Annotated in this window: 56 protein-coding genes, 1 tRNA gene, 1 other RNA gene and 1 riboswitch (1 of these 59 cut by a window edge); of the genes, 19 read left to right on the top strand and 39 right to left on the bottom strand. The window is 61.2% G+C overall.

The window, feature by feature from the left end; genetic code table 11:
- On the bottom strand, nt 1-870 hold the 5' portion of the coding sequence (locus ABN482_RS04035; protein ID WP_349502773.1) for an NAD(P)/FAD-dependent oxidoreductase. It extends 450 nt beyond the left edge of the window; only the first 870 of its 1320 coding nucleotides appear in the window; the start codon lies at nt 868-870; its stop codon lies beyond the left edge, outside the window.
- Between the two features lie 244 nt (nt 871-1114).
- Between ABN482_RS04035 and ABN482_RS04030 the strand changes: the two genes are divergently transcribed.
- Nucleotides 1115-1189, top strand: a tRNA-Arg gene (locus tag ABN482_RS04030).
- Between the two features lie 294 nt (nt 1190-1483).
- Here ABN482_RS04030 and ABN482_RS04025 read toward each other — a convergent pair.
- Nucleotides 1484-1621: a hypothetical protein gene (locus ABN482_RS04025; protein ID WP_349502772.1), complete on the bottom strand. Its 138-nt coding sequence runs from the start codon at nt 1619-1621 to the stop codon at nt 1484-1486.
- A gap of 669 nt (nt 1622-2290) precedes the next feature.
- Between ABN482_RS04025 and ABN482_RS04020 the strand changes: the two genes are divergently transcribed.
- Together ABN482_RS04020 and ABN482_RS04015 are read left to right on the top strand one after the other, a co-directional pair.
- Nucleotides 2291-3703, top strand: a complete 1413-nt coding sequence (locus tag ABN482_RS04020; RefSeq protein ID WP_349502771.1) for a DNA methyltransferase — start codon at nt 2291-2293, stop codon at nt 3701-3703.
- Entirely contained in the window at nt 3700-5298 is a 1599-nt protein-coding gene (locus ABN482_RS04015) for a DNA methyltransferase (RefSeq protein ID WP_349502770.1), read from the top strand. Before ABN482_RS04020 ends, ABN482_RS04015 begins: the two co-directional genes overlap by 4 nt.
- On the opposite strand, the gene ABN482_RS04010 is transcribed toward ABN482_RS04015, so the two are convergent.
- From ABN482_RS04010 to ABN482_RS04000, 3 genes are all read right to left on the bottom strand, one after another.
- Entirely contained in the window at nt 5293-6555 is a 1263-nt protein-coding gene (locus ABN482_RS04010) for a phospholipase D family protein (RefSeq protein ID WP_349502769.1), read from the bottom strand. The two genes, ABN482_RS04015 and ABN482_RS04010, sit on opposite strands and share 6 nt — an antisense overlap.
- 114 nt (nt 6556-6669) lie before the next feature.
- Complete coding sequence (locus tag ABN482_RS04005; protein ID WP_349502768.1) at nt 6670-6990, bottom strand: hypothetical protein; 321 nt, start codon at nt 6988-6990, stop codon at nt 6670-6672.
- Nucleotides 6987-7424 carry a hypothetical protein gene (locus tag ABN482_RS04000; protein WP_349502767.1) on the bottom strand — a complete coding sequence of 146 codons (438 nt, stop codon included), beginning with the start codon at nt 7422-7424 and terminating at the stop codon, nt 6987-6989. Before ABN482_RS04000 ends, ABN482_RS04005 begins: the two co-directional genes overlap by 4 nt.
- A 281-nt stretch (nt 7425-7705) precedes the next feature.
- Here ABN482_RS04000 and ABN482_RS03995 point away from each other — a divergent pair, with 281 nt between their 5' ends.
- From ABN482_RS03995 to ABN482_RS03980, 4 genes are all read left to right on the top strand, one after another.
- Nucleotides 7706-7966: a hypothetical protein gene (locus tag ABN482_RS03995; RefSeq protein WP_349502766.1), complete on the top strand. Its 261-nt coding sequence runs from the start codon at nt 7706-7708 to the stop codon at nt 7964-7966.
- A gap of 68 nt (nt 7967-8034) precedes the next feature.
- Nucleotides 8035-8373 (top strand): PepSY domain-containing protein, encoded by a 339-nt coding sequence (locus ABN482_RS03990; protein ID WP_349502765.1) that lies wholly within the window; start codon nt 8035-8037, stop codon nt 8371-8373.
- A 14-nt stretch (nt 8374-8387) separates the two neighbouring features.
- Nucleotides 8388-9056 (top strand): response regulator transcription factor, encoded by a 669-nt coding sequence (locus tag ABN482_RS03985; protein ID WP_143857330.1) that lies wholly within the window; start codon nt 8388-8390, stop codon nt 9054-9056.
- Nucleotides 9046-10497, top strand: coding sequence for a sensor histidine kinase (locus ABN482_RS03980; RefSeq protein WP_349502764.1), 1452 nt, complete (start codon nt 9046-9048; stop codon nt 10495-10497). Before ABN482_RS03985 ends, ABN482_RS03980 begins: the two co-directional genes overlap by 11 nt.
- On the opposite strand, the gene ABN482_RS03975 is transcribed toward ABN482_RS03980, so the two are convergent.
- Nucleotides 10442-11203, bottom strand: a complete 762-nt coding sequence (locus ABN482_RS03975) for a sulfite exporter TauE/SafE family protein (RefSeq protein ID WP_109062489.1) — start codon at nt 11201-11203, stop codon at nt 10442-10444. The genes ABN482_RS03980 and ABN482_RS03975 overlap by 56 nt on opposite strands.
- Before the next feature lie 128 nt (nt 11204-11331).
- Between ABN482_RS03975 and ABN482_RS03970 the strand changes: the two genes are divergently transcribed.
- Nucleotides 11332-12234 (top strand): LysR family transcriptional regulator, encoded by a 903-nt coding sequence (locus tag ABN482_RS03970; RefSeq protein WP_349502763.1) that lies wholly within the window; start codon nt 11332-11334, stop codon nt 12232-12234.
- On the opposite strand, the gene gshA is transcribed toward ABN482_RS03970, so the two are convergent.
- A complete protein-coding gene (gene gshA, locus ABN482_RS03965) occupies nt 12192-13775 on the bottom strand; it encodes a glutamate--cysteine ligase (RefSeq protein ID WP_349502762.1) in 1584 nt (527 codons plus the stop codon). The two genes, ABN482_RS03970 and gshA, sit on opposite strands and share 43 nt — an antisense overlap.
- 33 nt (nt 13776-13808) lie before the next feature.
- Entirely contained in the window at nt 13809-14021 is a 213-nt protein-coding gene (locus tag ABN482_RS03960) for a helix-turn-helix domain-containing protein (RefSeq protein WP_502877231.1), read from the bottom strand.
- Between the two features lie 383 nt (nt 14022-14404).
- Nucleotides 14405-14483, top strand: a riboswitch (SAM riboswitch).
- Between ABN482_RS03960 and metX the strand changes: the two genes are divergently transcribed.
- From metX to ABN482_RS03945, 3 genes are all read left to right on the top strand, one after another.
- Entirely contained in the window at nt 14473-15738 is a 1266-nt protein-coding gene (gene metX, locus ABN482_RS03955; RefSeq protein ID WP_349502761.1) for a homoserine O-succinyltransferase MetX, read from the top strand. (Overlaps the previous riboswitch by 11 nt.)
- Nucleotides 15725-16453, top strand: coding sequence for a methionine biosynthesis protein MetW (gene metW / locus ABN482_RS03950; RefSeq protein ID WP_502877230.1), 729 nt, complete (start codon nt 15725-15727; stop codon nt 16451-16453). Before metX ends, metW begins: the two co-directional genes overlap by 14 nt.
- On the top strand, nt 16450-17685 hold the full coding sequence (locus ABN482_RS03945) for a muropeptide transporter (protein ID WP_349502760.1): 1236 nt from the start codon (nt 16450-16452) through the stop codon (nt 17683-17685). The genes metW and ABN482_RS03945 overlap by 4 nt, the downstream gene beginning before the upstream one ends.
- Here ABN482_RS03945 and ABN482_RS03940 read toward each other — a convergent pair.
- The 5 genes from ABN482_RS03940 to ABN482_RS03920 form a co-directional block, all read right to left on the bottom strand.
- A complete protein-coding gene (locus tag ABN482_RS03940; RefSeq protein ID WP_349502759.1) occupies nt 17664-18542 on the bottom strand; it encodes a universal stress protein in 879 nt (292 codons plus the stop codon). The genes ABN482_RS03945 and ABN482_RS03940 overlap by 22 nt on opposite strands.
- Nucleotides 18543-18561: 19 nt before the next feature.
- On the bottom strand, nt 18562-21336 hold the full coding sequence (locus ABN482_RS03935; RefSeq protein ID WP_349502758.1) for an HAD-IC family P-type ATPase: 2775 nt from the start codon (nt 21334-21336) through the stop codon (nt 18562-18564).
- 96 nt (nt 21337-21432) lie between these two features.
- Complete coding sequence (gene gdhA / locus ABN482_RS03930; RefSeq protein WP_349502757.1) at nt 21433-22776, bottom strand: NADP-specific glutamate dehydrogenase; 1344 nt, start codon at nt 22774-22776, stop codon at nt 21433-21435.
- Nucleotides 22777-23017: 241 nt separating this feature from the next.
- Nucleotides 23018-23821 (bottom strand): exodeoxyribonuclease III, encoded by an 804-nt coding sequence (locus ABN482_RS03925; protein ID WP_349502825.1) that lies wholly within the window; start codon nt 23819-23821, stop codon nt 23018-23020.
- A gap of 90 nt (nt 23822-23911) precedes the next feature.
- A complete protein-coding gene (locus ABN482_RS03920; protein WP_349502756.1) occupies nt 23912-25351 on the bottom strand; it encodes a catalase in 1440 nt (479 codons plus the stop codon).
- 382 nt (nt 25352-25733) lie between these two features.
- On the opposite strand from ABN482_RS03920, the gene ABN482_RS03915 reads away from it, so the two are divergent.
- Together ABN482_RS03915 and ABN482_RS03910 are read left to right on the top strand one after the other, a co-directional pair.
- Nucleotides 25734-26354: a LemA family protein gene (locus tag ABN482_RS03915; protein WP_349502755.1), complete on the top strand. Its 621-nt coding sequence runs from the start codon at nt 25734-25736 to the stop codon at nt 26352-26354.
- Nucleotides 26354-27253 carry a TPM domain-containing protein gene (locus ABN482_RS03910; protein WP_502877229.1) on the top strand — a complete coding sequence of 300 codons (900 nt, stop codon included), beginning with the start codon at nt 26354-26356 and terminating at the stop codon, nt 27251-27253. Before ABN482_RS03915 ends, ABN482_RS03910 begins: the two co-directional genes overlap by 1 nt.
- 93 nt (nt 27254-27346) lie before the next feature.
- On the opposite strand, the gene ABN482_RS03905 is transcribed toward ABN482_RS03910, so the two are convergent.
- The 25 genes from ABN482_RS03905 to ABN482_RS03785 form a co-directional block, all read right to left on the bottom strand.
- On the bottom strand, nt 27347-28636 hold the full coding sequence (locus ABN482_RS03905) for an NCS2 family permease (RefSeq protein WP_109062500.1): 1290 nt from the start codon (nt 28634-28636) through the stop codon (nt 27347-27349).
- Nucleotides 28637-28724: 88 nt separating this feature from the next.
- A complete protein-coding gene (pgi, locus tag ABN482_RS03900) occupies nt 28725-30293 on the bottom strand; it encodes a glucose-6-phosphate isomerase (protein ID WP_349502753.1) in 1569 nt (522 codons plus the stop codon).
- Nucleotides 30294-30304: 11 nt separating this feature from the next.
- Nucleotides 30305-31024: a monofunctional biosynthetic peptidoglycan transglycosylase gene (gene mtgA, locus ABN482_RS03895; RefSeq protein WP_349502752.1), complete on the bottom strand. Its 720-nt coding sequence runs from the start codon at nt 31022-31024 to the stop codon at nt 30305-30307.
- Nucleotides 31025-31043: 19 nt separating this feature from the next.
- On the bottom strand, nt 31044-31928 hold the full coding sequence (gene aroE, locus ABN482_RS03890; RefSeq protein WP_349502751.1) for a shikimate dehydrogenase: 885 nt from the start codon (nt 31926-31928) through the stop codon (nt 31044-31046).
- The gene (locus ABN482_RS03885; protein WP_349502750.1) at nt 31925-32827 is read right to left on the bottom strand and encodes an energy transducer TonB; all 903 of its coding nucleotides are present in this window, start codon (nt 32825-32827) and stop codon (nt 31925-31927) included. Before ABN482_RS03885 ends, aroE begins: the two co-directional genes overlap by 4 nt.
- 69 nt (nt 32828-32896) lie before the next feature.
- A complete protein-coding gene (locus ABN482_RS03880) occupies nt 32897-34786 on the bottom strand; it encodes a ribonuclease catalytic domain-containing protein (RefSeq protein ID WP_349502749.1) in 1890 nt (629 codons plus the stop codon).
- 31 nt (nt 34787-34817) lie between these two features.
- A complete protein-coding gene (gene mpl, locus ABN482_RS03875; protein ID WP_349502748.1) occupies nt 34818-36254 on the bottom strand; it encodes a UDP-N-acetylmuramate:L-alanyl-gamma-D-glutamyl-meso-diaminopimelate ligase in 1437 nt (478 codons plus the stop codon).
- Nucleotides 36255-36259: 5 nt separating this feature from the next.
- Nucleotides 36260-36700: a YbhB/YbcL family Raf kinase inhibitor-like protein gene (locus ABN482_RS03870; RefSeq protein WP_349502747.1), complete on the bottom strand. Its 441-nt coding sequence runs from the start codon at nt 36698-36700 to the stop codon at nt 36260-36262.
- Nucleotides 36701-36711: 11 nt separating this feature from the next.
- Nucleotides 36712-37650, bottom strand: a complete 939-nt coding sequence (locus ABN482_RS03865; protein WP_349502746.1) for a carbohydrate kinase family protein — start codon at nt 37648-37650, stop codon at nt 36712-36714.
- Nucleotides 37651-37662: 12 nt separating this feature from the next.
- Nucleotides 37663-38607, bottom strand: a complete 945-nt coding sequence (locus ABN482_RS03860; RefSeq protein ID WP_349502745.1) for a zinc-ribbon and DUF3426 domain-containing protein — start codon at nt 38605-38607, stop codon at nt 37663-37665.
- A gap of 14 nt (nt 38608-38621) precedes the next feature.
- A complete protein-coding gene (prmA, locus tag ABN482_RS03855; RefSeq protein WP_349502744.1) occupies nt 38622-39536 on the bottom strand; it encodes a 50S ribosomal protein L11 methyltransferase in 915 nt (304 codons plus the stop codon).
- A gap of 29 nt (nt 39537-39565) precedes the next feature.
- Nucleotides 39566-40912: an acetyl-CoA carboxylase biotin carboxylase subunit gene (gene accC, locus ABN482_RS03850; protein ID WP_349502743.1), complete on the bottom strand. Its 1347-nt coding sequence runs from the start codon at nt 40910-40912 to the stop codon at nt 39566-39568.
- An 8-nt stretch (nt 40913-40920) separates the two neighbouring features.
- Nucleotides 40921-41364, bottom strand: coding sequence for an acetyl-CoA carboxylase biotin carboxyl carrier protein (gene accB / locus ABN482_RS03845; protein ID WP_349502742.1), 444 nt, complete (start codon nt 41362-41364; stop codon nt 40921-40923).
- A gap of 85 nt (nt 41365-41449) precedes the next feature.
- Complete coding sequence (aroQ, locus tag ABN482_RS03840) at nt 41450-41893, bottom strand: type II 3-dehydroquinate dehydratase (protein WP_349502741.1); 444 nt, start codon at nt 41891-41893, stop codon at nt 41450-41452.
- 69 nt (nt 41894-41962) lie between these two features.
- Nucleotides 41963-42526, bottom strand: coding sequence for a TlpA family protein disulfide reductase (locus ABN482_RS03835; protein WP_349502740.1), 564 nt, complete (start codon nt 42524-42526; stop codon nt 41963-41965).
- Complete coding sequence (locus ABN482_RS03830; RefSeq protein WP_349502739.1) at nt 42523-43332, bottom strand: ABC transporter ATP-binding protein; 810 nt, start codon at nt 43330-43332, stop codon at nt 42523-42525. The genes ABN482_RS03835 and ABN482_RS03830 overlap by 4 nt, the downstream gene beginning before the upstream one ends.
- 77 nt (nt 43333-43409) lie before the next feature.
- Nucleotides 43410-44417 carry a FecCD family ABC transporter permease gene (locus ABN482_RS03825; RefSeq protein ID WP_349502738.1) on the bottom strand — a complete coding sequence of 336 codons (1008 nt, stop codon included), beginning with the start codon at nt 44415-44417 and terminating at the stop codon, nt 43410-43412.
- Nucleotides 44418-44479: 62 nt separating this feature from the next.
- On the bottom strand, nt 44480-45148 hold the full coding sequence (ybgF, locus tag ABN482_RS03820; RefSeq protein WP_349502737.1) for a tol-pal system protein YbgF: 669 nt from the start codon (nt 45146-45148) through the stop codon (nt 44480-44482).
- A 149-nt stretch (nt 45149-45297) separates the two neighbouring features.
- Nucleotides 45298-45810, bottom strand: coding sequence for a peptidoglycan-associated lipoprotein Pal (pal, locus tag ABN482_RS03815; protein WP_349502736.1), 513 nt, complete (start codon nt 45808-45810; stop codon nt 45298-45300).
- 53 nt (nt 45811-45863) lie between these two features.
- On the bottom strand, nt 45864-47180 hold the full coding sequence (gene tolB, locus ABN482_RS03810) for a Tol-Pal system beta propeller repeat protein TolB (protein WP_349502735.1): 1317 nt from the start codon (nt 47178-47180) through the stop codon (nt 45864-45866).
- A gap of 21 nt (nt 47181-47201) precedes the next feature.
- Nucleotides 47202-48329, bottom strand: coding sequence for a cell envelope integrity protein TolA (gene tolA, locus ABN482_RS03805; protein WP_349502734.1), 1128 nt, complete (start codon nt 48327-48329; stop codon nt 47202-47204).
- 19 nt (nt 48330-48348) lie between these two features.
- Nucleotides 48349-48804: a protein TolR gene (gene tolR, locus ABN482_RS03800; RefSeq protein WP_349502733.1), complete on the bottom strand. Its 456-nt coding sequence runs from the start codon at nt 48802-48804 to the stop codon at nt 48349-48351.
- A complete protein-coding gene (gene tolQ / locus ABN482_RS03795) occupies nt 48804-49481 on the bottom strand; it encodes a protein TolQ (RefSeq protein WP_349502732.1) in 678 nt (225 codons plus the stop codon). The genes tolR and tolQ overlap by 1 nt, the downstream gene beginning before the upstream one ends.
- Nucleotides 49482-49558: 77 nt before the next feature.
- Complete coding sequence (gene ybgC / locus ABN482_RS03790; protein WP_349502731.1) at nt 49559-49999, bottom strand: tol-pal system-associated acyl-CoA thioesterase; 441 nt, start codon at nt 49997-49999, stop codon at nt 49559-49561.
- 21 nt (nt 50000-50020) lie between these two features.
- A complete protein-coding gene (locus tag ABN482_RS03785) occupies nt 50021-51757 on the bottom strand; it encodes a proline--tRNA ligase (protein WP_349502730.1) in 1737 nt (578 codons plus the stop codon).
- A gap of 98 nt (nt 51758-51855) precedes the next feature.
- Between ABN482_RS03785 and ABN482_RS03780 the strand changes: the two genes are divergently transcribed.
- From ABN482_RS03780 to ABN482_RS03760, 5 genes are all read left to right on the top strand, one after another.
- A complete protein-coding gene (locus ABN482_RS03780) occupies nt 51856-52395 on the top strand; it encodes an RNA pyrophosphohydrolase (protein WP_349502729.1) in 540 nt (179 codons plus the stop codon).
- Nucleotides 52396-52478: 83 nt separating this feature from the next.
- Complete coding sequence (locus ABN482_RS03775; protein WP_349502728.1) at nt 52479-52928, top strand: hypothetical protein; 450 nt, start codon at nt 52479-52481, stop codon at nt 52926-52928.
- Complete coding sequence (locus ABN482_RS03770) at nt 52928-53224, top strand: cell division protein ZapA (RefSeq protein ID WP_349502727.1); 297 nt, start codon at nt 52928-52930, stop codon at nt 53222-53224. The genes ABN482_RS03775 and ABN482_RS03770 overlap by 1 nt, the downstream gene beginning before the upstream one ends.
- 4 nt (nt 53225-53228) lie before the next feature.
- Nucleotides 53229-53413, top strand: a non-coding RNA gene (ssrS, locus tag ABN482_RS03765) — 6S RNA.
- A gap of 78 nt (nt 53414-53491) precedes the next feature.
- Nucleotides 53492-54265, top strand: a complete 774-nt coding sequence (locus ABN482_RS03760) for an SIMPL domain-containing protein (protein ID WP_349502726.1) — start codon at nt 53492-53494, stop codon at nt 54263-54265.
- On the opposite strand, the gene lgt is transcribed toward ABN482_RS03760, so the two are convergent.
- Nucleotides 54219-55013, bottom strand: coding sequence for a prolipoprotein diacylglyceryl transferase (gene lgt / locus ABN482_RS03755; RefSeq protein WP_349502725.1), 795 nt, complete (start codon nt 55011-55013; stop codon nt 54219-54221). The genes ABN482_RS03760 and lgt overlap by 47 nt on opposite strands.
- A gap of 128 nt (nt 55014-55141) precedes the next feature.
- On the opposite strand from lgt, the gene msrA reads away from it, so the two are divergent.
- Nucleotides 55142-55720: a peptide-methionine (S)-S-oxide reductase MsrA gene (gene msrA, locus ABN482_RS03750; protein WP_502877228.1), complete on the top strand. Its 579-nt coding sequence runs from the start codon at nt 55142-55144 to the stop codon at nt 55718-55720.
- Nucleotides 55721-55978: the final 258 nt, after the last annotated feature.

The following is a 55978-nucleotide window of genomic DNA, read 5'->3' as shown; positions in this document are numbered from 1 at the left end:
GACAAAGGCATTGGCGGGTGTCAGCCCCCAACTGGGCAGGCCCTCGAGGGCCGCTTGTTCGCCTGAGTCAAGCGGGCGGGTCAGGCTGGCATAGGCGGCAATGGGAATCAGGTGGTGCCTGTAATAGCCGAACTGGCCGAGAAACACATTGGTCGCAAGGATCAGTTTTCCTGCGCGGATGGTACCCCCGGGCGTGGTCAGGCGAATGTCCGGGGCGGTCTGAAGGGCTGTGACCGGGGTTTTCTCATGCAGGGTGACATTTGATGGCAAGTTATCGGCCAGGCCACGGGCCAGTGCCGCTGGATTGACCAGTACGGCCCCCGGCGTCTGGATGGCCGCGGCGAAATGTCCAAAGCCGATACGATTGCGCAGCGCCTGGCCGTCGATCCATTCATGAGGTTCGTCCAGCGCCTGCAGTGTTGCCCGGGTCGGCTTCAGGATGGTTTCAATCCCCTCGGCGGACACCGCGCCATGCAGCTTGCCTGAGGCATCCCAGTCGCAGGCAATATGATGGCGTTCGACCAGCGAGGAGAGACTTGAGATGGCAGCGCGGGCAAGCCGGATATGATCGCGTGCTGCAGAGAGCTCTCCCAGTGAACTGCCGACATTGTGTGGCGTGTCGATGATGAAACCCGCATTGCGACCCTGCGCACCTTGTCCGACTTCATCAGCCTCAAGCAGGAGGATGGTGTCGCCGGGGTGCAGCTCACCGAGGCGTCGTGCAGCAGCCAGACCTGCCTGGCCGGCCCCGACGACCACCCAGTCGGCATCCCTGTCCTGCGTGAGTGCAGGTCGGGTTGTGCGTAATGGCAGAATGCGGTTCCAGCCGTTGGTTGTATCGTTGGCCGGGATGATGCTGACCGTTGCCATGAGTGTTCCTTGCGCGCCGGATGCTGATCGGTATCCGCACGACGTGCATGCAGGAAACCATTGTTTCGAAGCAGGAATCCTACGAGCCTGGGCAATGGAAATGAACGGAAAGTTTTTTATATCTTAATTACAAACAAATTCTTTTAATTGCATTTGCTCGCCATGAGATGCATGTCACTACGCAGGGCGCAGTCTTTGGGCTTTTCTATGCCTTTCAAAAAATCCGGGTATAATGCTCGGCTACGCGACCGTAGTTCAATGGATAGAATTAGAGTTTCCGAAGCTCTCGATACAGGTTCGATTCCTGTCGGTCGCGCCATTCTTAAATCTTGCCTTCAGAGTGTGCTAAAGCCTTGAAAGGTAAGGAAAAGATAGGGGTTCTAAGTCCCTCTTTTTTCGTGTATGCCAAGTGGTCGGCAAAGGCCAGTTTCAGCACTGTGCGCTTATCCCCAGTCGGTCGGAAACCCATAGGTTACAAGGGCTTGCGAGGAAATCGAAAGCGGTTCTAAGTGTTTCGTCGAAGCTGCGTACTGGACGCCCGCAACGGGCGATGCTTTAAGCCAGCACGATCTTCCTGCCTCCAGACTCTTGATGCGTTTTTCGTAGGCCGCGATCACGGACGGCACGGACGCATCTGCGATACGGTCAAGGAACTCTCCACCTGCTCGCTGATCTTCGCCAGCTCGGCCTTGAGCGTCTTGGAACGGGCCGCACCCATGGCAAGGCGATGGTCCCACAAATCCTTGAACATGGCCCGCGCAGCTTGCAAGAGGTTGGCCGAGGGCTGCATCTCTTTCAGCAAATCCTCAAACTGCCGGATATTGACTCTAATTCCCGCGCAAGCACCCGACGCTTTGCAAGCAAGATATTGCGCTTGCCGGGCGTCGTGATGGTGGCTTGTTCCCGCACCATTAGCCCGGATGAACGCCTGTCCGGCCTTTGCTGCCGTTTCTGGCTCGAGGCGCTTGGGCTGGCAAGCCGGGTTTCTGGCTCCTTCTCTGGCGTTACGGCCCCTGTGGGGTGACTGACTCACGCAAACCTCTGTGCTTGTCCTGCTTTCGCAAAGGCCGCACAGGGCGGCCTCCGAATAGCTAAGGAGGCGACGATGAACAAGTGTAGTCCGACCATCCACGACCTGAACTGCAAAAGCGTCAGCGAATTGCGGGTAATATTTCGCCACGCTGCGAGTGTTGCTGCGTCTGGACAACATCCCGACTGCGAACGCAAGGCTGCCCGGCAGACCTGCGAGAACATCCGGCGCTGTCTTGTCATGAAGGTGCCGCATCCTTAAGGATGGGGGCCTTCCTGCTAGCGCGGCCCCTGTAGCGAAAGCCTGCGGGGGCCGTAACTCGCCTCCAATTTTTTAGCCCGATAGGGGGAAGTGATTGACGGGCTTCTGCCTATATGTAAGTATATGCAGATGATGATTTCTTACTCCTCAGAACAAATATCTACAGCAGAAGTTGCAGAGCGTGCAGGCATTCATAAGGACACGCTGCTACGTTGGTTACGTCGTGGTTTGGTCCCAGAGCCGAGCAGGGATCGGCGTGGGTGGCGTTATTTTTCGTCAGCAGAGACGGCGGCGGTAGTCGCGTTAGCGCGGCGCACTTCAGACGTAGAAAGTCCTGTGTATGTTGAAACGCTGCCTGCCGGGTTCGCGGCTCTTAAAGCGATTGATTGGGATTTTACGAACGCAAAGACGAATTATCTCACACACGGAATTCACCCCTATCCTGCAAAATTTATCCCTCAAATTCCTAACGCCCTTATTCAGGAGCTTTCAAGCGTGGGAGATACCGTTGGAGATATATTTTGCGGTAGTGGCACGACAATTGTCGAGGCGCTTACGCTCAAAAGGAATGCTGTCGGAATTGATGCAAACCCACTTGCCTGCCTAATCGCACGAAGTAAGACGGGTATCATCAATGAAGACGATATTGCGGTCCTTTCGGAGGTGTCTCAAGTCAGCCGACAACTGAGCGATTCTATTTTTGCGGCTACGGATGCGAATGATATGTTTTCTTCGCAAATTTTTCGCTCCGATGGGTGGCGGCCAGGCTCTCCAAGACACGATTTTTGGTTTGAAGCGCACGTTACAGAAGAGCTTGCTGAGGCGTTGTCTTATTGCCGCGCAATCAAAGCATCAAAAGCCAGAGATTTGGCTTTGACTGCGTTTTCGTCGATTGTTGTAGCGGTTTCGCGGCAAGATTCTGATACAAGATACGTTCGTCGCGAGAAGAATATCCCGCCCGGTGAAACGTTACGCCGTTTTGCTCGTGCAGTTGATCAAGTTACCCACGCGGCGTCTGAACTCTCCGAGTTGGTAGAGGAGCGCTTTAAGTGTGATGTGATTGCGCAAGATTTGCTGTCAAATCCAAAAACGCCGTTGATGGATTTAATGGTATGTTCTCCTCCCTATCCAAATGCCTATAGTTACCACTTGTATCACAGGACGCGCATGAACTGGCTTGGTATGGATCAGCCTCGATTTAAGCGTGAGGAAATTGGCAGTCATAGAAAATACAGCAGCAACAGCAAGAATGGGTCCACGGTCGAAACCTTTCGATCTGAGTTCACGGCGATATTGAGTTGGCTTTCAGGAAATCTAAAGCGCGGCGGATACGCCTGTTTCGTCGTGGGAGATTCAACGCTTAAGGGCCAACGCATAGACAATGCCAGCCTGATCTCTGAGGCTGGAATCACTGCGGGATTTAGAGAGGTTGCCCGTATCGACCGAACTATGCAATCGACAAAGAAGGCTTTTAATCCGGCGCACGGAAAAATTAAAACAGAGCAAATATTGATTTTGGAAAATGTAGGAGAAGCATCTTGAAGCAAGTTCGATGCCGGATAAAAAATTACATCCAACCCTTTGAAAAGGTGCTGGCTCTACAGGAGCTTGAGTCATTGACAGGCTCTCAATCTATGCAGGTCGCCGAAGATGGCGATTATCTCGTTGAAACGACTCGGCAAGCAGGCAAGCTCGCGGAGCGCTTGGCCTATTGGGAGGCTGTCGCGTCCAAATCGTCGTCCTTCGTTACGACGCAGTCACTGCGCGAATCTACGGTCAACGTGGTTCGGAATGGAATTGACCTTGACGCGCTGAAAAAAGCATTGCCATTCAAGGACGAAGTGCCACTCCCTAATCGGCGATGTTTGCGTTATGGCACGCATGGGGTGCATGAATACCGGGGGAAATTCTTTCCGCAACTTGTGCGCTCCCTCATTAACATATCGGGAACGGCACCGGGAGGTGTTGTTGCTGACCCAATGAGCGGCAGCGGTACAACTGTCGCTGAAGCAAAGCTTTTGGGATGCCGTGGTCTAGGGTTGGATATGAACCCTCTGTCCGTGTTCATCGGGAATACAAAATCTGAATTATTGAGTGCCGATCCTGCGGAGTTAAAAGCGGCTTATCTTCAAGTCCGTGAAGCAGTATTAAAGCCGGAAGAACGGGGGCAGGCTGCGTTGACTTACCTAACGTCCTTGCCGAAGGAAGATCGGGAGTATCTGGAAAATTGGTTCGATAAGGATGTTCTTATTGGACTTGACGATATTGCGCAGATACTCGAAACCGTCAAATATGGGCCAGCCAAAAATATGATGTGGGTGGCGTTGAGCAATATTCTTCGGTCAGTATCTTGGCAAAAGCTAGAAGATCTTCGGGTTAGAAGAGATGTTCGGCTTGATATCGAAATTGATCCTAAAAAAGAGTTTCTCGAAGAGCTTGCGCGTTCGATCCGTGCAGTGCTCGCGTTTCTCTATCAGAATGGTCCTGTTGAAAACGTCGAACATTCTATAACGAATGGAGATGCTCGCAGATGCGGGGATGTCTGGGAAAAATATAGGGGTGCAGTTGATGTCGTCATTACGTCGCCGCCTTATGCAACGGCACTTCCGTACTTAGATACAGACCGCTTGAGTCTCTGCTATCTTGGATTGCTCCCGCGCCCTGAACATCGCGTCCGCGATCAAAAAATGATCGGGAATCGGGAGGTTACTAAACGCCTTCGCGAAGAATATCTGGAACGCCTAGAAAGGGAGGGGAAAGAGCTTCCGAGTTCGGTGCGCAAGTTAATCCAAAAAATTGAGGGATTGAATAAGGGCACTGACGCTGGTTTCCGGCGTCTGAACTTGCCTGCCCTCCTTTCCAAGTATTTTTTTGATATGCGGGATGTACTGTCTGGAATTCATGATTCCCTTAAGCCCGGAGGGATAGCCTATGTCGTCGTCGGCAATAATCACACCATTGCAGGCGGCGAGCGAGTTGATATTTGGACGACTGGCCTCTTGACTGATATTGCATCAGGGTTGGATTTTGAAATACAAGAGCCGATTTCGATGGATATGCTGGTGTCGCGAGACATTTTTAGGAAAAACGCAATGACATCGGAGAGCATCTTGGTGTTTCAAAAACCGAGGCTATAAATAATTCCACTGTTTTTGAGAGTTTCGTACCCCTCTGGTGCAGAGGGCGATGTATTGGTCATAGCGAGATGTTCCTTGCGGGATAATCTCTGCATAGTATGTGAATCCGCCGATGCCATCGGCGCGTTCTAGATAAAGGATATCGCCAATAACACCGGCGCTGCGAATATTCTCACTGCGAATGCGCACGTCTTTTTTGCTCGGGTTGTACCAGATAGAAACCGGGAAGGTGCTGCCGCCAAGTCTGACCATGACATTGGGCCTGTCCATTTTGCCGTAACTATTTTGGTCAATTGTTCCCGTCCACCCTGTGTCGGGTACAAATGCGTCAGGCCACCCCCAGAATTCTGGGTCGTAATCGCGACACACTAAGGGGATGAATATCTCCGGGGACCTGCGCTGCTTTCCCCTTGTTGTTTGTCCAACGCCAACATCGGTCTTTTGAAGTGTCATAAGAAAGACTTGGTGGTTTCCTCCTTGGGGCGCGGCCGGGGGGAGTGTCTCGACTGTGAGTGTTTCCGCTTCTTCTGTATCTGCAAGTACGGCTTCGTCATCAGGCGATGGCGGTGCAAATTCCGGGTCGGGGAGGCTGGCTCTAGGGGCGGCGGGGACTGAATGGCGTTTGAACATCGAAGCCACTGAGTCATATTGCTTTGACGCTGCTTCCGCCGTTCTTTCGGCTCGTGCTGCGGCCTCATCTGGCAGTTGCTTTTGAAGGACTAATTCTGTTATCAGATCATTGGTCAGGCGGTAACAGAGACCTTCTTTCTGGCTACTCCATTCTTGCAATGTTTCCTCAACGCGTTGAAGAAGGGCTGAGTCAGTTTTGTCTTGTAGATCAAGAATGACATGGAGACCCGCTTCGTAGTTTGTAAACAACCCTCCCTCGGTCAGGTTTCCGGAGCCTATAACTAATTTAGCCTGCGTATCATTTTTGAAAAGATAGACTTTCGGATGGAATGTTGAACTATTTGCATTGTGGAAAACGAAGATTTCACCTGTGTCCTGAACCGCGCTTAACAGGTCTTGAAGCCCTTCGACGGTTGTCCCACCAGCGTCAACTCCCGCAGTGATGACCACATTCCCACCACGCTGCACAAATTCGGACAATGGCTTCTGAATGTGTTTGGTTCCAGAGCGTTTTATGAATGCAATTGCAGCGCGGAAATGGGTCCACTGAGGATCGGTTAATGATTCAGTCAAAAAATTGCCAAGGCGAAACGGGTCTTCCGGGTGTGTTACGAAGCTAATTGCCATGTCATGCGCCTATTTTGTAGAAATCGTTCGAGTCGTTGCGCAATGATACATTTCATGGCGGAACCGTTCAATGCGGATGCTTGGTCAGGTTTTTGATGGCGGTTCCGATTCGGTTTAGCGGCGTGTTGAGCTGCGTCGTTGATGGCTGCTGAGCGTGCCGCAGACAGGTTTACGCGCATCCAATCCGCGCAGGGTTGCCTCGAACGCGGCAATCGTGACCTGTTCGCGGGGCGGCGGGTTGAGGCTCAGGGAAAACAGGAATTGTTTGGCCCGTGTGTCCCGGCTGGCTGCTTTGATCTCCCGAAATGCGCCGTGCAGATCGTCGGCGGAAAAGCCGCGAAGGTCGTGTACCTCGATATGCTCGTTGTCGCGAGTGTTTAGAAGGTGTGCTGCAAGCTGGCTTGCGCCGCCGCGTTGGCTGCCTTTGAGAATCATGGCTGGCTCCGCAAGCCGAGGGCCAGAATCAGCGTGTCCCGCATCCCGCGAACATCCCGGCAGGCTTCATCCAGCGCCTGTCCGGTTTCCTGCGTGACCGGAAGCGACCCCGTATGGGTGGCCTTGGCAAGCTGTTTCAGGTTGTTGGACAGTCTGGCCTTACCCAGTTCGCCGAGTAGGCGGGTAAGGGCTTGATCGTCCCTTGTGGGTTGTCTGGACGTGCGCCGGGGGCTTCGTTCGACTTTGGCGAGTAGCTGTGACCGGATATACGCTCCAAGCGGCATATTTCCGGCACGGCACAGCAATTCCGCTTTTTCTTCGGAGGTCAGGTGCAAGGAAAACGGTGGCGGGGCTTTGGCGCGTCGGGTCCGGGCGGCGTTGTGTTCGGCGGCATCCCGGAATTCTTCGGTGATGGGCGGGCGGTCTAGGCTCATGGCTTGCCTCCCTTGTTCGGGGGCAGCGCCGGGGAGTTAATGCGTTTGAGTTCGGTATCCCAGTTTGCCAGTTCCTCTAATATCTCGTCCTGAAGGTTCGATGTGTCTCCCTCAGGTCGCGCCAGAACATCACCGAGGCAATCGCCTCGGGCACAGACCCGCTGCATGTCAGACATGAGCGGGTCTTTGTTTTTCTTGATGATTGGCGCAGGGGGCCCGGGCCGAGCCAGATGCGTGAATCTGCTATAAAAACGGCTGACGTCTCTTTTTCAGGATGGTGCATGTCCGTTCAAGTCTTTAGCCGTCGTGTGGTGGCCTTGTCGTTGGTGGTGCTGGTTTCAGGTTGTTCAGTGATCGATCTGGGTGGCAGCAGTAGCCACAGCGGCAGTAGCGCCGACACGCGCACCGAGTGCCAGCGCAATCCCGGTCCCTGCATGTACGAGGGGCCCTATGAGGTTGGTGAGCGAGACTACGCCGAAGAAGAGGCCCGCCGCCTGAACCGGGCCGAGTACGAGCGGTTGTTGCGCAACGCAGGCAAGTAGCCCGGCTGGCGGTTCGTTCATTCTGCATTCATCCGGCCTGTCGTATAACGCCGGCTGGAGGTGTATCGATGAGATCGAGCAGAAAGCGGATATCGTACGGTGGCGTGGTGGCCGCGCTGTGCTGTGGCCTGTTGGTGCTGGCTGCCGGGCCGGTGGCGGCAGGCGATGATGATCACGAGATTGCACGGCGCGCCCTCGAGGCGGGTGAGGTGCTGCCCCTGCGTACGGTGCTCGATATCGTGGAAAAACAGTATCCGGGACAGGTCGTGGAGGTCGAGTTCGAGCACGACGATGGTGAATTTCAATACGAGATCAAGGTGCTGCAGCAAGGTGGGCGGCTGGTCAAGCTGGACCTCGATGCGCGCACCGGCGAGATCGTCGAAGCCAAGAGCAGACAGCGCGACTGACGACGGAGGCAGGCATGCGTATCCTGGTGGTGGAAGATGAGCCGACCCTGGCCGGTCAGCTTGGGCAGGCACTGCGGGCGGCCGGCTATACCGTCGATACGGCAGGCAACGGGGGGGATGCCCATTATCTGGGGACCGTCGAATCGTTCGATGCCGTTTTGCTGGATCTCGGCCTGCCGGTGATGGATGGCCTCAGCGTGTTGCGGCGCTGGCGGGCCGAGGGGCGCAGCATGCCTGTATTGATCCTGACGGCACGCGACAACTGGTATGAAAAAGTCGCCGGCATCGATGCGGGAGCGGATGATTACCTCACCAAGCCATTTCACATGGAAGAGCTGCTGGCGCGCCTGCGGGCGTTGATCCGACGGGTCGGGGGGCATGCCAGTGCGCAGTGGCGCTGTGGTGCCATCGTGATGGATACGGCAGCGGCCCGGGTCACGGTCGAGGATCAGCCGCTGGTGCTGACCAGCCATGAATACAAGGTTCTGACCATCCTGATGCAGCACGCCGGCGAAGTGATTTCTCGAACCACGCTGAGTGAGCATATCTATGCACAGGATGCCGACCGGGACTCCAACACCATCGATGTGTTCATCGCACGCCTGCGCAAGAAACTGCCTGCCGGGACGATCGAAACTGTGCGCGGCATGGGTTACAGACTGGTGGTTGTCGATGCGGCCTGAGGCCATGGAGGGGCAGGACAATGGCGGGCAGAGTGCCCCGTCCCTGCGATGGCGCCTGCTGGCCGGTGCGGTCGCCTGGATACTGGTGTCGGTGGCGTTTGCCGGCTGGGGACTGAACTATCTGTTTACCCAGCATGCCACTCGGCAGTTCCAGGGAGAACTGGCCGTGCACCTCAATCAATTGACGGCGGCATTCCGGCTTGACGAGACCGGCCGCGCCGACCTGTCCATGCCATTGAGCGATCCTCGCCTGCAGCAGCCGCTGTCCGGGCTGTATTGGCAGATCGATCGGGTATCGGCCGAAGGCGCGACGTTGCAGGCCGGCGTGCTGCGCTCCCGTTCGACCTGGGATCAGATGTTGCCGGCACCATCGGACAAGGCGGGTGGCGAACCGGACGGGGATGTTTTCTACGAGACAGGTTCCGGTGCCCTGCCTGCGCTAGGGCTGCTGGCCCGTACCGTCGAGGTCGGCGAGAACCTGCAGCCAGATATCCGCTGGCGGCTGATCATGGCTTCGGATCGCAGCAACCTGACCGGGCCGGTGGCACACTTCACGGGCATGATGATCATTGCGCTGGGCATGCTGGCACTGGGCATGGCGGTCGCGGCCGTCATCCTGGTGCTGGGCGGATTGCGCCCACTGGATATGCTGCGTCGCCGCCTGGCTGATGTCCGAGCCGGCCATGTGGTGCATATTCAGGGCCGTTTTCCCAGCGAGATCCAGCCGCTGGTGGATGAGTTCAACGGGGTGCTGGCGACCAATGCCGAAATCGTCCAGCGGGCTCGCACGCAGGCCGGCAATCTGGCGCATGCCGTCAAGACACCCTTGACGGTGCTGGAGAATGCCGCACATGAACAGGACAGTCCGTTTGCCCGGCTGGTGGCCGAGCAGACCGATGCGGCTCGGCGTCAGATCGACTGGCATCTGGCACGGGCGCGGGTAGCGGCGGCCATGCAGGCGGGCGGCATGCGTACCCCGCTGGCCCCGGTGCTGCAGGCGCTGGCGCGAACCATGCGTCGCCTTCATGCGGACCGGCAACTGGATATCGAGGTGTCGGTGCCGGACGAACTGATCGCCTTTTGCGGTGAAGAACAGGATCTGCACGAAATGCTGGGCAACCTGCTGGACAATGCCTGCAAATGGGCTGCGGGTCGGGTACGGGTGTCCGGATATCGGCAGGAAAACTGGCTGATGCTGCACGTCGATGATGATGGCCCAGGGTTGCGGCAGGAGGATCGCCAGGCAGTTTTCCAGCGAGGCGTTCGCCTGGATGAACGCGTGCCCGGATCGGGGCTGGGGCTGCACATTGTCTTTGAAATGGTCGAACTCTATCAGGGCCGTGTCGTTGCCCTGGCTTCCCCGCTGGGCGGGCTGCGCATCGAACTCAGGCTGCCGGGAGATTGGACCAGACCATGTAGGCCCCCAGCAGTATCAGGCTGAGCATGAAACAGCGCCGGAACACGGCAGGTGACAACAGGCTCCGCAGATGCTGGCCTGCCGACATGCCGACCAGCGCCGGCAACAGCATCAGCAGGGAATGCCCCAGCGTGGTGAGAGGATAGCGCCCGTTCAGGTAGAGTCCGAGGCCCAGCGCCAGTGTCGAGACAGTAAACGAGATACCCATCGCCTGGATCAGGCCGTCGCGTCCGAGACGCAGGCTTTGCAGGTAGGGCACGGCAGGAATGACGAAGACGCCTGTTGCCGCTGTAATGAGGCCCGTGACCAGCCCGACCAGTGGTCCAGCCCAGCGTTCTGCGGAGGCGGGCAGCGATGGTTGCAGCCCTGCCAGTCCCCAGGCGGCATAAATCACCAATGTGGCTCCCAGTGCCAGCGCTGCCCAGGTGCCGGCAGGCGCACCCAGCAGCCAGGCACCTGCCAGCGTGCCGGCGCAGACGGCAATCTGCATTGGCATTAGGCGACGCAGCAACGGAGGCACGGTAGACCAGGGACGCAACTGCCAGACATTGGTGACCAGTGAAGGCAGGACCAGCAAGGCAGCAGCCTGCGCCGGCGGCATGGCCAGGGCCAGCAGGCCCATGGAGATGGTGGGCAGGCCCAGGCCGACCACGCCCTTGACAATCCCCGCCATGAAAAAGATGGCGGCGGCGAGCGTCAGCATGAAAAGCATATCGGGTGAGATGGACATGGCAGGCAACCGGCAGGAATGTGATGTTCAGGATTCTGGCTTGCCGGACGCTGCCTGAAAATGCGTAAAAAACGTAGTCAGGCTCAGTTTCTGCCTGAGGCTGATCGGGCTGTTGGCATGGTATGGTCATGTCCATGAACATCGACCTGACAGATCTGAGGCTGTTCCTGCATATCGACGAGGCCGGCTCCATCACGGCAGGGGCTCAGCGGGCCTGCATGACGCTGGCATCCGCCAGCGAGCGCGTACGCGGCATGGAAGCATCCGTGGGAGCGGCCCTGTTGCTGCGCGGCCGACGCGGCGTGATGCCGACCGAGGCGGGGCGCGCCTTGTTGCATCATGCTCGAGAGGTCATCCGCCAGATGGATTTGCTGGCGGACGACTTGGGTGAGTATGGAGAGGGTCGCAAGGGGATGGTACGCGTGCTGTGCAATACCTCCGCACTGAGCGAGCATCTGCCTGTGATGCTCAGTCGATTCCTGGCAACCCATCCCGGCATTTCCGTCGATCTCGAAGAGCGGGCCAGCCATGAGATCGCGGCTGCGGTTCGCAGCCAGGCCTGTGATCTCGGTGTCCTGTCCGATCTGGTCGACCTGTCAGGTCTGTCGGTCTGGCCCATTGCTCCGGATCCGCTGACACTGGTCGTGCCGGCGAGGCATGACTGGGCTGCACGGACATCCGTGTCACTGCATGAGGTGATGGCAGCGGAGTTCGTCGGGCTGGCGGGAGAGAGTGCATTGCAGCGTCATATCGTCCGTCAGGCACGCATGCTGGGGGGCGCGTTGCGTTTCCGGCTGCGAGTCGGCAGTCTGGATATGGTGTGCCGCATGGTAGGGCAGGGTATTGGCGTCGGCATCGTGCCGAAGGCAGTGGCACAGCGTTGTCGCCGTACTGCCGGGATCCGTTGCGTGCGGCTGGTCGATGCCTGGGCCGACAGGTCACTGGTGCTGTGTGCCCGTGACCTGTCGATCCTGCCGCTGTATGTGCGTCAACTGGCCGAGGTGGTGGCACCCGGCAGTGCCCGTTCGTAGCGCGCGACGTATTCGTCGAATGTCCCGGTATCGGTGCGTTCCAGCTCGACCTGTGCATCCAGCGATGTCAGTGCCATGGCCCGGTATTGGGCATCAAGGCCGGCCGGCAGCGGCTGTGCCCGCAGGGTATCTGCATGTCGGCGACTCAGCTCCAGCGCATGCTGATGCAGCGAGATGCCGCGTTGCTGCAGGTCATTGAGCACGCGTGCCGAAGGCGTCAGGTCTACCCGATCGATCTTGGCACGTTGCTGGGCGACGGCATCGGCATGACGCGTACCGCCGTTGGCGGCGTCCAGGTGCCGGGCACACAGCAGGATGCCATCCAGCAGTTGGTGCCCCCAGTCTGTCAGCACAATGGCTTCTCCGTTGCGTTCCAGCATCAGGCCGGGGCGTCGGCCGGCTTCGACCACCGTCTTGAAATTGTCGGCACTGGTCTGGCAAAAGCCCGCCGGTCCGCAATGCGGGCTATCGAGCAGGGCGCAGTACAGCAGGAAGGCATCCAGGAAATGGCTGGTGGTGGCACCGATACCAAACGGCTCGTAGGGATCGAGATCCAGGCAGCGCACCTCGATGTACTGGATGCCCCGTTCGGACAGCGCCGTGAGTGGACGTTCACCGCGTGCGGCGGTCTGCTTGGGGCGGATGGCCGAGTAGTATTCGTTCTCGATCTGCAGGATGTGTGTGTTGAGCTGGATCCATTCGCCATCGCGATGGGTACCGATGGCTTCGTAGGCAGGCCAGGGCTCGGTCACTGCTTCGCGCAGGCGGGCGATGAATGTGTCGAGATCGTTGTAGCAGGGCTTGAGTCGAGACTGGGCCTCGTTCTGGTAGCCGAGGTCGCTCATGCGCAGGCTGGTGGCGTGCGGCAGGAACCAGGTGTCGCGATCCAGGCGCTGCAGATGGTGCGGGCGGCCCTCCAGGAAGCAGGCCGAAGCGGCCGGTGAGGCACCGAAGAGATACATCAGCAGCCAGCTGTAGCGGCTGAAATTGCGGATCAGCGCGATGTAGGCACTGGAGCGGCGAGCCCTTGGGGTATCGCCTGGGTAGCCCAGCGTGTCCCAGAAGGCCTCGGGCAGGGAGAAGTTGTAGTGCAGCCCGGCAATGCACTGCATGATCTTGCCATAGCGTTCGGCCAGCCCCCGGCGATAGACGTGCTTGAGCATGCCGCTGTGCGACGTACCGTACCAGGCAATCGGGATCTGTGCCTCGCCCGGCAGGCTGGCGGGCATGGAGTGGGCCCAGAGCAGTTCGGTGCCCAGGTTCTGCTGGACATAGCGGTGCGTGGTACCCAACTCGTCGAACAGGGCGTCGGTTGTGCCGTGGACGCCGGTGATCAGTTCGAGCAGGGCTTCCGAATAATCGGTGGTGATGCGGGGGTGCGTCAGCGCCGATCCCAGGCTGGCTGCATGCGGCGTCATGGCCAACTGGCCGGTGCCGTCGGTGCGCAGGCCTTCGCGTTCGATACCGCGCTGGATGCCGGTCAGCAGGGCCGGGTGGGCGTCCAGGCTTTCCAGCCGGCGATGTAGGGTGTCAGCAGTCACAGTCGTATTCTTCGGTCATTTGATCGGCCGATTTTACTCGACCAGCCGCCTGCGGATGGCGCAGGCAACGGCAGCGGTGCGGTTGGCTGCATTGAGTTTGTTGCAGGCGCTCTGGATATGGTAGTCGACAGTGCGTTGACTCATCTGCAGGATGCGGGATGTCTCCCAACTGGTCTTGCCTTGCGCAATCCAGTTCAGGCAGTCGATTTCACGGGGGGAAAGTGGCTTCTTGATGTCCAGCGGCACGATGTGGCTCTCTTTTTGGCGTGGGTAGCAGGGGGATGCTGCGGTTGTGATTTTTTGAAAGACTATAACGAGGCCTGACAGATTTATTCTTGAAAATGATATGCATATCGCTTCATCACGTTACCGATGTCTGTCAGCAGGCTTGCCGCAGGGAGAAAGCGGTATCCATCCATGAGAAAGGTGCTGGATCTTTGATCTGGAAAGAGAAAATTTCACAGTATTGGTGATCGCCTGGATGATGTCGTATGTGTTTCATTGTGTGATTTTTACTGGGGGGATGGTTGCTTTTTGTAGCACATCAGCACCGGGCAGATCCGGTCTGCGATGGCCTGCGGGCAGCAGGGGCATTGGCCCGACGGCGTTTGCTGATGCTAGAATATTTGCCACATTCCGGCGCCGATTTGCCTGATCCGCTTGCGGGCGCCCCATAAATCCAGCTAAAGAGGTCCGTATGACCACACCTGCACTGCTCCCCGATCATGGAGCGACGGCTTCACTCGTTGATACCTGCCGCGTCCCTGCTGCATCTGCCATCGGCTCTGCCGGTGTCGTGACCCCCGAACGTATCGCTTTCGACGAACCGCTGCGGCTTGCCAGCGGTCAGGTCCTGCCTGCCTATGAACTGGTGGTCGAGACCTATGGCCAACTCAACGAGGCCCGCACCAACGCCGTACTGGTTTGCCACGCCCTGAATGCCTCCCACCATGTGGCGGGGATCGCCGTCGATGACCCCAAGGATATCGGCTGGTGGGACAACATGGTCGGGCCCGGCAAGCCTCTGGATACGGATCGCTTCTTCGTGATCGGCATCAACAACCTGGGGTCCTGCTTCGGCTCTACCGGGCCGACCAGCATCAATCCGGCCACGGACCGTCCCTGGGGGGCGGATTTCCCTGTGCTGACCGTCGAGGATTGGGTACATGCCCAGGCCCGTGTCGCCGACTATTTCGGCATCCAGCAGTTCGCCGCCGTGATGGGCGGCTCGCTGGGCGGCATGCAGGCCCTGAGTTGGGCCGTGACCTGCCCGGAGCGGGTGCGGCATTGCATCGTGATCGCCAGCACGCCGCGGCTGTCGGCGCAGAACATCGGTTTTAACGAAGTGGCCCGGCGAGCCATCATCACCGATCCGGACTTTCACGGTGGCCATTACTATGCGCACGACAGCGTGCCGGGGCGTGGTCTGTCCGTGGCCCGCATGATTGGCCACATTACCTATCTGTCCGATGATGATATGGCGCGCAAGTTCGGCCGCAACCAGCGGGCGGCAGAGGAGCGCAATGGCGATTATCGCTATGGCTACGATGTCGAATTCGAGGTCGAGTCCTATCTGCGCTACCAGGGTGAGAAATTTTCCCGCTATTTCGATGCCAACACCTATCTGCTGATTACGCGCGCGCTGGATTACTTCGATCCGGCCCGCACGACTGGCGGCGATCTGGCACGTGCATTGCAACCGGCCCAGGCCGGGTTCCTGCTGGTGTCGTTCACGACCGACTGGCGCTTTCCGCCCGAGCGATCACAGGAAATCGTGCGCGCCCTGCTCAAGAATGGCCATCCCGTGACCTACGCTGAGATCGATGCGCCGCACGGCCATGATGCCTTCCTGCTCGATGATGCGCGTTACCATGCGGTGGTGGCCGGCTATTATGATCGCATTGCCCTGGAACTCGGCCTGCCGGCACGGGTCAGGGCGGGAGACGTCCGTGCAGCAACCTGATTCCTTGTCCGCAGCGATCCGCGCAGGCTCCGTATCTCAGGAAAAGGCCATGCCGGTGCCCGGCGTGGCCGTGGCGGACGGCCTGGGGCCGGACTCTATTCAGCGGGTCCCGCTGTTACGCGCCGACCTGTCACGGATCGCAGGCTGGATCGAGCCGGGCAGCAAGGTGCTCGACCTGGGTTGCGGCGATGGTGCCCTGTTGGCCTATCTGCGCGATGTGCGGCGGGTGCAGGGCACCGGCATCGAGATCAACGACGGTTGCATGATCTCTTGTGTCCGGCGTGGTGTACGCGTGCTGCAGCAGAACCTGGAGCAGGGCCTGGCTTTGTTTGACGACCAGCAGTTCGACACGGTCGTGCTGTCGCAGACGTTGCAGTCGATGCATCATACCGAGCATATCCTGCGCGAAATGGGCCGGGTGGCTCGCTACGGTATCGTGTCATTCCCGAATTTTGGCTACTGGCCGCACGTATGGGCGATTTTCAGAGGGCGCATGCCGGTCACGGGGCAGATGCCCTACCAGTGGTACGACACGCCCAATATCCACCTGTGCACGCTGCGCGATTTCGAGGATCTGGCGCGCCAGTTGGGTTTCACCATCCTGGAGCGGGCGACCTTCAACGGGCGGCATGAAACTCGCCTGTTGCCGCAGTGGCGCAGCACCCTGGCCGTGTATCGCTTCATGTCGCCCTTCAAGACGGCGGACGGCGCGTGATCTATTTTCGCCGCAATGTCTGGCCGCTCCTGCCTCTGGGGTTTGCCAGCGGGCTGCCGCTGGCTCTGACAGGCGGCACCTTGCAGGCGTGGGCTACAGTCGAAAATGTCTCCCTGCAGGAAATCGGTTTCCTGACCCTGATCGGCTCGGCCTATACCCTCAAGTTCCTGTGGGCCCCCTTGCTTGACCGCTATCGCCTGCCCTGGCTGGGGCGGCGGCGTGGCTGGATATTCATGAGCCAGTTGCTGCTGGTCGCGGGCCTGATACTCATGGGAATGCTGTCGCCGGCCTCGTCTCTGTGGCCGCTGGCCCTGCTGGCTACGGTGGTGGTGTTTATATCTGCGAGCCAGGATATTGCCTACGATGCCTACCGCGTCGATATCCTCAAGAAAGAGGAGCGGGGGGCCGGTGCGGCCCTGTCCGTCATGGGTTACCGGCTCGGCATGCTGGCCTCGGGCGGATTGGCACTGGTGCTGGCTGATCGCTGGCTGGGTTGGCACAACACCTATTTCCTGATGGGCGGGCTGATGCTGATCGGTGCCCTGGCGACGCTGGTGGCACCCGAGCCGGAGCGGGTCGAGTCTGCACCCCGGACGCTGCGGGCCGCTGTGATCGAACCGTTTCGCGAGTTCTTCAGCCGCCGCGAAGCCTGGGCCCTGCTGTTGCTGATCGTGCTCTACAAGCTGGGTGATGCCTTTGCCGGTGCGCTGTCGACCACCTTCCTGATCCGCGGTGGCGGCTATGGCCCGGCCGAAGTGGGCATGGTCAACAAGGTGCTGGGCCTGGCTGCCACCATTGTGGGTGCCCTGGCGGGCGGAGCGCTGATGGCCCGTCTGCGGCTGTATCGCGCGCTGATGCTGTTCGGCATTCTGCAGGCCCTGTCGAATCTGGGCTATTGGGTCGTGGCTGTGGCACCCAAGAATATCTGGATCATGGGCGCGGCGGTGGGTTTCGAGAACTTGTGCGGTGGGCTGGGAACAGCGGCGTTCGTGGCACTGTGCCTGGGGCTGTGTGATGCCCGCTTCGCGGCCACGCAGTTTGCGCTGCTGTCGGCGCTGTCGGCAGTGGGCCGCACCTATCTGGCGGGCCCGCTCACGCCGGTGCTGGTGGGATGGTGGGGCTGGCCGGGGTTTTTCCTGGCGACCGTGCTGATCTCCGTGCCGGGCCTGGCGCTGCTGTACCGGCGGCGCCAGGATATCGACAGGATCGATCAGGCCGCCGTGGCAGGCTGACGCACCACCAGCACGTCACACGGCAACGATTCAAGCAGACTGTCGGCCACGCTGCCGATCGAGGTGCGCAGGATGCCGGTCAGGCCATGTGTGCCGGCAATGACCAGTTCGGTATCGTCATCATCGAACGCCCGGGCCGATAGCAGGGTTTCAGGCTGGCCATATTCAACTTCTACCTTGTTGCCGGCCTCGGTGCCGGACAGGCTGGCGACGAATGCCCGGGCCTGTTCCTGGGCGGCCTTGCGAAAGCCTTCGACCTGCTGTGCATGCGTTTCTCCGGTGCTGCTGGCCGGTGCATTGAAGGCATGGAACAGTGTGATATCGACGCCGGGCAGCCAGGGGCGTGCCGCAGACAGCGCGTGGCGCGAACCGTCGGAAAAATCCGTGGCCAGCAGTGCGTTGCGGTAGGCACCATGCGGCTTGTTGCGCACGACCAGTACGGGGATGGTGGCGGTGCGGACCAGCTTTTCCACTGTGGTGCCCAGAATCAGCCGGCCCAGAGTTTCATCGCGGGCAATCCCGGTGACGATCAGGCCGCAGCCGTGGCTCTGTGCCGTTTCGATGATGGATTCGACAGCCTTGCCGGCCTTGACGACGACTTCCAGGTCGATTTTCGCGCCGGCCAGATCCTTGCGCAGGCGGCGGGTGGCGATCTCCTGGTGGTTGGCATTGACGCGACGCCACGAGGGAATGGTCAGTTGAGCCAGTGCGCTGGGCTCCTGGACATGCAGGACGACCAGGCGGGCACCCTGCTGTCCGGCCAGTTGCACGGCACGGTCCAGGGCGCGATCGCAGCGGGCGCTCAGGTCGGTCGCCAGGAGGATGGAAGGAATGGCCGGTGTAGACGTGGATGACATTGACGTTCTCCGTATGGATTCAGGAAGCAAAGCGTGAGGCGATTTTTTTCTCCGCCTCCAGGATCAGGAACAGGGCGAGTGCAATCATCATAATCGCGAACCAGTCGGCAAGCGACAGCGGTACGGTCTGGAATGCGGTGTTCATCCAGGGCAGGTAGGTAAATACGGCCTGCAGCAGCGTGATGGCCAGCAGTGCGGCCAGCGTGGCCCGGGTGCCGAGCAGTTGTCGCCAGTCGAGATGCGGGTGATGCAGGCCACGTACCGAGAACAGGTAGGCGATTTCCATGCCGACGATGACGTTGACGACCAGTGTGCGCCAGTGTTCGGTGGTGTAGCTGCGCTGGTCGGCATAGGCCGTCATGGCCAGGCCGCCAGCCAGGAAAAACAGGGAGACCAGAACAATGCGCCAGACCAGGGGCCGCGATAGCAGCGGCGCATTGGCCGGGCGTGGCGGGCGTTGCATGACATCGGGTGCCGAGGGCTCGAAGGCCAGTACCAGACCAAGCGTTGCGGTGGTGGCCAGGTTGATCCACAGGATCTGTGCCGGGGTCATGGGCAGCGTGTAGCCAAGCAGCAATGCCAGGATCAGGAACAGGACCTCGCCGCCGTTGGTCGGCAGCGTCCAGGCAATGACTTTGCGGATATTGTCGTAGACCGTGCGCCCCTCATGGACAGCGGCAGCGATCGAGGCGAAATTATCGTCCGCCAGCACGATGCGGGAAGCCTCCTTGGCGGCTTCCGTGCCCTTGTTGCCCATGGCGACACCGACATCGGCCTGCTTGAGCGCCGGCGCATCGTTGACGCCGTCGCCGGTCATGGCGACCACGGCACCCTGCGACTGCAATGCCCGGACGATACGCAACTTGTGTTCGGGGCTGGTGCGTGCAAAGACCGTCGTGGTCATGGCGCGAGCAGGAAGCTCGGCGTCGGCGATGCCGTCGAGGTCGGCTCCCGTCAGCACGGCGGGCTGCTCGCCCAGTCCAAGCTGGCGTGCGATGGCGGCAGCCGTGAGGGCGTGGTCGCCGGTAATCATCTTGACGCGGATGCCCGCAGTGGCGCACTCGGCAATGGCACGTATTGCCTCGGGGCGCGGCGGGTCAATCAGGCTGGCCAGGCCGAGAAAGGTCAGGTTATCGCCCGGATGCTCGCTGGTGAAGCGGTCCTTGGCAGGATTGGCGGCCCGCACCGCAAAGCCGAGCACGCGCTCTCCCTGGTCGGCGGCTGCCGTGATGGCAGCCTGCCAGGCATCGGTGTCCAGCGGGGCCAGCGTGCCATCATGGGCCATCTGCTGCACGCAGCACTGCAGCAGTTGTTCCGGCGCACCCTTGACGTAGACGAAGCGCTGGCCATCCGGCAGGTGCCAGTGCGGGGCCAGGTCGGGGCGCATGATGTGCAGGGAGGCCATCATGCGCTTTTCCGGGTTGAAGGGAATCTGGTCCTGTTCGGGCCAGGCGTTGCGCAACGTGTCCGGATCGATGCCGGCCTTCAGCGCGGCTGTCAGCAGGGCACCTTCCATGGGGTCGCCCTCGACCTGCCATTCTCCCTGCCGGCAACGCAGGCGAGCCGTGTTGCAGAGGGTGGCGGCGTGCAGCAGGTGTCGCATGCCGGCCGGCCAGCCGCCGGGTTGCTCGCTGGTGTGTGCTATGGCGGCCCCTGGCTGGCCGCAGCGGTTTTCGCGCAACTGGCCCGTCGGTGCGTAGCCGCTGCCCTCTACATGATAGAGCCGGTCGCACATCTGCAGGCGACGCACGGTCATTTCGTTGCAGGTCAGGGTGCCGGTCTTGTCGGAACAGATGATGGATGTGGCACCCAGAATCTCGACGGCCGGCAGGTTGCGGACGATGGCATTGCGTGCGGCCATGCGCCGTACGCCGATTGCCAGCGTAATGGTCATCACCGCAGGCAGGCCTTCGGGCACGATCGATGCTGCCAGGCTGACCACGGCCAGCAGGGCATCGGACCAGGCATATTCGCGCACGAATACGGCAAACAGCATCAGGACCAGCCCGCCACCCAGCACCAGTCCGGTAAACCGCTGGCTGAAACGATCCACCTGTCGCAATAAGGGTGTCTGCAGCATGTCGACCGAGGCCAGCAGGCTGTTGATGCGACCGATTTCGGTGGCTTGTCCCGTGGTGGTGACCATGCCCCGCGCCTGGCCGGCCAGTACCAGCGAGCCGGAATAGGCCATGCCGGTACGGTCACCCGGCAGGCTGTCGAGGGGGGCTGCAGCCGTGTTTTTTTCGCTGGCGAGGGATTCGCCGGTCAGGATGGATTCGTCGATGAGCAGATGGCGTGCCTGCAGCAGGCGCATGTCGGCAGGTACACGGTCGCCGGCTTCGAGCAGGACGATATCGCCGGGTACCAGATCGGCGGCTGGCACGGTCAGTATGGAACCTGCCCGCAGGACCTGGGCATGCGGTGCGAGCATGTCGCGCAATGCGTTGAGCGCTTGCTCGGCCCGGCCTTCCTGCAAAAAGCCGACGAAGGCATTGACGACCAGTACCGCGAGGATGACGCCGGTATCGATCCAGTGCTGAAGGAAAGCCGTGACCAGTGCGGCTGCCAGCATCAGGTAGATGATGCTGTTCTGGAACTGGGCCAGCAGCCTGCGCCAGGCAGGCTGTCTGCGGGCAGCGGGCAGCGTGTTAGGGCCGAAGCGCTGCAGGCGCTGGGCCGCTTCAGTCGGTGTCAGCCCCAAGGGGGCGCTGTCCAGCAGCGTGCAGACAGTATCGGGGTCTAGGTGATGCCAGTCAGATGGGGGTGTGCTGGAGTCGGATACTGCAACTTTCAAACGGCTTGCTCCTCAAAACGGGGGCTTTGAGCGGATTGGGCTGCCTGCAAGCTTACATTATCCTGACTCCGAGTGGGGCCTTATACCCGAGAAAGATTACACGATACCCTGGGCCAGCATCGAGTCCGCGACTTTCACGAAGCCGGCGATATTGGCACCGTTGAGGTAGTTGACCGTGCCATCGGGCTGGCTGCCATAGCGCAGGCATGACTCATGGATGCTGTGCATGATGCCGCGCAGGCGCTGGTCGACCTCATCGCGGCCCCAGGACAGGCGGATGGCGTTCTGGCTCATTTCAAGGCCGGATACAGCCACGCCGCCGGCATTGCTGGCCTTGCCGGGGGCGTACAACACGCCGGCGTGGATGAAGGCTTCGGCTGCCTCCAGGGTGGAGGGCATGTTGGCACCTTCGGCCACGCACTGGACACCGTTGGCGATCAGGGTGCGCGCGTCGTCGAGATCCAGCTCGTTCTGGGTCGCGCAGGGCAGCGCGATATCGACCGGGACGTGCCAGGGGCGCTTGCCTGCCTCGTAGCGCAGGCCATGTTCGCGGGCATAATCTTCGATGCGGCCGCGCGCCTCGTTTTTCACGTGCATCAGGGCTGCCAGCTTGTCGGGGGTGAAACCGGCTTCGTCGACGACGGTGCCGGCCGAGTCGGATGCGGTCACGACGATCGCACCCAGTTCCAGTGCTTTTTCGATAGCGTACTGGGCGACATTGCCCGAACCGGAAACGGAGACGCGCTTGCCTTCGAGGCTCTGGCCGTTGCGTGCCAGCATTTCACGCACGAAGTAGACCGTGCCGTAGCCTGTGGCTTCGGGGCGGATGAGACTGCCGCCGAAGGCCGGGTCCTTGCCGGTGAAGACGCTGGCTGCGGAATTGGACAGTTTCTTGTACATGCCGGCCATGAAGCCGACTTCACGGCCGCCGACGCCGATATCGCCCGCAGGTACATCGGTATCCGGGCCGAGATGGCGGAACAGCTCGGTGGCGAGCGCCTGGCAAAAGCGCATGACTTCGGCATCCGACTTGCCCTTGGGGTCGAAATCGGAACCGCCCTTGCCGCCGCCCATCGGCAATGTGGTCAGGGCGTTCTTGAAAGTCTGCTCGAAAGCGAGGAACTTGAGAATGGACAAGTTGACCGAAGGGTGAAAGCGCATGCCGCCCTTGAAGGGGCCGATGGCCGAGCTGTGCTGGATGCGGAAGGCACGATTGACGCGGGCCTGGCCCTTGTCATCGACCCAGGAGACGCGGAACTGGATGACGCGCTCGGGCTCCACCAGCCTTTCGAGCAGCGCATGGCGGGCATAACGCGGATTGGCCTGGATGAACGGCCACAGGCTGCCGACGACTTCGCGTACGGCCTGCAGGAATTCCGGTTGATGGGGGTCCCGCGCGGCAACATATTGCAGGAATCCGTCCAGCGTCTGCTCGTTCAAAATCTTCTCCAGTATCTGACAGCGATTGCGTGATTTGCACCTGTGCGGTGCGGCACCTTGATGGTGCGGCACATCATTGGTGCAAAAATTCTACGAGCAAAATGCCTGTCGTGATCTGGATGACCGATCAATATAAATTTGGGGACATATTGAAATGCCTGTGGATGTTGGGTTTGTTAATGGGGACGCAAGGGGTCGGGCCGCTGGAGTGGCCGTGCGGTGCCCCTGTCTGTCCCTATTTTCAGGCGCTGAAACCGTGCCAATCGTAATCGATGGTCAATGGCGCATGGTCGGAAAACCGCTCATCCTTGTAGATGGTGCAGTGCCGCGCCAGGGCAGCGATGCCAGGGGTGGCGATCTGGTAGTCGATGCGCCAGCCGACGTTGTTTGCCCAGGCCTGGCCGCGGTTGCTCCACCAGGTATAGGCAGCGTCGGTCGCCTCGGGATGCAGGCTGCGGTAGACGTCCACGAAACCTCGCTGGTCAAAGACGGTGCTCAGCCAGGCCCGCTCCTCGGGCAGGAAGCCCGAATTCTTGCGGTTGCCGCGCCAGTTCTTGAGGTCGATTTCATGGTGTGCGATGTTCCAGTCACCGCAGATCACGAACTCGCGCCCGGTGTCGCGATGCTCGGCAGCCAGCGCATCCAGCCAGGGGCCGAAATGATCCAGGAAACGGTACTTGGCCTGCTGCCGTTCGTCGCCGCTGGAGCCGGAGGGTAGATAGGCGCTGATCACCGACAATCCAGGCCAGTCGGCGCGGATGATCCGCCCTTCGGTGTCGAACTCCTCGCAGTCCATGCCGTCGAGTACCCGCTCGGCGGGCCGGCGCAGGTAGAGGCCCACGCCGCTGTAGCCTTTTTTCTCGGCCGAAAAGAAATGGCCGGTGTAGTCCAGCGGGCTACGCATGTCGTCAGTCAGGTCGGCATCCTGTGCCTTGAGCTCCTGCAGGCAGACGATGTCGGCCTGTTGTTGTGCCAGCCAGGGTTGCAGACCCTTGCGGAAAGCGGAGCGGATGCCATTGAGATTGAGCGAGATGATGCGTAGCAAGAGGGACTCCTGTGGTGCGGGAATGGCGGTCATGGAAAGGGGCACCCGGCAGTTGCGGCCGGGTGCCCCGCCTGTGGTCAGGAATCGAGTTTACGCTGTCTTGAGCGCCTGGCGCACGCCCGCAGCGTAGGCCGGATCGATCTGCTCGAAGTGTGCGAGAGCCTGGTCGATGATTTCCTGGGGCACGCCGCCGATATGGCGGGCGATATTGCCGAACAGCTGTTGCTGCTGCCCGTCCGACATCAGCCGGAACAGGGCGCGTGGCTGGCTGTAGTAATCACTGTCCTCGCGATGATCGTAGCGCATGGCTGCCCCGTCGAGCGCCAGCGGCGGCTCTGCGACAGAGGGATCCTCGGCAAAAGCACCGAACCGGTTGGGCTGGTAGTTGACCTTGCCGCCCAGGTTGCCATCGGTGCGCATGGCACCGTCACGATGGAAGCTGGCGAACGGGCAGCGAGGGGCATTGACCGGGATCTGGTGGTGGTTGATCCCCAGGCGATAACGCTGGGTGTCGCCATACGAGAAAATCCGGCCCTGCAGCATCCTGTCAGGCGAAAAACTGATGCCCGGCACGACGTTGGCGGGCGTGAAGGCGGCCTGCTCCACTTCGGCAAAGTAGTTCTCGGGATTGCGGTTCAACTCGAGTATGCCGACTTCGATGAGCGGGTAGTCAACATGGGGCCAGACCTTGGTCAGGTCGAACGGATTGATGGCATAGTCTGCCGCGTCCTTTTCCGGCATGACCTGCACGCAGACACGCCAGCGCGGGAAGTTGCCGGCCTCGATCTGGTAGAAAAGATCGCGCTGCGCCGATTCGCGGTCGCCAGAGACGATCTTGGCGGCTTCCTGGTCGGTCAGGGTGGCAATGCCCTGCTGGCTCTTGAAATGGAACTTGACCCAGAAGCGTTCGCCGGCAGCATTGAGGAAGCTGTAGGTATGGCTGCCGAAGCCGTGCATCTGGCGGTAATTGAGCGGCAGGCCGCGGTCGGACATCAGGATGGTGACCTGGTGCAGCGACTCGGGATGGCGTACCCAGAAATCCCAGGCAGCCGTGTTGTTGCGCAGGTTGGTCTGGGGATCACGCTTCTGGGTATGGATGAAGTCCGGAAACTTCAGCGGATCACGAATGAAGAAGACCGGCGTATTGTTGCCGACCACGTCCCAGTTGCCTTCGTCGGTATAGAACTTGAGCGCGAAGCCACGCACATCGCGCTCGGCATCGGCGGCCCCGCGTTCGCCGGCGACGGTCGAGAAGCGCAGAAACACCGGGGTTTGCTTGCCGATTTCGGCAAAGATGGCTGCCTTGCTGTAACAGGAGATATCCTTGGTCACGGTAAAGGTACCGTAGGCACCGGAGCCCTTGGCATGGACCACGCGCTCGGGGATGCGTTCGCGGTCGAAGTGTGCCAGCTTTTCGAGCAGCCAGAAGTCCTGCATGAGGGCCGGGCCGCGAGGGCCGGCTGTCTGGGTGTTCTGGTTGTCGGCAATCGGATGGCCGTTGGCGGCGGTCAACGTGTCTTTGTTCTGCATGGCAACACTCCTTCAATAGGGTTGTGTGATGGTTACTCGCTATTCATAGAGAAGATTAATTGATCTTTATTGATTGATCAAATTTATATATGTGATGATTTTGATTGTTTGAGGCTATAGGTTTTTTCAAGAGGATAGGGGATGAAATCCTTGCCAAAAGTGCACAGTCTTGTGCCCACCATACATGAAATCGCCATGGTCTTCCATCCTGAAAGTCATGCAAATTCCTTTCGGATCAATGAATTGAATATGATTTAAGGTTGCCGGTCTCGCGTGTCGGCAAGTGCCTGACACTTCCTGTCTTGGCCCGTGACCATGGAAACTGCTTTAATGTCAGAAGCACTGTTTGTCCCTATTTCTCGACTTCTTTGGAAAACCATCGATGAAACGCTACTTGTCCCTTCTTGGTGCCTTGCTGTTTGCCTCGTTGCTGTCGGGCTGCGGCTACAACGCCATTCAGTCCGCAGACGAACAGGTCAAGGCTGCCTGGTCCAATGTGTTCAACCAGTATCAGCGGCGTGCCGACCTTGTGCCCAACCTGGTCAGTACCGTCAAGGGGTATGCCAGTCATGAGCAGCAGGTCTTGACGCAGGTGACCGATGCACGTGCGCGGGTCGGTTCGATCAACATCACGGCCGACCAGCTCGATGATCCGCAACAGATGCAGCGTTTCCAGCAGGCCCAGGGCGAACTGTCCTCGGCCCTGTCGCGTCTGCTGGTCGTGAGTGAAAACTACCCGCAGCTCAAGGCTGACGGCCTGTTCCGGGATCTGATGACGCAGCTTGAGGGCACCGAGAACCGCATTGCCGTGGCACGCGAACGCTATGTCAAGGCGGTACAGGACTACAACGTGCTGGTGCGCAGCTTCCCCGAAGTGCTGACTGCCAAAGTGCTGGGGTATGCGCCCAAGGCCAATTTCAGTGTCGAGAACGAGGCTGCCATTTCACAGGCCCCCAGCGTTGATTTCGGGACGCCTGCGCAGGGCACGGCCGGGGCGCAGTAATGGTGGTCGCTGCTACCTGCTGCATAGGCGGTGCCAGGTTGTTGCATCGTCATGTGTCGCGATATCTGGCACTGGTCTGCTGGATACTGGCCAGCCTGTTGCCTGTGCAGGCGGCGCAAGTTCCGTTGCCTGATTTGCAGGGCCGGGTGACTGATCTGACGGATACCCTGACGCTCGCGCAACGCCAGCAGCTTGATGCCTCGCTGGTCGGTCTCGAACAGCGCAAGGGGGCGCAATTGGTGGTGGTGCTGGTGCCGACCACGGGCAGTGACACGATCGAGCAGTATGCCGTGCGCCTGTTCGAACAGTGGCAAATCGGGCGCAAGGATGTGGACGATGGCATCCTGCTGCTGGTGGCCAAGGACGACCGTGCCGTGCGTATCGAGGTCGGCTACGGGCTGGAGGGGGCAGTCACGGACGCCCAGAGTGGACGCATCATCCGGGAGCAGATCGTGCCGCGCTTTGCCGAGGGCCAGTATGACGCCGGCATTGTGGCGGGGGTCGATAGCCTGACCCGGCTCATCGAGGGCGAGGTATTGCCTCCGCCGGCAGCACAGGCCAAACCGGGTGCCGATGAGGGCATGGGCGAGGCCTGGCTGGCGTTGCTGATGTTCCTGCTGGTCCTGCCGGCATGGGCAGGTGGTTTGATCGGTGCGCTGGCCGGATGGTTGCTGGCTGGCAACTGGCTGTTTGCCGCAGGTGGTGCCGTGGCCGGATTTTTGGTCAGCGCACTGATTGGCAAATCCGGCCTGCGCCAGCATATCCGCAAGAGCGCCGGCAGAGGTGGCGCACCGGGTGGCTGGCGTGGCGGCCTGGGCCGGGGCGGCGGCCGCTCTTCAGGTGGCTTTCGGGGCGGTGGTGGACGCAGCGGTGGCGGAGGTGCCTCGGGGCGTTGGTAAGCCGTTGGTAAGCGATGCCACGGTGAGGCCCCCAGCCGCTTTTCTCCGGATGTTGAATAACAGCGTCAACATCCGGTGGACTGTGGTATCCAGTCAGTCGAAGAAAGCGTAGCGCGCCACGAACAGCAAGGCGACCAGCCAGGCCGCAGCATGCACTTCGCGGAAACGGCCGGTGGCAGTCTTCAGCACGACATAGCTCACAAAGCCAAAGGCCAGGCCCGTGGCGATCGAGTAGGTGAAGGGCATCGCCAGGGCTGTCAGGGCCGCCGGGGTGGCCTCGGTCACATCATTCCAGTCGATCTCGATCAGTTCGCGCATCATCAGGCCTGCCACGTACAGCAGGGCCGGGGCCGTGGCATAGGCAGGCACCGAACTGGCGAGCGGGGCGAAGAACAGGGCCGCCAGGAACAGCAGGGCCACGACCAGTGCGGTCAGACCGGTTCGACCGCCGGCCTGCACGCCCGAGGCGCTTTCCACATAGGCCGTGGTACTGCTGGTGCCCATCAGCGAGCCGACGGTAATGGCTGTGCTGTCGGCAAACAGGGCGCGACCCAGGCGGTTGCTGCGGCCGGGCTCCAGCAGGCCGGCCCGCTTGGCCACGCCGGTCAGGGTACCCGTGGCGTCAAAGACCTCGACCAGCACCAGGACCAGCAGGACCTGGACGATACCGGCATTGAAAGCCCCGACGATATCAAGTTGCATGAAAGTGGGGGCGATGCTGGGAGGGGCTGCGACAATGCCCTGGAAACTGTTGTAGCCCAGCAGGATGCTGAGCACCGTGACCACCAGGATGCCGATCAGGATGGCACCCCGCACGCGCAGCGCATCCAGCGCGGCGATCAGGAAAAAGCCCAGAATGGCCAGCAAGGGTTCGTGGTGGCGCAGGTTGCCCAGCGTGACCTTGGTGACGGGATGGTCGACCACGATCTGGGCACTCGACAGGGCGATGATGCCCAGGAACAGGCCGATCCCGGCCGCGATGGCGCTGCGCAGAGACGTCGGGATGCCGGCCAGCAGCCAGGCGCGTACGCCGGTCACGGTCAGCACGATGAAGATCAGGCCGGAGATAAATACCGCACCCAGCGCTTGCTGCCAGGTGAAGCCCAGCACACCCACGACGGTGAAGGCGAAAAAGGCGTTCAGGCCCATGCCCGGTGCCATGCCGATGGGCCAGTTGGCCACCAGGGCCATGATGATCGAGCCCAGCGCCGCCGCCAGGCAGGTCGCCACGAAAACGGCATCCTTGTCCATGCCGGTCGATGAAAGGATATCGGGATTGACGAAGATGATGTAAGACATCGTCAGGAAGGTCGTGATGCCGGCGGTGACTTCCGTGCGGAAGTTGGTGCCGTGGTCACGCAGGCCGAACAGTTTTTCCAGCATGATGGGTCCAGGAGACAGAAAGGCAGGATAGGTAAGTTGTTGATGCTCAAGGTGTGGCATGACTTGAACTGCGAGTCATGCCGACGTGTCAGGAGAGGCTGTCGATCCAGTGCCGGGTCGAGGCGTCGTGTTCGGAGGGAGGGGCGGAACCTGCCCACTCCTGCAGGATGCGGCTGGCCAGGTTCTTGCCGAACTCGACGCCCCATTGGTCAAAGGGATTGATGCCCCAGATCAGCGCCTGGACAAAGATTTTATGCTCATACAGCGCCAGCAGCGCGCCCAGCGTATAAGGGCTCAGGCGTGGCAGAACGATCAGGCTGGAGGGCCGGCCACCGGTGTGTGTCTTGTGCCGTGCCAGCCAGGCTTGCCGCTGCGGATCGTCGGGGGCCAGCGCATGTGCTTCGGCCAGTGCGTCTTCGTATGACTTGCCGCGCAGCAGCGCCTCGCGCTGGGCCAGGCAATGGGCCAGCAACTGTCGGTGATGGCCGGGCCAGCGATGGTCGGCCTGCTGGCAGACAATGAAGTCCGTCGGGGCACCATCGCTGCCCTGGTGCAGCCACTGGAAGAATGTATGCTGTGCATCGGTGCCCGGCATACCCCATACGGCCGGCCCGGTGGCGACCTGTACGGTCTGGCCGGCAATGTCGACCGACTTGCCCAGCGATTCCATTTCGAGCTGTTGCAGGTAGGGCACCAGATAGAACAATCGTGAATCATAGACCGCCAGATTGAGGGATCCATACCCCAGCACACTGCGGTTGGCGATGCCTGCGAGCGCCATCTGCACGGGGGCATTGCTGACGGGTGGGGCCTGCAGGAAATGCTGATCCATGGCTGCGGCGCCCGCCTGCATGCCGGAGATCACGTCGGTGCCCACAGTCAGTGCGGCTGACAGGCTGACGGAGGACCAGAGCGAGAAACGCCCGCCAACCCATTCCCAGAAGGGAAAGATGTGCGCGCTCGGGACGCCGAAGTCCTGGGCCCGCTGTGGCTGGGCGGTGATGGCGACCAGTTGCTGCTCGGGATGCGGAACGTCGGCGGCGCGCATCCACTCCAGGGCACGCCGGGCATTTTCGAGCGTTTCTGCCGTGGCGAATGATTTCGATGCCACCACAATCAGTGTCTGGTGTGGATCCAGCCCGGCCAGTCCGCCCGCGATCGCATGCCCGTCGATATTGGAGACAAAACGGATCTGTCGCCATACGCCGGTATTGCCGAAGGCTGCCACTGCCAGTCGGACGCCCCAGTCGCTGCCACCGATACCGATGTGCACGATATTGCGCCAGCGGCGCTCGGTGTCGGCGCGATGGACGAAATCCAGCAAGTGCTGGCGGGCCTGGACGACTTCGGCAATGGGGGCGGGCGCGCGCAGCATGGTGTGCCAGGCAGCGCGCTGTTCCGTGACATTGACTGCCTGGCCTGCAAAAAGTGCCTCGCGGGCCCGCTCGAAACCGCGTACCGCCAGCAGGTCGCTGGCCGCCTGGTCCAGGGCGGGCGAGAGCGGCTGGGCGCTGACATCGACGTGCAGGCCCGCCGCCGGCAGAATGCGCAGGATTTGTGCGTGGCGATGGGTGTGTCCAGTGGCTCGCACGAAAGCCTGCCATTCAGGCAGTGTAGTGAGTTCGGGCAAACCAGGGAGAAGCGAGGGAGGCGTCATGGGATCAGTATCTAGGGAATATCGACCATGCGCATGCGTTGCTGCAGCGTGGCGGTGCGCCCGTTCAGGTAGCGGGTATTGCGGTGCTGGTCGTAGTAGCGTGGATTGGGCAGCATGGCTGCCAGCCGGGCTGCCTGTGCACTGCTCAACTGCGCGGCGCTGGTGCCGAAATAGTGCCGTGCAGCGGCCTCGGCACCGAAGATGCCGTTGCCCCACTCTGCGACATTGAGATACAGCTCCAGGATGCGCTCTTTGTCCATGACATGCTCGATCATATAGGCCAGTATCATTTCCTGGGCCTTGCGCAGATAGCTGCGGGTGCCCGAGAGAAACAGGTTCTTGGCCAGTTGCTGCGTGATCGTCGAACCGCCACGGACCCGTGCGCTGCCATCTTCGCGTTGCTGGCGATTGTAGTCCCAGGCCTTGCGAATGGCTTCCCATTCGATACCGCCATGCTGCATGAAATTGGCATCCTCGGCGGCAATCACGGCACGTTTGAGCGATGCACTGATCCGGTCGTAATCGACCCAGCGGTATTGCAGTTCGGCGTCGGGGCGCTTTTCGCGCAGGCTATCGAGCTGTTCCTGCATGATAGGGGTGCGGGCGGGCGTCTTGTACTGATACCAGACAACTTGGGCAAAGAACCAGAACTGGGCCAGCAAAAGCAGGCATGCCAGCGCCATCAGTGCCAGCATGCTGCGATGCAGCCATGGACGCCGGATGCCTGTCATGGCGGGGCCTGTGTCCGGCTCAGGTGCGGGCGGCCGACCAGGTCGCACGCATGGTTTCAAGCGTGGCCTGGGTGTCCGGGCGCAGTCCGTGCCAGAGGTAGAAGCTCTCGGCCGCTTGCTCGATCAGCATGCCCAGCCCGTCGGCGCAGCGTGCTGCACCGTGGATGCGGGCCACGCGCATGAAAGGTGTGTCTTCCGGTCCGTAGACCATGTCATAGGCCAGACTGTCGGGGCGGTAGATGTCAGGGGGCAGCTCGGGTGCCTGGCCCTGCAGGCTGCTGGCGGTGGCATTGATGACGATATCCCAGCTGCCGGTCCCGGCGCTGAGCAGGCTGCCCGCCGAGAGGGCATGCTCATCGAAGTGTGTGGACGGCAGGCCGTGGTCGGCCAGCGCACTCAACCAGCCTTCGCGTAGCTCATGTGCGCGGCGCTCGGTACGGTTGACGATATGGATGTGGGCACAGCCAGCTTCCAGCAGGGGCTGCAGCACACCGCGGGCGGCCCCGCCCGCGCCGACCAGCAGTACCTGGGCTCCGTCGAGCTGGGCGTCGAGACGGTTCAGATCACGGACCAGGCCGATGCCGTCCGTATTGCAACCATGCAGCAGACCATTCTGGAGCCAGAGCGTATTGACCGCGCCGGCAGCGGCTGCGCGTGCGCTCAGGATCTGACTCAGGACATAGGCTTCCTGTTTGAAGGGAACGGTGACATTCAGGCCCAGGCCGCCCTGTTCGAAGAAGGCAGGCATGACGGTAGAGAACTCATCGGGCTCGGCAAGGATCTTGTCATACTCCAGCGTACGCTGTGTCTGGGCGGCGAACAACTGATGGATGTCCGGGGAACGGCTGTGCGCGATCGGGTTGCCGATCACGGCATAGCGGGCAATAGTCGGAAAATCGGTCATTCGGTGGCCTGCATGTGGAGCGTATCGTTGGTGAAGCGCCAGGTGCGTGTGATGGCGAGTATATCGGTTTCGCGTGCCAGCTCGGGAGGCAGTGGAGGAAAGGGGGCTGCCAATTGCACGATCCGGCGCGCCGCCTGGTTCAGCGCGCCGTTGCGGGCCGGCTGGTCGATGCGGATATCCTCCAGGCTGCCATCGGCACGGATGAAGACCGTGGCCTGCAGTACACCATAGAGCTTGCCCTGGTTGCCGGTCGGGTAATGGCGGGTGCCGACGTCTTCCATGCGGCTGCGCCACTGCTCGACGTATTCGGCGTAGGGCCAGGGGGATACGGCCGGGGCATAGACGTGTGTGCGTGGCTGGCGGGTATAGGTCTGGACCTGCTCCGAAAGTGCCGCAATGCGGGCTGTGCGCAATTGTGCTTCCTGGTCCTGTTCATCCTGGCCGGGGCGGTCTGCTTCTGGCCAGGGATAGGTGTCCGGTCGGGCTTGTGCGACGGCCTGTTCGGATTCGAGTACGGTCAACAGTTGTTGCTGCATGGCTTCCAGTTCGGCCTGGCGCTTGCGCATGGCAGCCAGGACGATACCGTCGGCCGTGGGTGAGGTGCGCGGCAGCGGTGAGCGGGCCATGCCCTGTTCGCCATCGCCACCGCCGTCGAGCGCAGCCTGCCCCAGCGCCTGGGCTTGCAAGGGCTCAGTGTCGGTGCTGGCGTTGACCAGGGCGACCTCAAGCATCGGTGCCACCTGAGGTGTACGGGACAGCGATCCGAAATGCAGGGTCAGTGCCACGCCGTGCAGCAGCAAGGATAGCCCCGCGCCGATATACAGGTAGCGGCGGCTGGTGGGCGTGGCGCGTAGCCAGTTCAGTGACTGGCGCGAGGGAGAAGGGCGCAGGGCATTCACCCTGCGGATTTTAGTGTAAGTCTGGCTCCTGGGTGAATCATCCCCAGGATGTCATCATCGCTATGCGATTCATGCCAGTGGCACCGCTTCCAGATAGCGGCAGTCCAATGTCAGGTTGATCTCGTCCTGCCCCAGGATCTCGATTTCGATCTGCTGGCCTCGTGCCAGTTCTGGCATGCCGTTGATTTCAACCACCAGGGGCGCGATATCGAGTCGGGCCAGGTTGTCGCGGATGAAGCTGGCGCGACAGTGAGTGATGTTTTGCTGCTTCAGCCAGCGCAGGCACCAGTAGCGCTCCATGGTGCGCTGGAAGTCCGAGATGGCCGTGTATTGGCCGTCGAAAGCGCTGATCAATGCGTACAGGTCGGCATCGCGTGGCTTGTAGGGGGCGACCAGTCGTGCCGAGATGCCATGTTCGGCAGCGGCCAGCAACTGTTGCTGGTTGACCAGATCGACATAGCGTCGCAGCGGCGATGTGGACCAGATGTATTGCTTGACGCCGATGGCTTCATGCGGGAGCGCCTGGGTGCTCATGCGCACGCGTCCCATTTGCTGGGAACGATAGATCCCGGGCACGCCGTGCTGGTCGAGCAGGGCACCCCACTGGCTGTTGGCCAGGATCATGTACTCGGCGATCATCTTGTCCAGGGGCGCATCGCGGCGGCGTGGCACCAGCCGGACCGGCGTGTCGGGATCATCGGCCGGGCCGTCGAGTTCGAAGCTGTATTCGACCCGGTTGTTGCCCTCGGGCTTGCCGCGTACCTCGTCACGTTTGCGCGATAGAGCCAGCGCCAGCTTCCAGAGCGGCAGCAGCCAGTGCGCGTAGGGCAGTGTCGGGTCTTCGGTTACCAGGCGCTCGGGCGTGATTTCTGCATCCAGATGATTGTGTCGCAGATTTTCCCGGACCTGGATGCGCTCGAGGCGGGTAGTTGTTTCCATAATGTCGCCACTTTCCGGATTGGCCGTGACATATAGCGACAGTGCCGGTACCGGGCGTCCCGCATCGAGGGAAAAGGCTTCGATCAGCTCGGGCGGCTGCATCGGGATCTTCTGGCCGGGCATGTACACGGTGGACATGCGCTGGCGGGCGATTTCGTCGAGGGCGCTGCCACGTGTCACCGCCAACGCCGGTGCCGCAATGTGGACACCGACACGAATGTTGCCATCAGGCAGAACCGAGACCGAGAGCGCGTCATCGATCTCGGTAGTGCTGACATCATCGACCGAATAGGCCTCGACATCAGCCTCTGGCAGCGTGTCGGGCAGCTCGGGAAGCGATGCTTCTGCAAAACCAGTGCCCCTGGGGAACTGCTGTGCCAGGAAACGGAATCGCATCAGTGCCAGTGGATGCGGCCATGCACCCAGCTGCAGCAGCAACTGGTCCGGTGTCTTGCCGGTCTGCTGGCAGGCCGCATCCAGTGCTTTCCATTGCTGGCTGTTCTTGTCGGGGCGCAGCAGGAGCGATGGTGCGACCTCGGCGATTTCCGGTGGCAACGAGCCGGCCGTCATGGCATCGATCCAGGCCTGCTGCTGTTCGGCCTGCAGGCGTTTTTTCTCGATCGCGGCCAGCGCGGCCTGCAGGATGTCAGGTGGCGCCGGACGGTAGCGGCCCTTGCCGCGCCGATGGAAATAGGCGGGCGCACTGTGCAGGCGCAGCAGCAGCGTGGCCTGGTCCAGGGCACTGGGCGCATGACCGAAATAATCCTGGGCCAGTGCGGCCACGTCGAATTCTTCCTGGGGCGCGCACTCCCACAGGAAATCCAGATCAATTTCTTCGGCTGCTGCCTGGGCCTGCGCCAGCAGGCTGTCGGGATCGGGCGCGGCGAATTCCATGACGACATTGTTGCGCTTGATCTTGCTGCGCTTGCCGCTGGCTGCTTCTACCTGCAGGCTGGAATCTGCCTCGGACAGGATGCGTCCGCCCTTGAAACTGCCATCTTCTTCGTAAAGTACGTACATTGAAACTCGGATCTGGATTGCTTGGAAAAAATCAGGGCGAAAGGGGGGCGGCTGCAGTATGCGGCGGCTGACTGCCGGGGATCACACTGTCGAGCGCGGCGAGCAGCCGTTCATGCACGCCACCGAAACTGCCATTGCTCATCACCACGATATGGTCTCCGGGCCGCGCCTGCGTCGCTACGCTGCGTACCAGGGCTTCGATTTCGCTGTATGCGGTCGCGCGCGAACCCAGCGGGGCCAGTGCAGTCGCCGGGTCCCAGCCCAGCGCATGCCTGCCCTGGGTTTCGCCGTAGCAGAACACCAGGTCGGCCTCACCCAGCGCGGCAGGCAGACGCTGTGCCATGGTGCCCAGCTTCATGGTGTTGGATCGAGGCTCAAGAACAGCCAGGATACGCGCCGGGCCGATTTTGTGGCGCAGACCTTCCAGTGTGGTGGCGATGGCCGTCGGGTGATGGGCAAAATCATCGTAGACGGCAATGTTGTGCACGGTGCCGCGCAACTCCATGCGGCGCTTCACGCCACCGAAGCTGCTCAGGGCAGCGATGGCAGTGTCGGGCGCGACGCCGACATGCTCGGCGGCGGCCAGCGCGGCCAGCGCGTTCATGCGATTGTGCGCGCCGGTCTGTGACCAGGTGATGCGGCCGACTGGCTGACCGTCTCGGAACACGTCGAAATGATCTTGCGCATCCGGCTCGCCGGCCTGCCAGCCGGCAGGACTGTCGAGCAGTCGTGTGCCGGACCAGCAGCCTCGCGCCAGGACGCGTTCCAGCGCAGCGTCGTGTGCCGGATGAATGATGCGGCCGCTGGCAGGGATGGTGCGCACCAGATGGTGGAACTGGGTTTCGATGGCGCCAAGATCGGCAAAGATGTCGGCGTGGTCGAATTCCAGGTTGTTCAGGATGGCCGTGCGCGGCCGGTAGTGCACGAATTTGGAGCGCTTGTCGAAGAAGGCCGTGTCATATTCGTCAGCCTCGATGACGAACAGGGGGCGGGCCTGCCCTGCTGCAGGTTGCGACTGTCCCAGCCGGGCCGAGACTTCCAGTCCCGGCGCAATGCCGCCGATCAGGAATCCGGGCTGCTGGCCGCATTGCGACAGTACCCAGGCCAGCATGGAGCTGGTCGTGGTCTTGCCGTGGGTGCCGGCGACTGCCAGCACATGCCGGCCTTGCAGCAGATGTTCGCCAAGCCATTGGGGGCCCGAGATATACGGGGCTCCCGATTCAAGGATGGCTTCCATCAGCGGATTGCCGCGCGACACGACATTGCCGATGATGTAGAGATCGGGCTTCAATGCCAACTGGTCGGGGGCAAAGCCTTCAATCAGTTCAATGCCCTGTTCCTGCAACTGGGTGCTCATGGGCGGGTAGACGCCGGCATCGCAGCCGGTGACGCGATGGCCCGCCTCGCGGGCCAGCAACGCCAGTCCACCCATGAATGTGCCGCAAATGCCGAGGATATGAAGATGCATGGCCTTTACCGATCCGGGAAGGGACGTACGAGCTTGCCTCCACCCAGGAAGTTGCCTTCCGCGTCCAGTGCTTCCACGGTCCATTGGTAGCGCTTGGTACCTTCGTCAATGCAGGGACCGGTGTATTCAAATGCCCCGCGCGTGATGGCGACCCGTCCGTAACGTCCGGTATAGTCGATTTCAGCGCTGCTGTTTTCCGACGGCGTCATGGCGTTGACCATGATGAAACGCAGCCTCTGCGTGCCACTCGGTACGTTGCGGATCGAGAACAGCGGCGAAGCCGTGTCTCCACAGGCCGCCGTGTCGCTCCACGAAAATGAGATATCCAGGACCTGGTAGCGGGCTTCTGCCGCTTCGCGTTGCTCGACGGTCTTGCAGGCCGCCAGGGCCGATACCAGCATCAGGGGGACGGCAAGCCGGCGCAATGAGACAAGGGGCAATGTCATGCTGTATCTCCTCAGGACAGGGACAGTCCGTACTGGGCCAGCAGCTTGTCGGCAATCTCGCTGCGTGAAGGCGCGTGGTTCTGCGGACCACGCGAGGCAATCTTGATGGCTCCCATCACGTTGGCGAGCTTGCAACTGTCCTGCCAGCTCCAGCCTTCGACCAGGCCATAGAGCAGGCCGCCGCGATAGGCATCGCCGCATCCGGTCGGATCGACGACCTCGGTGGCCGCCACGGGCGGGATATGGTACTCCTGGCCTTGCGTGATCAGGCGCGAGCCATCGGCACCGAGTGTCACCACCACGGCCTGCAGGCCCTTGGCGATATCCGTCAGCGACCGTCCTGTGCGTTGCTCCACCACACGGGCCTCATAGTCATTGACCGTCAGCGCCTGGGTCAGCGTCAGCATGCGCTCCAGGTCCGCGCCGTCGAAAAGCGGCATGGCCTGACCCAGGTCGAAAATGAAAGGCGTGCCTTCGGCATGCAGTCGCTCGGCATGGGCGAACATGCCCTCCTTGGCATCGGGCGCGACAATGGCCCAGCGTGCTGTGCTGCCCGAGACATCGTTTTGCGCAGAAAACTCCATGGCACCGGGGTGGAAAGCCGTGATCTGGTTATCGTCCAGGTCATTGGTGATGAAGCACTGGGCGGTGAACGTGCCGGGCTGGACTTTCAGCAGGCGGGTGTCTATCCCCAGGTTGCGAAAGCGCTCCAGATAGTCGCCGGCATCTTCGCCGATGGTCGCGGCCGGCAGCGGTGTGCCACCCAGCAATTTGAGGTTGTAGGCTACATTGCCGGCACAACCACCGAACTCCTTGCGCATCGATGGCACGAGGAAGGAAACGCTCAGGGCATGGATGCTGTCGGGCAGGATATGATCCTTGAAACGGCCATTGAAGATGGCGATCGTATCGAAGGCCATGGAGCCACAAATCAGTACAGTCTTGGTCATATCTGCAATGTGCTATGGAAAGAAGAGTTCGAGCCGGTAGCCGCTCACGGTCAGGTCGTCCAGGGTCAGCGGGATCGACAGGTCCAGGCTGCTCATGGCGGCAAAGGGCCGGGACAGACGGTCGGGCGGCAGATAGTCGGCAGGCAGCAGTGCCTTGCGGGCCACTATGGTATCTGAAAAATCCGTCAGGCTCAGGAAGATGCCTGGCCAGGGTTGCGGCGAGTGATGACCGTTGCGCAATCGCAGGGTCAGGTCGAGGGAATGCCGTTCCCCCGGCAGCGTCAGTTGGCTTGAGCCATCGGTCGTGGGCGTGGCAGTCTGCAGCGACGAAGACACGATCTGCAGTTGATCCGGATGTCGCAGGTAACCGACCTTGCAGCCCAGCGGGTCGCACACGCGCTCGATCACGCCGCGGACGGCCGGATGCCACGAGGCGATCCAGTCGCGCTGTTGCCAGAACAGTTGCAGCAGCATGACGGCCAGCGCCAGCACGCACAGCAAAGTCCAGAATCCCTGATGGCGTCGTCGTCGGTCTTGCGTGTCGTCGTCCAGGAACTCGGGCAGACCGGCGCGACGATCCGTCTCATCGAGCAGGAATGTATCTGCCGGTGCGTCGAATTCCGGGTCACGGGCCGGTGCCGCATAGCCTGTCGTTTCGTGCTCGCGTTCGTCTTCGTCTTCTATCCCTGCGGCCGGCGGGTCGCCCAGCCAGTGGCGAGGGGCACCTTCTTCTTCGACAGGTAAAGCAGGTGAATCAGCCAGTGATGACGAGGTTGCCTCAGAGGACGATACCGCCTCGGTCAGCAGAGGCAGGTCGTCCGTGTCGGACAGCGACTGGCGGCCATCGAAAACGGTCAGGCAGGCACCGCAGCGCACCATGCCATGACGGCGCGCCAGCAGATCGGGCGTGATGCCGAATACGGTATGACATGCCGGACACCGTGTCTGCAGGCCCATGTTCAGGCCTCGGCTCAGGTACGTTGACCGTGCAGGCAAACCCAACCGTCGTGAGCACGCCAGACCGATAGCGGGATCCAGGGGGCGTAGACGGCTGCCACTTCCTCGGCCTGGCGTTCCAGCACGCCGGACAGCACCAGATGACCACCGGGGGCGACACGACCCGACAGCATGGGGGCAAGCACCTTGAGCGGGTTGGAGAGAATGTTGGCGATGACCAGATCGTGCGTGCCGGCCGGCAATGCATTGGGCAGGCCGGGAATCAGCTCGACCTGATTGTTGAGCGCATTGTCGCCGGTGGCCTGTACGGCCTGCTCGTCGATATCGATGGCATGCGTGGTGGCTGCACCCAGCTTGCGGGCGGCGATGGCCAGGATACCCGAGCCGCAGCCGTAATCGAGAACGCTGGTGCCCGGTTGCAGGTGGGCCACCAGCCATTGCAGGCACAGATGCGTGGTGGGATGGCTGCCGGTACCGAAGGCCAGGCCAGGGTCGAGCTCGATGGCAATGGCATCGGGTCGAGCTTCGGCGGGCAGGGTGTGCCAGCTTGGCACGATCCAGACCCGGTCACCGACCGGGATGGGGGCGAATTGTGCCTGGGTCAGCCGGACCCAGTCCGCGTCGGGTACTTCGCGCAGTTGCCAGTCCGTGCAGGATTCAGGCAGCGTGCTGCCATTTTCCCGATGAATGTTCAATGCCTGCTCGAACAGTTGGGCCGGGTCCACGCCGTCGGGCAGCAGGGCAACCACCAGATTGCGCTGCCAGGCATGGCTGTCGGGTTCCAGTCCTGGCTCGCCGAACAGGGGCTGTTCATCCGCTGTGTCGCGGTCGGCATCCTCTACGGACACCGAAAGCGCGCCGGCCTCCAGCAAGGCATCGGACAGGGCCTCGGCCTGCTGTCCGGGACAATCGAAGACCAGTTCACGCATATCGGTTTCCGTAGGGGCTGCCGTACACCTCAATGGCGTTGCGACAGCTTTTCTTCCAGGTAGTGGATGCTGGTGCCACCTTCGACGAAGCGGGCATCGGTCAGCAGCTCGCGGTGCAGCGGGATGTTGGTCTGAATGCCGTCGACAGCCGTTTCCGACAGGGCAATGCGCATCCGGGCCAGGGCCTGGTCGCGGGTATCGCCGTAGGTGATGATCTTGGCGATCATCGAGTCGTAGTTGGGCGGTACGAAATAGCCGTTGAAAATGTGCGAGTCGACGCGCACGCCAGGACCACCGGGCGCATGCCAGTTGGTGATGCGGCCGGGGCAGGGCACGAAACGCTCGGGGTCTTCCGCGTTGACGCGGCACTCGATGGCGTGACCCTTGAATACGATGTCGCGCTGGCGCAGCGTGAACTTTTCGCCGGCGGCGATCAGGATCTGCTGCTGGACCAGATCGATGCCGGTGATCAGCTCGGTGACCGGGTGCTCGACCTGGATGCGGGTGTTCATTTCGATGAAATAGAACTCGCCGTTTTCATACAGGAACTCGAACGTACCGGCACCGCGATACTGGATCTTGCGGCAGGCGTCGGCGCAGCGTTCGCCGATGCGTTCGATCAGCTTGCGCGGGATGCCGGGGGCGGGCGCTTCTTCGATGACCTTCTGGTGGCGACGTTGCATGGAGCAGTCGCGCTCTCCCAGCCAGACGGCGTTGCGCACACCATCGGCCAACACCTGGATCTCGATGTGGCGGGGGTTTTCGAGAAACTTCTCGAGGTAGACCTCGGGATTATTGAACGCCGCGCCGGCTTCCGAGCGGGTCATGGCCACAGCGGTCAGCAGTGCTGCCTCGGTATGGACCACGCGCATGCCGCGTCCGCCGCCGCCGCCGGCAGCCTTGATGATGACCGGATAGCCGACTTCGCGGGCGATGCGCTGGATTTCCTGGGGATCATCGGGCAGGGCCCCCTCGGAACCGGGCACGACAGGCACGCCGGCTTCGATCATGGCGTGCTTGGCGCTGACCTTGTCGCCCATCAGTCGGATCGAGTCAGGGCGTGGGCCGACGAATACAAAGCCGCTTTTCTCTACTCGGTCGGCAAAGTCGGCGTTCTCTGCCAGGAAACCGTATCCGGGATGGATGGCCTCGGCGTCGGTGACTTCAGCCGCCGAAATGATGGCAGGCATATTCAGGTAGCTGGCTGCCGCGGGTGCCGGTCCGATGCAGACCGACTCATCGGCCAGGCGGACATACTTGGCTTCGCGGTCGGCCTCGGAATGCACCACTACGGTCTTGATGCCCAGTTCCCGGCAGGCACGCTGGATGCGCAATGCGATTTCGCCCCGGTTGGCGATCAGGAGTTTCTCGAACATACGCTTGATCAGCCGATGATGAACAGGGGCTGGCCGTACTCAACCGGGCCACCGTTCTCGACCACGACTTCCTTGATGACGCCGGACTTGTCGGCTTCGATTTCGTTGAGCAGCTTCATGGCTTCGATGATGCACAGTACATCGCCTTCCTTGACGGTCTGGCCGACTTCGACGAACGGAGGCGCTTCAGGGTTGGGGGCGCGATAGAACGTGCCGACCATGGGGGCCTTGACGGCATGACCCTGCGGTACGGCTGGCGCTGCCGGTGCTGCTGCGGCTGCAGCCGGTGCCGCCACGACCGTGGTGGCCGGCTGGGCCATCATCACGGGCTGGGCAGATGCTTGGGCAAATTTGACGATACGGACCGTGCCATCACCTTCGGTGATTTCCAGTTCGGCGATGCCGGAATCGGCAACCAGGTCGATCAGGGTTTTCAGTTTTCGAAGATCCATGGAATTTCCTGAAAAATTTACAGTGTGCGGGCGGTTCGGCTGGTTGGAGCCAGGGCGCCCCGGTTTACCCGTGCAGGCAGGCGGACTACGCTCGTTTCAGCGTGGCTGCGTAGCGCAGTGCCGCCATGTAGCCTTCTTCGCCCAGGCCCGCAATGACGCCGACGGCAAGATCGGACAGATACGAGTGATGGCGGAAGGGTTCGCGCCGGTGGACGTTGGACAGGTGGACCTCGATGAATGGGAGTTCCACTGCAGCCAAGGCGTCGCGCAAGGCAATGCTGGTGTGCGTGTAGGCGGCCGCATTGATGATGATGATGTCGGTACCATCGTCGCGGGCGGCCTGTATGCGGTCGATCAGCTCTCCTTCGTGATTGCTCTGAAAGGTCAGGACCTCGACGCCCAGCTCCCGGCCCAGCTCGACCAGCTTGCGGTCGATGTCCGCCAGGGTCGTGCTGCCATAGATTTCAGGCTGGCGACGGCCCAGCATATTCAGGTTGGGGCCGTTCAGGATGAGGGCGCGTTTGGGCATTGAGATCCGAAAACCTGTCGATGAGGGGCGTTTTTACTGCCAAATGACGTCTTTTGTCCAGCAGAAGCGTCAGGAATGCGTCGATTCAGGTGTCATGCCCGATAGTGTAGCAGCCAGATCACTGGGATTGATTTCGCCGATGATGGCACGGTTAAGGCTGCCGTCGGCATTGAGCACCAATGTAAAGGGCAGTCCGCCGGTGGGATTGCCCAGTGTGCGCATCAGGTCCGTGCCGCCGGGGCCGGCCAGCAGGATCGGGTAGGTCACCGGGACTTTTTGCAGAAAGGCCCGGATGTTGTCAGCCGAGTCCACGCCGATGCCGACCATGCGGACACCCGGATGCTGTTGTTGGAGCCGTTCGAGATCCGGCATTTCGCGCACACAGGGCGCACACCAGGTGGCCCAGAAGTTGATGACCATGGGCTGGCCGATCCATTGGCGGATCTGCTGGCCCTGTGCGTCGAGGTTCTGGAATTCGCGCACCGTCAGGGCTCCAAGCGCATCAGGCTTGGGAGCGTCGGGCATCGGGGTGGCTGCGACAGGTGTGTTGACCTGTGTGGCAGGCTGCAGGTAGAAGAACAGCAGTCCGGCTGCTGCGAGAGCGAGCAGTGCCGGGATCAGCAGGCGTTTCATGACGACTGACTCCCTGGGTGCGAACGATGTGCCGTATCCAGCGCATCGATCATGACATGGGGAAAACCATGGCTGCAGCGCTCGACCCGGGCCTGCACGCCGTAGACGGTACGCAGCGTCTCGCTTGAGATCACGTTGGCTGAGGGGCCGTCCGTCAGCAGTTTACCCTGATGAAGCATCAGGGCATGGTCGGTATGGCGCAGGGCGATATTGATATCGTGCAGGACAATGACAGTGATCAAGCCGTGTGCCTGCGTTTCCTGGTGCAACAGATCCATGACGTGAAACTGGTAGTTCAGATCCAGTGCCGACAGGGGTTCATCGAGCAGCAGCACACGCGGCCTGCGGATCAGTGCCTGGGCCAGTCCGACCAACTGTTTCTGACCTCCCGACAACTGATCCAGGTAGGCGGAGGCGAGATGGGCGATGCCCAGGCGCTCCAGCAGCGCTTCTACGGCTTCCAGGTCGGGCCGGTGTGTGGCCTGGGCCTGCGCATGGGCCGCCACCAGGACAGACTCGAACACGCGCAGATGCACCGAGGCAGGCAGGGATTGCGGCAGGTAGACGACATGGCGGGCTCGCTCGGCAAAACCGGCGTGTGTCAGATCCTGCGTACCGAGACGGATGTGACCGGAGACGGTGCGGACCAGGCCTGCCAGTGCCTTGAGCAAGGTGGATTTGCCGCTGCCGTTGGGGCCGAGCAGCGCCGTGACGCGACCGGCCTCGATGGGGCGGGCCGTCAGACCGTCGATGATGCGTCGTCGGCCATAGGCGACGGCAAGTTCATCGATCGACAGGGCTGACATGGGGATTGCAGGCGTGGCTGACCCGACTGCAGGAGTGATTTCGGAGGAAGAAACGGACATGGCGGTTCGATGCTGGATCAGGGCAGCCTGCGTCGCAGCACGACGGCAAGGAAGAACGGGATGCCGACCAGTGCGGTGACAATGCCGACCGGCACGATGGAGCCTTCAACGATATTCTTGGAGGCGACGGAGGCCAGCGACAGGATCAGGGCACCTGTCAGCGCACTGCCCGGCAGGTAGAAGCGATGGTCTTCTCCGAACAGCCTGCGGGCAATGTGTGGTGCAACCAGCCCGATGAAACCGATCGTGCCTACGAATGAGACCGCCAGGGCCGACAGCAGGCTGATGCGTGCCAGCGTGCCCAGGCGAACCCGTCCCAGATCGATGCCGAAGCTGGCTGCGCGGTCTTCGCCCAGGCGCAGCGCGGTCAGCTTCCAGGCATTGCGCAGCGAGAGCGGCAGGATCAGCGCCAGTACCAGCGTCAGGGCTCCGACCTTGGCCCAGGTCGAGCGCGACAGGCTGCCCATGGTCCAGAACACCAGACCTTGCAGCGCCTCTGCGCTGGCGATGTACTGCATCAGCGATACCAGTGCATTGAAGGAAAATACCAGCGCGATGCCGAACAGCACCACGCCGGATGCACTCATGCCGCCCCAGCGGGCCACGGCGTCAAGCAGCAGGGCCGAAATCACGGCAAAGACAAATGCATTGAGCGTGATGAACCATTCGGGCGGCAGTCCGGGGATGCCGATGTTCAGCACGATGGCCAGCGAGGCACCGAAGGCCGCCGCAGAAGACAGCCCCAGCGTGAAGGGGCTGGCCAGCGGGTTGTTCAGGATGGTCTGCATTTCGGCACCGGCCAGACCCAGCGCCATGCCGACGATCACGGCCATCAGCGCGGAAGGCAGGCGGATATCCCAGACAATGACGTGGATGGGATTACCGGCACCGTCACCAGGGTGCAGCAGCGTGTCGAGCAACTGGCCCAGTGGCAGGCCCGTGGCACCCATCGTGAAATCCAGCAGCAATGCACTGATGATTGCCAGCGTCATGCCCAGCAACAGGCCCACGCGGCGGCGGGTCATGCTGCGATATAGAACGGAGGATGGGACTGAATGAGATTCTTTTGCCGGTGCCATGCTGCGGATTATCGCAGAAGTTGCAACCGGTTGTTTGCCGTTTCGGCAGCAGGCGTACCCGGATATTCGCGCACGATGCGCTGCAGCGATGTCTTGGCTGCGGCATAGTCGCCCAGTTCGATCTGGCTGCCGGCAATGACCAGCAGGGCGTCGGGCGCACGCGGGTTGGTCGGCGCACTCTTGAGCATGGCGTCAAGTGACTCGATGGCGGCCTTGTAGTCCTTGAGCGCGTAGTGGCTGCTGCCCAGGTAGAAACGGGCCAGTGGCTCCAACGCACTGCTCGGATAGAGCGCCGTGAAGGCCGTCATGAGTTCTGCTGCTTCCCGGTAGCGACCATTGCGGAAATGGTCGATGGCATCATCGTAGGCTTGTTGTTCCTGCTCGTCGCTGACCCGAGGGGTGCCATCGTCAGGTGCCGCATTGCGGGCGGTTGCTTGAGCTGTTTGCTGATCCAGATGTTCGACCTGGTTGCGCAGGCGCGTGATTTCCTGACTCAGGTTCTCGATCTGATCGGCCAATTGCAGACGTGCGCGCTGGTTCTGTTCTGTCATCTGCTGGATCTGCTGGCGCAGTTCGAGAATGGCGCGACGCGACTCATCGTCGGCGAATGCGTGGGCATGCAAGGGCAGGGTGGCCAGCAGGGCTGCGGCCAGGACGGAACGAGAAAATAGGCGCATACGGATACTCCAGTCATGACAATGCCGGCGAATTGCCAGGGTACATCGACATTCATTTTACAGGGACGCAAGAATGAATGCCGATGTACCCGGGGTCCGCCGGCGACGTGCTGGCGCTGGCCTTGAGGCCAGCGCGTCTTGCGCAGGAATCAGCGCTGATAGTTGAAGTCGGTACGGCGGTTTTCCGCGTAATCGGCTTCCGTGTTGCCCAGCGCCTTGGGCTTTTCCTTGCCGAAGCTGATGGCTTCGACTTGCGCATCGTTCACACCCAGCAGGGTCAGTGTACGGCGCACGGCTTCGGCGCGGCGCTGACCCAGTGCCAGGTTGTATTCCGTTCCGCCACGCGCATCGGTATTGCCTTCCAGACGAACCCGTTGCTGCGGGTTGTTGGTCAGGTAGCGGGCATGCAGTTCGACCATGTCACGATACTCGGGCTCGACGACATAGCTGTCGAAGCCGAAATAGACAGAGCGCTGCTGTGCGAGGGGGCTTTGCGGATTGAACGGATCAAGGATCTGACCCGAGCTGGTGCCGGCACCCGTGCCGCTGCCGGACGTGCCAGAGCCATTGGCGGCCTGGTCATCCAGCGATACCGTGCTGCAAGCTGCCAAAGCAGAAGCCAACACAGTGAGGGAGGCAAGTTTGGCAAGACGAAATTTCATGATGGTTCCTTACTGATGAAGGGTCGAAGGTTTATTGGTTGATGCACAAATTGTCAGTTGTTGGGGAAAGGACCCCAGGTCGGTTCGCGCACTTCGCCGTTCAGGACAGACAGGGTCTGACGAACCCGGCCATCGCTCGATACGGCTGCAAGCACACTGCGCCCACCTAGCGACGCAGCATAAATGATTTGCATGCCATTGGGGGCAAAACTGGGGGAAAGATCATCGCGACCATTCGTCAGCAATGTTTCCTGATTTGTCGCAAGATCCAGCGATGCGATACGGAAATCACCGTTTCGCCGCGCAACGTAGAGCAACGTGTTGCCATCCGGTGAGATGCGTGGCGAGATGTTGTAGTTGCCATTAAACGTCAGTCTCTGGGCGTTGCCGCCGTCCAGGCTGGCGCGATAGATCTGCGGGCTGCCACTGCGGTCGCTGGTGAAGATGATGGAACGGCCATCTGGCGTGAAGACGGGTTCTGTATCAATTCCACCAGATTGGGTTACACGTTGCAGGCCCGAGCCATCGCTGGAGTTGATGGTGTAGATCTGAGACAGACCGTCGCGGGTCAGCACCACGGCCAGGCGACTGCCATCCGGCGACCAGGCCGGGGCGCTGTTGTTGCCCTTGTAGTTGGCGACCGGCACGCGTTGGCCCGTGGACAGGTTGTGTGCATAGACGACTGGTTTGCCCGATTCGAAGCTGACGTAGGCCAGGCGTGTACCGTCAGGCGACCAGGTCGGTGAGATGATCGGTTCGCGCGAGCGCAGTGCGACCTGCGGGTTCTGTCCGTCGGCATCGGCGATCTGCAGCTCGAAGGTGTTGCCCTGCTTGAGTACGTAGGCCAGCCGGGTCGAGAAGACCCCCCGCACGCCTGTGATCTTTTCGTAGATGCGGTCGGCGATCTGGTGGCTGATGCGGCGCAGTTGCTGTGCCGTACCTGAGAAAGCCACGCCGTCGAGCTGGTCCTGCAATATAGTGTCGGCCAGCCGGTAGCGGATGTCGTAGCGGGCATCAGCGCCCAGGTTGATGCTGCCGTAGGCGATGCTGTCGGCACCGCGGTTGCGCCATTCGGCGTAGTCAGGCGGTGTATCGGCAGACAGCGTGGCACCACCGGTGCCGATCAGCCGGAATTGGCCGGTGCGCGTCAGGTCGGCGCGGATCACTTCGGTCATGGCGGTGCCTTCGGCACCGGCACCACCAAAGTCGGCAATGGCGATCGGATATTGCGTGGCACCCGTGCCGGAAATGTCGACGCGCAGTTGTGCCTGCGCCGGGGCCATGCTGGCGAGGCTGAATGCGGCCGCCGCGCCCGCAGCGCGAACCCAGCCTGTCGGGGCGTAACGGACGCCTGTGGTGGCTTTTATCATGATGGTGTGCACTCCGAAAGGTTAGTCGTACATTCTATACACAACGTCAATGGACGAAGGATAACGTCCTGACGGGGGCCGGGGGAACGGCGAGCAGCGGCGGATGCCGGTTTCGACTGCACGGTCGAACACCTGGTTGCCTGACGAACGGGCCAGGGCCAGGTTGGTGACCTGTCCGCTGCCGTCGAGCTGTACCCGGAATTGCGCCACCGGATTGTTGGATCCGGTGCGTGCCGGCGAGGCAAACGATACGCCGGGCTGTATGCAGGCACGAACCTGTCCTGCGTAGCCGGCATCGTTCTGCCCGCCTGCCTGGTTGCGATCGGCCGTGCCACCGGGAATGCCTGCCGCACCCGTGGCATCGGCACGCATGCTGTCGCGCAGTTGCTGCATGCGTGCCTCCTGCTCGCGTCGTGCCGCTTCCTCGCGGGCGCGGCGTTCGGCGGCAGCCTTGTCCTGTGCGGCCTTGCGCTCGGCTGCTGCCTTTTCAGCTGCCGCTTTCTCCGCTGCCGCTTTCTCGGCGGCAGCCTTGTCTGCCGCTGCCTTGCGTTCGGCCTCGGCCTGTTCGCGCTGGCGCTGCTCTTCCTGGCGTTTCTGGCGGTCTTCTTCGGCCTGCTTGCGTTCCTGCTCGATTTTCTCGCGTTCGGCACGTTCTGCCGCCTGACGCTCCTGTTGCAGACGTTGCTGTTCCTGGCGCTCTTGCTCGCGACGCTCCCGTTCGCGACGCTGTTGCTCGGCCTGGCGACGCTCCTCTTCCTGCTTGCGGGCTTCTTCCTTGCGCTTTTCCTCAAGCGCGATCTCGGGATCGGGCTGTGGGTCCGGGCGCACATCGGGTGTTGGCTGTGGTGCCGGCTCGGGTTCGGGCGGAGGTTCGGGGCGCGGTTCGGGCCTGGCTGGTTCGGTCGGCGTCGGCACGGGTTGTTCTGGTTCCGGCACCGGCTCAGGGGCGTTGTCGGGCGAATTGCCGTCGGCCCAGAGTGTGATCTGTACCGGGTTGGGGTCGTTGGGTGTGCTGAGCATCGTGCCCAGCCAGATGACCAGGACCAGCCCGAGGTGCACGCCCAGAGATTGCAGCAGGGCGCGGCGGTTGTCCTCGTGCCGGGGTGGCTCGATATGATCTGACTGGGAGGGGTGGTTATCGCGGGACATGGCTGCAGGAGCCTCCGTGTCAGGGGCGGCGTTGGCCGGGGGCGGGTTCGCTCTTCTGGTCGACCAGCAGGCCGAGCTGGCTGACACCGCTGCGGCGCAGGTCGTCCATGACCTTCATGACAGTTTCATAGGGCACTTTGCCATCGGCGGCGATCACCACTGGCTGTTCAGGCTGCAGTCGTGCCAATACCGTGGCGGTCAACTGGTCGGCTGCCACCTGCTCGGTCGCGCTGCCGGTATCCCGGTCACGGACGGCAAACGCACCTTTTTCATCGATCTGCACTTCGAAGGGCTTGCGCGGAATGCTTTCCGCCTGGCCGACCGTGGGCAGATTGATGAGGCCGGGCGTGACCAGGGGGGCGGTCACCATGAAGATGACCAGCAGTACCAGCATCACGTCGATATAGGGTACGACGTTGATCTCGTTCTTGATGCGCCGCTGGCCGCGGCGGTTGCCCGCACGTATCGAAGACATCAGCGCACCTGGCGTTGCAGAATGTTGAGAAACTCTTCGGAAAAGCTTTCGAAGCGGATCGACAGACGATCGACGGCATGCGTGAATCGATTGTAGGCGACCACGGCAGGAATGGCGGCAAACAGGCCGATGGCGGTGGCAATCAGCGCTTCTGCAATACCGGGTGCAACCGACGCCAGCGAGGCTTGTTGCACGTTGGCCAGGCCGACGAAGGCATGCATGATGCCCCAGACCGTGCCGAGCAGGCCGATGTAGGGACTGACCGAACCGGCCGATGCCAGGAAGTTCAGGCGCGATTCAAGTTCGTCTACTTCGCGTTGGTACGCCGCCGTCATGGCACGGCGGGCACCGTCGAGCGGCGCATGGGGATCGGACGTGGATTTGTTGCGGGCCTTCAGGAATTCGGTCATGCCCGCATCGAAAATGCGTGCCAGCGGACCATGTTCGTCACGCTGGCGACTGATGGATTGCTGGAGCATCGACAGGTCGCCGCCCGACCAGAAATCCTTCTCGAAGCGGCGTGTCTGCGTGTCGGCATCCTTGATGGCGCGATGCTTGCTGAAGATGTAGGTCCATGAAACGACCGATATGGCCACCAGCAACAGCATCACCAGCTGCACAGGCACGCTGGCCTGCAGCACCAGCGAAAGAATCGACATATCGTGTGTGGCTTCCATGATTGGGAGGTATTCCTCGATCGAGAGCGGTTCGTGTAAAAGTGTAGAAACGATGGGCGTAAAAAAATCCGGACCGTCTACGGGAGGGACGGGCGGACGTGCGACGCCAGTGTAGCGCGCAGCGCCTCGGGGATGGGGGCTGGTCGCATGCTGGATGTGTTCACGCAACAGACTTTGATATTGCCTTGCGTCAACAGTTCCCCATTGCGCCAGACCTGCTGAAAAAACGTGACCGAAGCGCGACCCAGTGCCGAAATGTCGCTGCGGATCTCGAGCAGGTCATCCAGGCGGGCCGGCTTGCGGTAATCCATGTCCAGTGCCCTGACCACGAAGATCACCTGCTCGCGCCCGGCGATCTCGTGCTGGTGAAAGTCCAGGGCTCGCAGCCATTCGGTGCGGGCCCGTTCCATGAATTTCAGGTAGTTGGCGTAGAACACGACCCCGCCCGCGTCGGTGTCTTCATAATAGATACGTACGGGGAAGACAAAACCCGAAGCGGTCGTTGCTGCCTGATTCATGAGGGTCGTGTACTCCTTTGGTCAGCCCAGCTCGGCGAGTCGGGCCACAATGACGCCGAGGGCTTCGCTGGTCTGTACCTGCTGGCTCTCGGCCTGTTTGCGTGCCTGCAATTCAATCATATTTTCCTTGAGGCTGCGTTCTCCAACTGTTACACGAAGCGGCACGCCGATCAGTTCCCATTCCGCGAACATCACACCCGGTCGCTGGTCACGATCATCCAGGATCACATCGATGCCCTCGGCCTTGAGTCCTTCGTACAGACGCTCGGCTTCGGCCCGGACGGCTTCGCTCTTGTTCCAGCCGACCGGGCAGATCACCACTTCGAAAGGTGCCAGGGCACGCGGCCAGACAATGCCGCGTTCGTCATGGTTCTGCTCGATGGCCGCGGCGGCGATCCGGCTGATGCCAATGCCGTAGCAGCCCATCTGCAGGGCGGCGGGCTTGCCATTCTCGTCCAGGTAGGTTGCCTTGAGCGCCGACGAGTACTTGTCGCCCAGGAAGAAAACATGGCCCACTTCGATGCCGCGTTGCATCAGCAGGCGTCCGTTGCCGGAAGGGGGCACGTCGCCTTCGACCACATTGCGCAGGTCCGTGACCAGCTCCGGTTCGGGCAGGTCGCGGCCCCAGTTCACGCCGGTGTAGTGGAAGTCGACTTCGTTGGCACCGCAGACGAAATCGTGCATGTTGGCAACCGTGGTATCGACCACCACCTTGACGGGGCGCGTCGTCCCGATCGGCCCCAGATAACCCGGCAGGCAGCCGAAATGCTCGACGATCTCGGATTCGGATGCAAAGCGAAAGCCCTGATCCAGCCCGGGCACCTTGCCTGCCTTGATTTCGTTCAGATCATGATCGCCGCGCAGCAGCAGCAGCCAGATCGTCGGGGCCTTGTCTGCGTGGTCGGTCGCCAGCACCAGCGACTTGACGGTGTGTGCCAGTGGCAGGCTGAGCAGGTCGGCCACGGCCTCGCACTTGGCCGCGCCGGGTGTGGACGTCTTGATCAGCGGTTCGGCAGCTGCGGCACGTTCTGCAATCAGGCACGGTGCGGCAGCCAGCTCGATGTTGGCGGCGTAGTCCGAATCGGGGTCATACACGATCACGTCTTCGCCGGTATCGGCAATCACCTGGAACTCATGGCTGCGCGAGCCGCCGATCGATCCGGTATCGGCAGCCACGGCGCGAAACTCCAGCCCCAGGCGCGAGAAAATGCGCTGATAGGCCGCGTACATGTCATCGTAGCTGGCCTGCGCGGCCTCTGCCGAGCGGTCGAAGGAATAGGCATCCTTCATGGTGAACTCGCGGCCCCGCATCAGGCCGAAGCGAGGCCGGCGTTCGTCGCGGAACTTGGTCTGGATATGGTAGAAATTGAGTGGCAGCTGGCGCCAGCTGTGGATTTCGTTGCGGGCGATATCCGTGATGACCTCTTCGGACGTCGGTTGCAGCACGAAGTCGCGCTGGTGACGATCCTTGATGCGCAACAGTTCAGGGCCGTACTGCTCCCAGCGGCCTGACTCCACCCACAGTTCTGCGGGTTGCACGACAGGCATCAGCAGTTCGATGGCGCCGGCAGCGTTCATCTCCTCGCGCACGATCCTTTCGATACGGCGCAGCACTTTCAGGCCCAGCGGCATATAGGTATAGATCCCGCCCGCCAGACGGCGTATCATGCCGGCCCGCGTCATCAGGCGGTGGCTGGCGACTTCGGCTTCGGAAGGCGCTTCTTTGAGGGTGTTCAGGTGATATTTGGATGCACGCATGAAAGATTGTTGCCAGTGATCGGTTCTGAAAAGACTCTAAAAAGGGTCGGAGGTACGTATAATCAACTTCAATTGTATTGAATTCGCTGGAGGCGGCCATGCTGGATCGTGAAGGCTACCGTCCCAATGTCGGCATTATCCTCGTAAACGGCAAAAATGAGGTCTTCTGGGGCAAACGGATCAGGCAGCATTCCTGGCAGTTTCCCCAAGGCGGGATCAAGCATGGCGAGAGTCCCGTTCAGGCCATGTACCGTGAGCTGCACGAGGAGGTGGGCCTCAGGCCCGAGCATGTCCGCATCCTGGGGCGCACGCGTGACTGGTTGCGCTATAACGTTCCTGAACATTTTATCCGGCGTGATTGCCGGGGGCACTACAAGGGGCAGAAGCAGATCTGGTTTCTGTTGCGGCTGGTCGGCAAGGATACCGATGTGTGCCTGCGGGCCTGCTCGCATCCCGAGTTCGATGCCTGGCGCTGGAGTGACTACTGGGTGCCTCTGGAGTCCGTGATCGAGTTCAAGCGCGAAGTCTATACGCTGGCACTCAACGAACTATCCGGCATCCTGTTTCGTCGCCAGAGCGAGGCTCGCTATCTTCGTCAGCGGGCCCGGCCTCCGGTAACGGCAGTCGTCCAGAGCTGACAGATAGTGAAGTTGGGTAAAAAATTAAGGCAAATTGCCGGGCACCACCGTGTGCCGGACTGTGATGGTTTACGATAACGCCCATGTTGCAAGACCTAGATAAACTCGCCGCCCGTATCGGGCAATTGGTTCAGACGGTGCGTCAGTTGCAGTCCGAGCGCACCGATCTGCATGCCCGCCTGGTGCGGGCCGATACAGAGCGGCAGGCGCTGGAGCGCCGCTGCGCCGAACTTGACGAACAGTTCATGACGTTGAGCGCCAAGGCCGGCGAGCATGCCTCCGAGATGTCCGACCTGCGTACCCAGCTTGAGGCGGGGCAGCAGGATGCCCGTGGGCAGGCAGAGCAACTGCGTGTCCAGCTCGAAACCGAGCGTGTCGCCGCCGAGGCTCGTGAGCAGGCATTGCTGCACCAGATCAAGGGTCAGGAGCAGGATGCCAGTCAGTTGCGTTTTGCGGCGCATCAGGCCCGTGAGCGCGTCGATGCCTTGCTGGCCCGGTTGCCCGGTGGTCAGGTCCAGCAAGGAGGTGCGTGATGGAGCGCGTCGATGTCACGATTCTTGGTCGGGAATATTCCCTCGTATGTGCAGCATCCGAACGTGAGTCTCTCCTGGCTGCTGTAAAGCATGCCGATCGTCTTATGGGCAGTATCCATGCTTCCGGCAAGATTTCCGGCAATGAGCGCATTGCGGTAATGGCTGCCATTGCAATCGCTGGCGAGCTTTTGACCATGAAAGCGCCCGATGGACCCCTGGGCGGCTTGGCGATTGGCGACTTCAAGCGTAGAATTGAAGACATGAACACCATGATCGATGGTGTACTGGATTCATAAGTTTAAGTCCCTGCCGTGTTCGTGACCTGGTCATATATTCTCTGAACCTATGCCATATGGCTAAACGGTTGCAGGATCGGTCGTAGGTGAGATCGTCTCTAGTCAGACGAACCCGAAGCGGCCCTGAAAGCGGCCAACTTGAACCTGAGGGTTCGAGATGCCGACCTAGACGGCACAGGCGGGGCAAATACATGGGGTCTGTCAGCTACAAGCTGGCAGACCCTTTTTTCTTGCCGGTTCGGCACATGACAACCAAAGAGGATATCCATGGCACTCACACGCATTGCAACCTCACGATTCGGCAAGCACGCAGTGCTGGGGGCATTGTTGCTGTCAGGCAGCATGAGCGCTGCCCTTGGCGCGCCCGGCGAGCGACCGCTCGAGCGCCATGACCGGCCCACACGCCTGACCCTGCAGGCAGGTGCGTCGACGGAGGTGCAGCAAGACACCGTCAATATTACGCTGGCTTCTGAAATTGAGGCGGCCAGCGAGGCGGCAGTCAGCGAGCCGTTGACTCAGCGCATGGCGAAAGTCATGGAGGCCGCCAAGCATGCTTCTGACGTCAAGGCGCACACAGGGGGTTACCGGATCTGGCCCAATACGGACCGTGATGGGAAGATCACTGCCTGGCGCGGGCGTGCCGAAGTCAATCTGGAATCAAAGGATTTTGGTGCGGCTTCCAGGCTGGCGGCAGAAGTCAGCGCCGAGATGCCGATTGCCGGCCTCTATTTTTCGCTGTCGGAGCAGGCCCGTACCGAGCAGGAAAAGCAGTTGCTGCGCCAGGCGGCGACAGCATTTCGCGAACGCGCCCAGGAGGCGGCCGAAGCATTTGGCTTTACGGGTTACCAGATCCGCAAGCTCGACCTGGGTGGCAGTGGCATGGCCTACGAGCAATCGCGTGTGCGGATGGGGGCGGCCCCAGCCATGATGTCACTCAAGGCCGACAGTGCGCCGGTGCCGCTTGAAGCTGATACTGTCAGTGTCAGTGTGTCGGTCAATGGCGAGGTTGAGCTGCAGGGCGTCGGGTCCACAGGAAAATAATCACGCCGGCCGCGATCATGGGCAGGGACAGCCACTGTCCCATGCTCAGGTTGGCGGCCAGCAGTCCAAGGAAGTCATCCGGTTCGCGGGCAAACTCCGCCACGAATCGGCACAGCCCGTATCCGATCAGGAACACTGCCGACACCTGGCCGACAGGCCGGGGCTTGCGGGCAAACCACCACAATACGGCAAACAGCAGCAGGCCTTCGAGGGTCATCTGGTAAAGCTGGGAAGGATGGCGGGCAATGCCATCGCCGGCCTGCGGAAACACCATGCCCCAGGGAAGATCTGTGGGGCGGCCCCACAACTCGCCATTGATGAAGTTGCCGAGTCGGCCAGCCGCGAGGCCGAGCGGGATCAGGGGGGCAGTCAGGTCTCCCACTTCCAGCAATGACATTTTCCGGCTGCGTGCAAACAGCAGCAATGCGATGACGACGCCAAGCAGACCACCGTGAAAGGCCATGCCGCCTTCCCATACCTTGAGGATGTCGATGGGATGCGCAAGATAGTATTCAAACTTGTAGAACAGAATATAGCCCAGGCGACCACCAAGAACGACGCCCACCACACAATAGAAAATAAGATCTTCCAGGTCACGCAGCGACAGCCGGCTCAGGCCATGGTTGATACGCCATCGCCCCAGCAGCCAGGCCAGGGAAAAGCCCAGCAGGTACATCAGGCCGTACCAATGGACGGCCAGCGGGCCGATGCTGAAGGCAATGGGGTCGAAGGCAGGATGTTGAAGCATGGGCGGTCGTGATGTAAATGGATAGGGCATCATAACCGGATCGCGATCCGGCGGCAGCCGATGCTTGCCGCTGGCGGGCACTGCCTGTCGGCGAGAGATGGCTGTATCGTAGAGGGCCAGGATAGCTGATGCGAGCTATCGTATGGCTGCTATATATAGAGGAGAGAAAGATCATGAGTCAGCATGACAAGGCCTTGTTCGGTGGCGGCTGCTTCTGGTGCACCGAGGCTGTTTTTTTGCGTGTGCGTGGCGTCACCGCTGTCGTGCCCGGATATGCGGGCGGCTCAACCTCGTCTCCTTCCTATCAGGCCGTGTGTCGGGGGGATGGCGGGCACATCGAAGTCGTGGAGATCGCTTACGACCCTGCGCGGGTGTCCTATGCCGACTTGTTGCGCGTCTTTTTCGCAACCCATGACCCGACCTCGCAAGATCGGCAGGGGGCGGATGCTGGCATCCAGTATCGTTCCGTCGTGTTCTACCAGGATGAGATGCAGCACAGGCAAGTGCAGGAAGTGATCGCCGAACTCGTGAATGAACGGGTCTATGCGAAACCCATCGTGACACAGGTGTTGCCTGCGCCGATATTCTGGCCGGCCGAAGACTATCACCACAATTACTTTGCGCAGCACCCGGAACAGGGGTACTGCAATATGGTGATTGCACCCAAGGTGGCCGCGTTCCGAAAACGTTTTTTCTGCCTTGCTTGACGGTTCCTGATTTTCGGTGCTATAGTCTCGCTCCTTCGCAGTTCAGACGGACCAGACCTTGAGGCAAACGCCCAGGTGGTTGTTGGAAGCGCGGCGGATTTGGCAGGTTTGTTTTGAGGTTTGAAATAAACTTGCCGGATGCGGTACCTGAAGAGTGAAAAGGTGTTATAGTTTCGCTCCTCGAGTTTGAAGGTGATCCGGGAAAACCCGGAAGGGGCTGAGAGATTGGTTCCGGCGGTTGCAAACAACGACTTGCCA

Origin of the sequence: Corticimicrobacter sp. (genome assembly GCF_040137905.1) — a bacterium.
In the GTDB taxonomy this organism is placed as follows: Bacteria; Pseudomonadota; Gammaproteobacteria; order Burkholderiales; family Burkholderiaceae_B; genus Corticimicrobacter.
This window is presented reverse-complemented; position numbering and strand designations above follow the sequence as displayed.

Bases quoted from the DNA above. Each gene is read 5' to 3' on its own strand.
- ABN482_RS04025 (WP_349502772.1), bottom strand. From the start codon at position 1,621: ATGTTCAAGGATTTGTGGGACCATCGCCTTGCCATGGGTGCGGCCCGT.
- ABN482_RS04020 (WP_349502771.1), top strand. From the start codon at position 2,291: ATGATGATTTCTTACTCCTCAGAACAAATATCTACAGCAGAAGTTGCA.
- ABN482_RS04010 (WP_349502769.1), bottom strand. From the start codon at position 6,555: ATGGCAATTAGCTTCGTAACACACCCGGAAGACCCGTTTCGCCTTGGC.
- ABN482_RS04005 (WP_349502768.1), bottom strand. From the start codon at position 6,990: ATGATTCTCAAAGGCAGCCAACGCGGCGGCGCAAGCCAGCTTGCAGCA.
- ABN482_RS04000 (WP_349502767.1), bottom strand. From the start codon at position 7,424: ATGAGCCTAGACCGCCCGCCCATCACCGAAGAATTCCGGGATGCCGCC.
- ABN482_RS03995 (WP_349502766.1), top strand. From the start codon at position 7,706: ATGTCCGTTCAAGTCTTTAGCCGTCGTGTGGTGGCCTTGTCGTTGGTG.
- ABN482_RS03990 (WP_349502765.1), top strand. From the start codon at position 8,035: ATGAGATCGAGCAGAAAGCGGATATCGTACGGTGGCGTGGTGGCCGCG.
- ABN482_RS03985 (WP_143857330.1), top strand. From the start codon at position 8,388: ATGCGTATCCTGGTGGTGGAAGATGAGCCGACCCTGGCCGGTCAGCTT.
- ABN482_RS03980 (WP_349502764.1), top strand. From the start codon at position 9,046: ATGCGGCCTGAGGCCATGGAGGGGCAGGACAATGGCGGGCAGAGTGCC.
- ABN482_RS03975 (WP_109062489.1), bottom strand. From the start codon at position 11,203: ATGTCCATCTCACCCGATATGCTTTTCATGCTGACGCTCGCCGCCGCC.
- ABN482_RS03970 (WP_349502763.1), top strand. From the start codon at position 11,332: ATGTCCATGAACATCGACCTGACAGATCTGAGGCTGTTCCTGCATATC.
- metX (WP_349502761.1), top strand. From the start codon at position 14,473: ATGACCACACCTGCACTGCTCCCCGATCATGGAGCGACGGCTTCACTC.
- ABN482_RS03940 (WP_349502759.1), bottom strand. From the start codon at position 18,542: ATGTCATCCACGTCTACACCGGCCATTCCTTCCATCCTCCTGGCGACC.
- ABN482_RS03920 (WP_349502756.1), bottom strand. From the start codon at position 25,351: ATGCAGAACAAAGACACGTTGACCGCCGCCAACGGCCATCCGATTGCC.
- ABN482_RS03915 (WP_349502755.1), top strand. From the start codon at position 25,734: ATGAAACGCTACTTGTCCCTTCTTGGTGCCTTGCTGTTTGCCTCGTTG.
- ABN482_RS03910 (WP_502877229.1), top strand. From the start codon at position 26,354: ATGGTGGTCGCTGCTACCTGCTGCATAGGCGGTGCCAGGTTGTTGCAT.
- ABN482_RS03905 (WP_109062500.1), bottom strand. From the start codon at position 28,636: ATGCTGGAAAAACTGTTCGGCCTGCGTGACCACGGCACCAACTTCCGC.
- pgi (WP_349502753.1), bottom strand. From the start codon at position 30,293: ATGACGCCTCCCTCGCTTCTCCCTGGTTTGCCCGAACTCACTACACTG.
- mtgA (WP_349502752.1), bottom strand. From the start codon at position 31,024: ATGACAGGCATCCGGCGTCCATGGCTGCATCGCAGCATGCTGGCACTG.
- aroE (WP_349502751.1), bottom strand. From the start codon at position 31,928: ATGACCGATTTTCCGACTATTGCCCGCTATGCCGTGATCGGCAACCCG.
- ABN482_RS03880 (WP_349502749.1), bottom strand. From the start codon at position 34,786: ATGTACGTACTTTACGAAGAAGATGGCAGTTTCAAGGGCGGACGCATC.
- mpl (WP_349502748.1), bottom strand. From the start codon at position 36,254: ATGCATCTTCATATCCTCGGCATTTGCGGCACATTCATGGGTGGACTG.
- ABN482_RS03870 (WP_349502747.1), bottom strand. From the start codon at position 36,700: ATGACATTGCCCCTTGTCTCATTGCGCCGGCTTGCCGTCCCCCTGATG.
- ABN482_RS03865 (WP_349502746.1), bottom strand. From the start codon at position 37,650: ATGACCAAGACTGTACTGATTTGTGGCTCCATGGCCTTCGATACGATC.
- ABN482_RS03860 (WP_349502745.1), bottom strand. From the start codon at position 38,607: ATGGGCCTGCAGACACGGTGTCCGGCATGTCATACCGTATTCGGCATC.
- prmA (WP_349502744.1), bottom strand. From the start codon at position 39,536: ATGCGTGAACTGGTCTTCGATTGTCCCGGACAGCAGGCCGAGGCCCTG.
- accC (WP_349502743.1), bottom strand. From the start codon at position 40,912: ATGTTCGAGAAACTCCTGATCGCCAACCGGGGCGAAATCGCATTGCGC.
- accB (WP_349502742.1), bottom strand. From the start codon at position 41,364: ATGGATCTTCGAAAACTGAAAACCCTGATCGACCTGGTTGCCGATTCC.
- aroQ (WP_349502741.1), bottom strand. From the start codon at position 41,893: ATGCCCAAACGCGCCCTCATCCTGAACGGCCCCAACCTGAATATGCTG.
- ABN482_RS03835 (WP_349502740.1), bottom strand. From the start codon at position 42,526: ATGAAACGCCTGCTGATCCCGGCACTGCTCGCTCTCGCAGCAGCCGGA.
- ABN482_RS03830 (WP_349502739.1), bottom strand. From the start codon at position 43,332: ATGTCAGCCCTGTCGATCGATGAACTTGCCGTCGCCTATGGCCGACGA.
- ABN482_RS03825 (WP_349502738.1), bottom strand. From the start codon at position 44,417: ATGACCCGCCGCCGCGTGGGCCTGTTGCTGGGCATGACGCTGGCAATC.
- ybgF (WP_349502737.1), bottom strand. From the start codon at position 45,148: ATGCGCCTATTTTCTCGTTCCGTCCTGGCCGCAGCCCTGCTGGCCACC.
- pal (WP_349502736.1), bottom strand. From the start codon at position 45,810: ATGAAATTTCGTCTTGCCAAACTTGCCTCCCTCACTGTGTTGGCTTCT.
- tolB (WP_349502735.1), bottom strand. From the start codon at position 47,180: ATGATAAAAGCCACCACAGGCGTCCGTTACGCCCCGACAGGCTGGGTT.
- tolA (WP_349502734.1), bottom strand. From the start codon at position 48,329: ATGTCCCGCGATAACCACCCCTCCCAGTCAGATCATATCGAGCCACCC.
- tolR (WP_349502733.1), bottom strand. From the start codon at position 48,804: ATGTCTTCGATACGTGCGGGCAACCGCCGCGGCCAGCGGCGCATCAAG.
- tolQ (WP_349502732.1), bottom strand. From the start codon at position 49,481: ATGGAAGCCACACACGATATGTCGATTCTTTCGCTGGTGCTGCAGGCC.
- ybgC (WP_349502731.1), bottom strand. From the start codon at position 49,999: ATGAATCAGGCAGCAACGACCGCTTCGGGTTTTGTCTTCCCCGTACGT.
- ABN482_RS03785 (WP_349502730.1), bottom strand. From the start codon at position 51,757: ATGCGTGCATCCAAATATCACCTGAACACCCTCAAAGAAGCGCCTTCC.
- ABN482_RS03780 (WP_349502729.1), top strand. From the start codon at position 51,856: ATGCTGGATCGTGAAGGCTACCGTCCCAATGTCGGCATTATCCTCGTA.
- ABN482_RS03775 (WP_349502728.1), top strand. From the start codon at position 52,479: ATGTTGCAAGACCTAGATAAACTCGCCGCCCGTATCGGGCAATTGGTT.
- ABN482_RS03770 (WP_349502727.1), top strand. From the start codon at position 52,928: ATGGAGCGCGTCGATGTCACGATTCTTGGTCGGGAATATTCCCTCGTA.
- ABN482_RS03760 (WP_349502726.1), top strand. From the start codon at position 53,492: ATGGCACTCACACGCATTGCAACCTCACGATTCGGCAAGCACGCAGTG.
- lgt (WP_349502725.1), bottom strand. From the start codon at position 55,013: ATGCTTCAACATCCTGCCTTCGACCCCATTGCCTTCAGCATCGGCCCG.
- msrA (WP_502877228.1), top strand. From the start codon at position 55,142: ATGCGAGCTATCGTATGGCTGCTATATATAGAGGAGAGAAAGATCATG.